Source organism: Dorea sp. BIOML-A1 (genome assembly GCF_009875615.1).
Classification (GTDB): Bacteria; Bacillota; Clostridia; order Lachnospirales; family Lachnospiraceae; genus Dorea_A; species Dorea_A amylophila.
The window spans coordinates 1-45,189 of record NZ_WWSA01000027.1 but is presented as its reverse complement, the minus strand read 5'-3'; the positions used below and the strand labels follow the sequence as shown (position 1 = coordinate 45,189).

Here is a 45,189-nt window from a genome sequence, read left to right as displayed (position 1 = left end):
AATTACCAACGCCTCTTTCACATTCACTGGAACGCCTTTTCAAGCTTTATTCCGTGTGTATCAAATGCCTTACGAATTAATGGCAATTGCGTAACGGTTGTGGCCTCCACCGGGTTACATTTCCGGGCATTTTATTTATTAACATTCGCTGCCAGTCACGACTTGAAGGAAACAATAGATAAGGATTATTGTGAATGTGGAATGCCATTAGAAATAGTTAGAGAGTCAGAATCACCGTTAAAGGAACGAAGCGAACGTGTTTGAGGCGAACGCCGAGTTTGAGCGTAGTTCCTTTGCTTTTAGGTGGTTCTGACTCTCTTAGTGTTTCTTATGGTATGGAACCTGAACAAGAAGCCTTATCTATTGTTTCCTTCAAGGACTGAGAGGCCGCTTCCCCGTTCATAAATTAAATCCCAATTAAATCCCAATAATATTTATAAGAGCTTCGCCATCACCGACGCATAAATCTCCTGGTTACGTTTCTGCCAGTTGTTTGCAATGGTTGCGGCTTCGGATTCTGTCGGGGCTGTTACGGTAAGGTCGATGAGGGGGAGTCCCTGTTCAATGACCTGACAGCGCACCGAATATTCCATGTTGGAATTTTCAAAATAATCTGCTTTCACAGACATTTCGTTTTTTAATTCATAATGCTTTTCTTTTAAAAATTCATCAATATCATGCTGGATCGCAGGTGAAATATCGTTGGTGAAATAGTGGATTGTCTCGGCACCATCCTCCGTAAGATGGTAAAATGTACGGTGATGTGTAGACTCTTCTCGGATAAATCCCGATTCCAGAAGTTCGGATAAAGCCTGCTGTAATTTGAAGTAGGTTGTATATCCTTTATCCAGAATGAATTCAGATATCTGGGAATTGGTGAGAGGAAAATCAACTTGATTCAACATATACAAAATGATTAATTTATATAGCGTAAATGATTTGGCCATGGTTAATACTCCTTTCCCTGCCAGATGTCATGTGTTTTAAAGTACGACTGTAACTGATTCAGTACCTGTCTTTTATTACAGGTCCATAAAGGAGCGGTCAGAAGCTCCTTTGGTCCGTCTCCGGTCAGCCTGTGGATAACAATATCAGGTCTGAGGTGGTTGATGCATGCTCCGAGAAGTTCGTAATATTCCTGCGGATCTGGAACCGGAAATGGATCGGACGCATAGATTTCTGCCAGATCGGTGTCTTTTAATATGTGCAAAAGCTGCAGCTTGATTCCCTGGATATCCTGTCTGTTCAGATACTGTATGGTCTGAAGCATGTCAGGCTTTGTCTCGCCGGGAAGGCAGAGGATCGTGTGGACGATGACATCTATTCCCCGTCTGCGAAGTTCAGATACAGCGGTCTCGAATACCGGAAGATCATAGCCTCTTCGGATATAACGGGCAGTTCTTTCGTGAATAGTCTGAAGTCCCAGCTCGACCCACACAGGTTTGATCTGATTCAGACGTTCCAGAAGATCTAAGATTTCTGTGCTCAGGCAATCCGGTCTGGTTGCGATGGACAGAATCCGGATATCAGGATGCAGGATGGCTTCCATATATAACTTTTCCAGATATGCAAGAGAAGCATAAGTATTGGTGTATGCCTGGAAATAAGCGATGTAGGATGATCCGGTATATTTTTTCGCAGATTGTTTTTTACCGGATTCAATCTGCTCTGTGACAGACAGGGTATGGCTTTCGGCAAAATCACCGGAACCTCCGCGACTGCAGAAAATGCAGCCGCGGGTTCCAAGTGTTCCATCCCGGTTTGGACAGGTCATACCGCCATCGAGAGAAATCTTATAGAGCTTTTCACCATAAGTAGTTTTCAGATAATAATCGAGAGAATAATATCTTTTTTCTCCCCAGCGTACAGTCATATCAGATCAGTTCCTTTACAGCACGACTTACAACGTCGGCAACACGTGGATCAAAAGCTTCCGGAAGAATATTATTTTCATTTAATTCTTCATCCGGAACCAGACCTGCGATAGCCTTTGCAGTGGCAAGTTTCATTTCTTCCGTGATTGCAGTTGCACGTCCTTCCAGAGCACCTTTGAAGATTCCAGGGAAAGCAACTACGTTATTTACCTGGTTCGGGAAATCGGAACGTCCGGTTCCCACAACCTTTGCTCCGGCTGCTTTGGCAATATCCGGCATGATTTCTGGTACAGGGTTTGCCATAGCAAAGAGGATGGCATCTTTGTTCATAGAAGCAACCATGTCCTGGGTGACAATATTCGGAGCAGATACACCGACAAAGATGTCAGCACCTTTTAAAGCATCGGCAAGGGTACCTGTTTTCTGCTCCGGATTGGTTACTTCGACCATCTTTTGCTGCATCCAGTTGAGATTTTGAGATCCTTTTCCGAGGATTCCGCTGATGTCACACATTGTCACGTCTTTGAAACCATAGGTGAGAAGAAGCTTTGTGATAGCAACTCCGGCAGAACCGGCACCGTTTACAACAACTTTGGCAGATTCTTTGTCTTTTCCAGTTACTTTCATGGCATTGATGATACCTGCAAGGACAACGATAGCTGTTCCGTGCTGGTCATCATGAAATACCGGAATGTCAAGGAGTTCTTTCAAGCGTTCTTCAATTTCAAAACATCTGGGTGCACTGATGTCTTCCAGATTAATACCACCGAAAGCAGGAGCGATATTTACAACGGATTTGATGATTTCTTCCGTATCTTGTGTATCAAGACAGATCGGTACAGCGTTGACACCGCCGAATTCTTTGAAAAGTACTGCTTTTCCTTCCATAACCGGCATTGCAGCAAGAGCACCGATGTTACCAAGTCCGAGTACGGCACTTCCGTCGGAAACAACAGCTACAGTGTTGGATTTCATTGTATAAGTATAGGCAGCCTCCGGATCCCTGGCGATCACCTTACAAGGTTCCGCAACACCAGGAGTGTAAGCAATTGCCAGATCTTCTCTTGAGTTTACGTGGGATTTTGCACAGGTTTCAATCTTTCCGTGCCATTCTTCGTGCATTTTTAAAGCTTTTTCGCTATTTGTCATTTTATGGATACCACCTTTTTATGAGTTTTTTTAATCATATCATTCATAGAAGAGCAAGTCAATATACGCAGAAAGCATGAAAAGTGAAACAATTTATTGTGAGAGGGTGCTGTTTGTGAAAAGATGTGCCGGGATGTGCAGTGGATTACTGTGCAGTGGATTACAAAAAAGTCCTTTAAAAATGTAGAGATATATAGTATAATAATGTCATGTTTCAACTAATATCGTCATTTCTGACGTAATTTTCCAGATAACCTGCAAATTAAGAAATGCTGAATCAATGAATGATGAAGTTATGAACGGGAAACCAGATAGAGAATGAAGATATATTTTGAGGTGAAAGGGCTATATGATGAAAGAAAAGTATGAATCTCTTCCGTTGGCGACATTAAAAGACCTGGCAAAGGCAAGAGGATTAAAAGGAATTTCCACCATGAAAAAAGCTGAACTGATCGAGCGCATGCTGGAGGAAGACGAGAAAGTAAAGAATAACGCAAAAGAAACAGTAAAAGAATTATCTGCCAATACCGGAGATAAAGAAGTTCATGACATAGACAAGCTGGACAGTGGTATTACAGTGCGGGGGATTCTTGAAGTTATGCAGGATGGATATGGATTTATTCGTAGTGCGAACTATCTGCCGGGAGATAATGATGTCTATGTATCCCCATCGCAGATCCGTAGATTTAATCTTAAAACAGGAGATATTCTGGAAGGAAATACCAGAATCAAGACGCAGCAGGAAAAGTTCAGTGCACTTTTATATCTGTCAAAGGTAAATAACATTGATCCGATGAAGATCATGCACAGAAAGAATTTTGAAGATATGACGCCGGTCTTTCCGAATGAAAGACTGAGCCTGGAGTGCGGGAAGACAAGTACGGCCATGCGTATTATGGATCTGATGTCTCCAATCGGAAAAGGACAGAGAGGTATGATCGTATCGCCTCCGAAGGCCGGTAAGACAACTTTGTTAAAGCAGGTGGCTTTATCCGTGCAGAAGAATAATCCGGAAGTACATCTCCTGATTCTGCTGATCGATGAACGTCCGGAAGAAGTAACAGATATCCGCGAGTCTATTGAAGGGGAAAATGTAGAAGTTATTTATTCAACATTTGACGAACTTCCGGAACATCACAAGCGTGTATCTGAGATGGTGATCGAGCGTGCAAAACGTCTGGTAGAACACAAGAAAGACGTGATGATCCTGATCGACAGTATTACAAGACTTGCAAGAGCATATAATCTGACTGTTCCACCATCAGGAAGAACCTTGTCCGGTGGTCTCGATCCGGCTGCACTTCATATGCCGAAGCGATTTTTTGGTGCGGCAAGAAATATGAGAGAAGGCGGAAGCCTTACAATTCTTGCAACAGCACTGGTAGATACCGGAAGTAAGATGGACGATGTGGTATACGAAGAGTTCAAGGGTACCGGTAATATGGAACTGGTACTGGATCGCAAGCTTTCGGAAAAAAGAATGTTCCCGGCAATCGATATTCTGAAATCAGGAACAAGAAGAGAAGACCTGCTGCTTTCAAAAGAAGAACAGGAAGCGGTAGAAAGTATGAGAAAAGGTCTGAATGGACTGCGTCAGGAAGAGGCGGTAGATAACATTCTGAATATGTTCTCAAGAACAAAGAATAATGAAGAATTAATACAAATGGTAAAAAAGACAAAATTTATCTAGACAAATATTGATTCTTGTGCTACAATGAACAAGCTGTGTAAATGAAAAGAAATTTACGGCACATTTATGTGCGTGTCAAGAAAATAAAGAAGAGGTGAAAATCATGAAAGAAGGAATACATCCAAATTATTATCAGGCAACTGTAACTTGTAACTGTGGTAATACATTCGTGACAGGATCTACAAGCGAAGAAATCCACGTAGAAATCTGTTCTAAATGTCATCCATTCTATACAGGACAGCAGAAAGCAACTCAGGCTCGTGGCCGTGTTGATAAGTTCAATAAGAAATACGGAATGGACAAATAAGATTACAGGTATTGGGTTGAGGTTTTTGAATCTCAGCCCTTTTTTCTTATAATTTTAATTATATAGAACTTGTAATGATACAGAATATATGAAGGAGAGTATATGAAATCATCGAATATTGGCGGGCAGGCGGTGCTGGAAGGTATCATGATGAAGAATCGGGACCGTTATGCCGTAGCTGTCAGGAAGCCGGACGGGGAGATCTTTGTCCAGATAGAGGAATTTCATAGTGTTACCGGCAGATATAAGAAACTGACGACAATTCCGTTTGTCAGAGGAGTGTTCAATTTTATTGATTCTATGGTACTGGGAATTAAGACACTGACATTTTCAGCATCATTCTATGAAGAAGAGGAAGAGAAAAATTTTTCCGAAGCTGAACAAAAGAAAAAAGAAAAACAGGAAAGTCTTTTGATGGCGGGGACGGTTGCATTTTCTATTGTGGCTGCAGTGGCGATCTTTATGGTCCTGCCATATTTCCTGTCATCATTGATGAAACCGGTTGTTCCGTCTTATCATTTGCGGACAGTGATCGAAGGCTTTGTAAGAATCGGAATCTTTATTATCTATATTTTACTGATCTCGAGGATGGAAGATATCCAGAGAACATTTATGTATCACGGTGCGGAGCACAAGTGTATCAATTGCATTGAACACGGACTTCCGCTCACGGTGGAAAACGTAAGGAACAGTTCCCGGCAGCACAAACGCTGTGGTACAAGCTTCCTGTTTTTCGTGCTTGCGATTAGTATTATTCTGCTGCTCCTGATCCGGGTAGAGTCACCGCTTATGAGAGTGGTTGTACGTATCGTGCTGCTTCCGGTGATCGCAGGTGTTTCCTATGAGGTGTTGAAGCTTGCGGGAAACAGTGACAATCCAGTTGTTAATCTGCTGAGTAAACCTGGAATGGCAATCCAGAAGATGACGACCAGTGAACCGGATGACGGGATGATAGAAGTTGCGATACAGGCAGTAGAAGCAGTATTTGACTGGAGGGCTTATGAACGGGACAATTTTCACACTTCGTAATCTATACAGGGACGGAACCATCTGTTTGGAAAAAGCTGGGATAGCGGATGCAAAGTTAGATGCATGGTACCTGTTGGAATACGAGACAAAGATCAGCAGAGCCATGTTTCTTGCTGATCCGGATAAAGAGGTAGAGAAGGATAAAGCAGAGCACTATCGGAAAGATATTGAGACAAGAGCACAGAGAATCCCGCTTCAGCATATTACCGGTGAACAGGAATTCATGGGGCTGGATTTCAAGGTGAATGAGCATGTGCTGATTCCGAGACAAGATACAGAGACACTGGTAGAAGAGGCGCTGAAGAAGATCCGGCCGGGGATGCAGATCCTGGATATGTGTACAGGATCAGGCTGTATTCTGGAGAGCATTCTGAAATTTGCGGAAAGGAAAGGAATCTGCGTGTCCGGAACCGGATGTGATATATCAGAGGAAGCATTGAAAGTTGCGAAGGAAAATGACAGCAGACTTCAGACCGGAGCGGTTTTTATACAGGGAGATCTGTTCGAGAACATCGCAGAAACATATGACATGATCGTATCAAATCCACCGTATATCAGAACGGAGGAAATCAGCAGTCTGGAAGATGAAGTAAAGCTTCATGATCCATGGATTGCACTGGATGGGAAAACGGACGGATTATACTTTTACCGTCTGATTGTGAAAGAAAGTGTAAAACATATAAAAAAAGGTGGATATCTTCTGTTTGAGACCGGTTTTGATCAGGGAAAGGATGTATCGGCTCTCCTGGAAGAACAGGGATATGAAGAAATCCAGGTAAAAAAGGATTTGGCGGGACTTGACCGCGTTGTTATGGGAAGGTACAATAAAGAGTAATGTTAAGGAGGAAATACCATGTTTGATAAATTAGAAGATCTGCGCATCCGTCTGGATGAGATATTAAATGAACTTCAGGAACCGGATGTGGCAAATGACCAGAACCGCTTCCGCAAACTTATGAAAGAGCAGAACGACCTGACTCCGATTGTAGAGGCGTATAATGAATACAAAGAATGCAAACAGGCAATCGAGGACAGCCTCGAGATGTTAGAGGAAGAGTCTGATGAAGAGATGCGTGAACTTGCAAAAGAAGAATTGAATGATAACAAAAAGCGTGTGGAGGAACTGGAACAGGAATTGAAAATCCTTCTTCTTCCGAAAGATCCGAACGATGAAAAGAATGTTATCGTTGAGATCCGTGCCGGTGCGGGCGGAGACGAGGCGGCACTCTTTGCAGCTGAAATCTACCGTATGTATATGCACTATGCAGAAAGTCAGAGATGGAAAGTCGAACTGGTAGAGTGTGAAGAGATTGGTATCGGCGGAATGAAAAATGTAACATTTATGATCGACGGAAAGGGTGCGTACTCAAAGATGAAATACGAATCCGGAGTTCATCGTGTACAGCGTGTACCGGAGACAGAATCCGGCGGACGTATTCACACTTCTACTATTACTGTAGCAGTTATGCCGGAGGCAGAAGACGTAGATATCCAGATTGATGAAAAAGATATCCGTATCGATGTAATGCGTGCATCCGGTAACGGTGGACAGTGTGTCAATACGACAGATTCAGCTGTACGACTGACTCACTATCCTACAGGAATCGTGATCTACAGTCAGACAGAGAAATCACAGCTGCAGAACAAGGATAAAGCATTTGCTCTCTTGCGTGCGAAGCTGTACGATCTGGAATGCCAGAAACGTCATGATGCCGAAGCAGAGGCAAGAAAGAGTCAGATCGGTACCGGAGACAGATCCGAGAAGATCCGTACTTATAACTTCCCACAGGGACGTGTGACAGATCACCGTATCGGACTTACATTATACAAACTGGATAAGATCATGAATGGAGACATCCAGGAGATCATTGATGCCTGCATCGCAGCCGATCAGGCTGCAAAGCTTGCAAATATGAATGAGGAAATGTAAGAATCTGGAATATGACTATCAGAAAATAGCTGAAACTAAAAGAAGGTAAATATAAAGGATGGAAGCAATACAGTTTAAGCGTGCAGAATTAGAAGATCAGGAGATTATTGCGCATTACTTTGAACATCATACCAGCAGAAGCTGTGAGAGAACATTTGCCAATGTTTATCTTTGGTCCAGACAATATCCGGTGAAGTGGGCAATTGTACAGAATGCACTGGTATTCAAAAGTGAAGATGAGAATCACGTATCTTTTGCGTATCCGGCAGGAGCGCCGGAAGATGTAAAAAATGCACTGGAAGAGATGATGGAGTATTCTAAAGAAAAAGGCAGACCGTTCCTGATGTACAATGTGACACCGGAATATTTCGAACAGCTGAATGAATGGTATCCGGAAAGATTTCAGATTGAGTATGACAGAGACTCTGCAGATTATGTATATGAATCAGAAAAGTTAGCGACGCTTTCAGGGAAAAAACTCCATGGGAAACGTAACCATATTAATAAGTTCAAAAGTTTGTATGACGGACGCTGGTCATATGAAAGTATGACCAGAGAAAATCTGGAAGACTGCTTTCAGATGGCATTAAAATGGCGGAAAGAGAATGAATGTGAAGACGACGATGAAAAAAGGGGTGAGATGTGTGTGGCATTGAATTCCCTTCGTCTGTTCGAAGAGCTTCATCTGACCGGAGGAGTTTTACGGATTGACGGAGAAGTTGTAGCATTTACGATTGGAGAACCTATCTGTGAGGATACGTATGTAGTGCATATTGAAAAGGCATATGCAGATGTACAGGGTGCATATACAATGATCAACCAGCAGTTTGTAGAACATGAATGTATGAACTACAAATATGTGAACAGGGAAGATGATACCGGAGCGGAAGGACTCAGAAAAGCAAAACTTTCATACCGTCCTGTCTTTATGGTGGAAAAGGGCGATGTGACAGAAAAAGATGTTTGAAAGACAAAAAAGACTTGCAGTGAGAAAGGAGCAATAAAATGATAGCGGATAAGATGAAAAATATGGTGGCCAACAGTTCGGCTATCCGTGCAATGTTTGAGGAAGGTAACCGTCTGGCAGGGATTTATGGAGCTGAGAATGTGTTTGATTTCAGTCTTGGTAATCCGAATGTGCCGGCACCGGAGGCTGTAAAGAATGCGATCATCGAGATTGTAAATGACACAGATCCGGTTGCACTTCACGGATATACCAACAGCAACTGCGGATATGCGGAAGTAAGAGCAGCAGTAGCAAAATCTCTGAATGAACGTTTTGATACGCACTTTGAGGGAAAGAATATTGTTATGACAGTTGGTGCTGCAGGAGGTCTGAATGTTATCCTGAAAGCGATCATCAATCCGGGAGATGAAGTAATTGCATTTGCACCATATTTTGGAGAATATCGTTCTTATACAAATAATTACGATGGTGTGCTGGTCGAAATTTCACCGAATACTGTAGATTTTCAGCCGAAACTGGATGAATTCGAGCAGAAGATCACGCCTAAGACAAAAGCAGTCATCGTTAACAATCCGAATAATCCTACAGGTGTGGTGTACTCCGAAGAGACGATTAAGAAGCTTGCTGCCATCATGGAGGCAAAACAGAAAGAATTCGGAACGGATATTGTCCTGATCTCAGATGAACCATATCGTGAACTTGCTTATGACGGAGTAGAAGTTCCTTATCTCACAAAATATTATGATAATACAGTTGTAGGATATTCTTACAGTAAATCGCTGTCTCTTCCGGGAGAACGTATCGGCTACCTGGTGATTCCGGATGAGATGAAAGACAGTGAAGAAGTACTTTCCGCAGCAAATGTGGCGACACGTATCCTTGGATTTGTTAATGCACCGACACTGCAGCAGAAAGTAGTAGAAAAATGTCTGAATGAAAAGACAGACCTTTCTTTCTATGACCGCAACAGAGAAGACCTTTACAACGGCCTGAAAGAATGTGGATTCGAGTGTATCAAACCACAGGGTGCATTCTATCTCTTTGTAAAATCACCGGTTCCGAATGAGAAGGAGTTCTGTGAAGCCGCTAAGAAATATAATATTCTGATCGTACCGGGAAGCTCCTTTGCGTGTCCTGGATATGTAAGACTTGCATACTGTGTATCTCACGAGACGATCATCAATTCACTTCCAAAATTCAAAGAACTGGCGAAAGAATATTTCTAGGAGAGCAGCATGAAAGCATTTGAAAAGAACATTCGAAAAGTAGAACCTTATGTGCCAGGCGAACAGCCGCAGCGCAAAGTAATCAAGTTAAATACCAATGAGAACCCATACGCGCCGGCACCGGGCGTGACAAAAGCGCTGGAGGAGATGGATACAGACCGCCTGCGTCTGTATCCGGATCCGACGGCAGCACCGCTTGTGAATGCACTGGCTGATTTTTATCATGTAAATCCGGATCAGGTATTTGTAGGAGTTGGATCGGATGATGTATTATCCATGTGTTTCCTGACATTTTTTAACTCGGAGAAACCAGTCTTTTTCCCGGATATTACCTATTCTTTCTATAAGGTATGGGCGGATCTGTACCGCATTCCGTATGAATGCCAGAAGTTAGATGAGAACTTCAAGATCGTAAAAGAAGATTACTACAAGGAAAATGGTGGTGTGATCTTCCCGAATCCGAATGCACCGACAGGGCTTTATGAAGATCTGGCTGACGTAGAAGATATTATCGCACATAATCAGGATGTGATCGTAATTGTAGATGAGGCATATGTTGATTTTGCTGGACGTTCTGCGCTGGAACTGATTGACAAATATGAGAATCTGATCATTGTACAGACATTTTCAAAAGCAAGATCAATGGCAGGAATGCGTATCGGTTATGCAATCAGTAATCCGACTCTGATCAAATACCTGAATGATGCAAAATATTCTTTCAACTCTTATACTATGAACCAGACATCACTGGTATGCGGTGTGGAAGCGGTAAAGGATCAGGCATATTTTGAAGCGTGTGTGAATAAGATTATCGAGACACGTGAATGGGCAAAAGAAGAATTAAAGAATCTTGGATTCCGCTGCCTGAATTCCAAATCGAACTTTATCTTTGCCATGCATCCGGATTATGATGCAAAAGAATTATTTGAAGCACTGAAAGAGAATGATATCTATGTGCGCTTCTGGGGCAGTGAGAGAATCGAACAGTATATGCGTATCACTGTAGGAACCAGAGAAGAGATGGAAGCAATGTTTGCGTTCCTGAAAAAATATATGAATAAATAAGAGGAGTTTCTTATGACCAATACATTAATACATGGAATTATTGATGCGTTAAGCGGAAGTGTAAGTAAAGAGGTAATTGTATTTCTGATTTCCATGATTCCGATCCTGGAACTTCGTGGTGCACTTCTGGTTGCGGGACCGATCCTCGGGGTCAAGGTGTCAACAGCGATTCCACTGTGCATTATCGGAAATATTATTCCGGTTCCATTTATTCTGCTTCTGATCACACCGGTATTTAACTGGATGAAGGGAACGAAGACATTCAAGCCGCTCGTGGATAAACTGGAGAACAGAGCCATGAGCCGGAAGGATCAGATTGAGAAATATGAGTTCTGGGGGCTGGTACTTTTTGTAGGAATTCCGCTTCCGGGAACAGGAGCATGGACAGGTTCTCTGATCGCAGCACTTCTGGGAATGAAGTTTAAGAAAGCGTTCCCGGCAGTGATCGTTGGAATCTGTATGGCAACTGTAATTATGTGGTTTATATCGTATGTGCTTCTTGGCGGGGTACATCTGTTAGGATAAAAGAAGAAAGTCACATAAAAAGTTTTGGCGGAAACTTTTTATGTGACTTTCTTACAAAACGCTATCAAGAGAGGGTTCGTGGGAGGGGAGTACCATCCAAACACGAACATTTGTGAAATCGTTGTTTCACAATATAAAATAATACGTCAGGTTGTTGTATTATTTGTTATTATTTTATCAATCATTATCAAATTCGTAAATAGGCAAAAATGACAAAAAAATAACAAAGACTTATGCGAAAATTAGTGATAATGCACTTTCAATACGGACAGGTTTTAAAATGACAAATTATATGGTAAAATAAATAATAATATAAAGATTAAGATAAGGAGTAGTGTATATGGAAAAGAAGTATGACGTGACAGCACTCGGAGAGCTATTGATCGATTTTGCGGTAAACGGGGAAAGTGAGCAGGGAAATCAGTTATTTGAAGCATGTCCGGGTGGAGCACCATGTAATGTACTTGCAATGCTGAATAAACTGGGAAGAAAAACAGCCTTTATCGGAAAAGTAGGTGATGATCAGTTTGGTAAATTATTGAAGGATACGATTACGAATACAGGAATAGAAGCAAAGGGACTTGTAATGGATCAGGATATCCACACAACACTTGCTTTTGTACATACTTTCCCGGATGGAGACAGAGAATTTTCATTCTATCGTAAGCCGGGAGCAGATATGATGCTTGGTGAAAATGAGGTTGATTATGATCTGATCCGTCAGTCTAAAGTATTCCATTTCGGAACACTTTCGATGACAGATGAGCCGGTAAAGAGTGCTACAAAGAAAGCTCTGGAAGTAGCAAAAGAAGCAGGATGTCTGATTACATTTGATCCGAACTTACGTCCACCGCTCTGGGATTCTCTGGATGATGCGAAGGCACAGATGGAATATGGATTTGAACGCTGCGACGTATTAAAGATATCTGATAATGAGATTCAGTTTGTATCCGGTATGGAAGACTATGACGATGGAATTCATTATCTTCAGGAAAAATATCAGATTCCATTGATTTTCCTTACAATGGGAAAAGAGGGAAGCCGTGCTTACTATAAAGATTTACGTGTAGAGCAACCGGGATTCAAAGTGAAAGCAATTGAGACAACGGGAGCAGGAGATACATTCTGTGGCTGCGCGATCAATGGTGTGCTGACATACGGTCTGGATGGACTGGACGAAGAAAAATTAAAAGAGATCCTGACATATGCCAATGCCGGTGCAGCACTGATCACAATGAAAAAGGGTGCGATCCGTTCTATGCCGGAACCTGAAAATATTAAGGAACTGATCGGGGAATAACAAAATTATGAGATTACGCAGAATGCTGGCCGTGTGGGCAGCAAAGATAAGTGAAAAAGCAAGTGTACACATCTTTCACCGCCAGGGAGTGACCTGGGCGGGAAAGATTGCGTTAAAAATTGATCCGTCAATCCTGCGAGAACTGGCGGGACAGGTGAGAAAAGATATTTTTATCGTATGTGGTACGAATGGGAAAACGACCACGAATAACATGCTCTGTGCAGCGATTGAAAAGGAAGGATATAAAGTCATCTGTAATCATACGGGATCGAATATGTTAAATGGTGTGGTAGCAGCTTTCGTACTTGGTGCCGGGATCGGAGGAAATCTGGATGCGGATTATGCCTGTATCGAGATCGATGAAGCATCGACAAGAAGAGTGTTCCCGCATTTTAAGCCGGATTATATGGTGCTGACGAATCTGTTCCGGGATCAGCTTGACCGCTATGGAGAGATTGATATTACCATGAATATCCTGAAAGAGGTGATGCAAAGCGCACCGGAGATGAAAGTGATCGTTAACGGAGATGATGCATTGTCTGCCTATCTGGCGCAGGAAAGCGGCAATCCATATGTTACTTATGGAATCAGTGAGCAGGTTGTGGATGATAAAGATTCGCATGAGATCAGAGAAGGACGGTTTTGCAAAAAATGCGGGGCCCCACTGAAATATAATTTTTATCACTACAGCCAGCTCGGTGATTATGCATGTACGGGCTGTGATTTTAAGAGACCGGAGATTGATTACGATGCGGCTGATGTAGCGGTCAGTGACCATCTGGCATTTACGGTGGACGGAAAACGTCTGGAAGCAAATTATAAAGGTTTCTACAATGTATATAATATTCTGGCAGCTTATGCGGCTGGAAAGACAGGCGGACTTGGCTTGGAACATTTCCAGGACATGCTTGCAGAATTTAATCCGGAGAATGGCCGCATGGAACAATTTGATGTACAGGGCACAAAGATCGTGCTGAATCTTGCAAAGAATCCGGCGGGATTTAATCAGAATATTTCTGCGGTAATGCAGGATGAATCCATGAAAGATGTAATCATTGTGATCAATGACAATGCACAGGACGGAACGGATATTTCATGGCTCTGGGATGTGGATTTTGACAGATTCAAGGGAGCGAATATCAATTCCATTACAGTAAGCGGTATCCGCTGTCAGGATATGAGATTACGTATGAAATACGTAGATATTACGTCCATGCTGGAAGCAGATGTGGAGAAGGCAATCCGTGAAAGAGTAGAAAATGGATGTGGTAACCTGTATGTACTGGTGAACTATACAGCTCTGTTCAGTACCCGGAATGTATTGAAAAAGATGGAAGGAGAAGGATAATGGAGACTAAGGATATGAAACTTACAATCGGTCATCTGTATCCGGATCTTTTGAATCTGTACGGAGACAGAGGGAATATTGCATGTCTGATGAAACGCTGTATCTGGCGGGGAATAGAAGCAGAGACAATAGAATTCAACACCGGAGATCAGATCGATTTTTCAAAGCTGGATATCGTTTTGCTGGGAGGCGGTTCCGACAGGGAACAGGCAATCGTGTGTAAAAGTCTTTTGGAGATCCAAAGTGAATTCAAAGATTATGTAGAAGACGGCGGTGTGGTCATTGCAGTGTGCGGCGGTTATCAGCTTCTTGGGAAGTACTATAAAACAGATGCCGGAATGATAGAGGGTCTGAATCTGGTGGATATCTATACGGAGCAGGAAGAAGGACGTCTGATCGATAATATCGTTCTGGACAGTGAACTTGTAGACATGCCGGTAGTAGGATTTGAAAACCATGGCGGAAGAACTTATCTGAATGGAAATAAACCGTTCGGAAAGGTTCTGTACGGAGCCGGAAATGATGGTAAAAGCGGTTATGAAGGTGTTGTGTATAAGAATGTGATCGGAACCTATCTGCATGGTCCGCTGCTTCCGAAGAATCCACAGGTCAGTGATTATCTGATCAGAAAAGCGCTGGAAAGAAAGTATGGTGGAGAAGTGATTCTTACTCCACTGGATGACAGTCAGGAAAAAGAAGCAAATGATTATATTTATCACCGCTTTGTAAAGGAATAAGAACTGTCCGGCAAAAATCGTCAGTTTTTCAAAGGGAAGCTGACGATTTTTGCTTTTTGCGGTATTGTGTGGATAAAAAGAAAAGGAGACAGTAAAAATGCGTGTGGAACGTTTTAAAATGGAAAGAGAAGGTCTGGTGACAGAAGGACAGGAAGTAGAGATCAGTGAACGAAGTGCCGTTACCGGCCAATATACATATCTGGTCGAACCATCCATCGCTATGTCAGGAATCTACCGTACCAGACAGCGGATCAGAGCAAGAAAAGGAAAGATCAAGAAGATTGAACAGACGGACAGAGGATTTTATCTGCTTGTGGAGATTGACGAGTAAAGGGAAGAAGAAACAAAAGACCTGTCGTTGACACAGAAGAAAAAAGCACATATAATCTATAATAGCGGGAATAATAAAAGACACAATAAAAAGAAGGGAAACGGATAGATGATAGAAAACAATGATGAGGCAAAAAGAAGTAAGATATGGACAGTCGTTACGTCTGTTACATCTGTCCTGATTATAATCGTAGCAATATTTCTTCTGATGAAGATGTTTACGGGGAATCCGTTAGAAGGTTCCTGGACGGATGAGGACGGTAATATGAATCTGAAGATCAGTCGTGATGGTCAGATGACGGTAACTATTCCGGCATCGGGAGAAGGAAAAGATACAGAAGTTCCGATGACATATACGATGAACAAAGAATCCAAGACGATTTCTATACAGCAGGACGATGCACAGATTCAGAAAATTGCAGAAAAGTCGGATGGACAGTATACGACAGAGACTTTGAAAAATGCAGTACAATCCATAGGAACGACATTTGAATATAGTATTGATGACGGAACGCTGACATTGACAGAGCGTGAATATGGAGAACAGATGATGTTCAATAAGAATTAAAAATGACAGCCCCTCTATATGTATGGTATAGAGGGGCATTTGTTGCTATAGGGACAAATGCGCATATGCAAGAAGAAAGACAAAAAAGAAGTTTATATATCATAAAAACGGAGGGAAAAGGATGGAAGACTACAGAAATAAAACGAAAAAAGTACAGATCGGTAATGTGTGTATCGGCGGCGGGGAGCGGATTGCGATCCAGTCTATGACGAACACGAAAACAGAAGACGTGGAAGCCTGTGTGGCGCAGATCTTAAAGCTTGAAAAAGCGGGATGCGATATTATCCGGGTTGCGGTTCCGACGATGGAAGCAGCAGAGAGTATCCGCAAGATCAAAGAACAGATACATATTCCGCTGGTGGCAGATATTCACTTTGATTATCGTCTTGCAATTGCTGCAATTGAGAACGGGGCAGATAAGATCCGTATCAATCCTGGGAATATCGGGGATGAAAAAAGAGTCCGTGCAGTGGTAGAAAAAGCAAAAGAATATAATATACCGATCCGTGTCGGAGTGAACAGTGGTTCACTGGAGAAACATCTGGTAGAAAAATATCATGGAGTAACGGCAGAAGGCCTGGTAGAAAGTGCACTGGACAAAGTACATATGATCGAAGAAATGGGATATGACAATCTGGTGGTCAGTATCAAGTCATCGGACGTTATGATGTGCGTGAAAGCGCATGAGCTCCTGGCACCGGTATGCCCGTATCCGTTACATGTCGGCATTACAGAATCAGGAACGCTGCTGGCAGGGAATATCAAATCTTCCATCGGACTGGGACTGATCTTAAGCCAGGGGATCGGTGATACGATCCGTGTATCGCTGACCGGAGATCCGGTAGAAGAGATTAAATCCGCAAAACTGATCTTAAAGACGCTGGGACTTCGGAAAGGCGGAATCGAAGTGGTATCCTGCCCAACCTGCGGAAGAACCAAGATCGATCTGATCGGACTTGCAAATAAAGTCGAAGAAATGGTGGCAGATATCCCGCTGGATATCAAGGTGGCCGTTATGGGCTGCGTGGTCAACGGACCGGGAGAAGCAAAGGAAGCAGATATCGGAATTGCCGGCGGAATCGGAGAAGGTCTTCTGATCAAGAAAGGTGAGGTCGTGAAGAAAGTAAAAGAAGACGAATTATTGGAGACATTGAGACAGGAGTTGTTACACTGGAATGAGTAAGCCGTTTTTTGAGGTATTTCCGACATTAAAAGTAAAAGATGATATTCAGATGATGTTTCAGGGTGTAGAGGTGACGAAAGTTTCCACAAATTCTACGAGAGACTTTATCCGTGTCAGCATTTACAGCAGACATCTGATCCAGAAAAAGGATATATATGAAGTGGAGCGTATGCTGAAGCAGCAGTTATTTGCCAGAAGCCATATCCAGGTGACAGTGCGGGAGCAGTATGACTTATCGGAACAGTATACACCGGAGAATCTGATGAATGAATACTACGACAGTTTTCTGATGGAACTGGATCAGAAGAGCGTTGTAGAGCGGAACATGCTCCAGAACGCCAGTTATGAATTTGAAAATGGTAATATTCTCTGTCTGACGCTGACGGATACGATTGTTGCACAAGGAAAAAAGGACTCCCTGTCGGAGTATCTGACGGGTGTATTTGCAGAGCGTTTTCAACGGCCGGTGGAGATACGGGTTCTGTATGAAAAGGCAAAAGACAGTAAGTTGAAATATAACGAAGCCAAATTAGAACAGGAAGTAGAGGCAATTCGTGAACAGTCTGAGGCTGTCAAGGCAAAGAAAGCACAGGAACAGAAAGAAGAGAAAAAAGAGGAAAAAAGTGCGTTAAAAAGCACTTCCGGTGGAGAAAACAGTAATAAAATCAGCGCTAAGAGTTCCAAATCATTTGGAAAAGGCAACTATTCGTTTGTACGTAAGGCTACGGATGATCCGAATCTGATTTACGGACGAGACTTTGACGATGAGACGATCGAACTGCAGAATGTGTTAGGCGAGATGGGTGAGATCACAATCCGTGGAAAAGTCATCAGTATGGAGACCAGAGAGATCCGTAACGAGAAGACGATCATTATGTTTGCAGTTACAGATTTTACGGATTCTATTATGGTGAAAATGTTTGTGCGGAACGATCAGCTTGCGGATATTTTGGGAGATATTAAGACAGGTGCATTTTTGAAGTTAAAAGGAGTAACAACGGTAGACCGTTTTGATTCGGAACTGAATATCCAGTCGGTAGTCGGAATCAAGAAGATCAGTGATTTTACAGAGTCAAGAGTGGATACTGCACCAGAGAAACGAGTGGAACTTCACTGCCATACCAAGATGAGCGATATGGATGCGGTAACAGACGTCACAACGCTTCTAAAGCAGGCGCATGACTGGGGACATCCGGCGATGGCGGTCACGGATCATGGTGTAGTTCAGGCATTCACGGATGCAAATCATTATATTGAGTCACTGGATAAGGACGATCCGTTCAAAGTTATCTATGGTGTGGAAGGATATCTGGTAGATGATCTGACTGATGTAGCGGTAAATGAAAAAGGGCAGTCGCTGGATGACATGTATGTAGTCTTCGATCTGGAGACAACCGGATTCAGTCCAATCAAGGATAGGATCATCGAGATCGGTGCGGTAAAGGTAGAACATGGCGTGATTACAGACAAATTCAGTACATTTGTCAATCCGAAAGTACCGATCCCGTTCCAGATCACACAGCTTACCAGCATTACCGACCAGATGGTTATGGGGGCGCCGGATATTGAGACGGTTCTTCCACAATTTCTGGAGTTCATAGGAGATGCGGCACTGGTCGCACACAATGCCTCTTTTGATGTAAGTTTTATTGAACAAAACTGCAGATATCAGGATATCCAGCCGGATTTCACATCGGTGGATACGGTGTCGATGGCGCGTATCCTTCTGCCGACGTTGTCAAAGTATAAGCTGAATGTGGTGGCAAATGCACTCCATATTTCACTGGAGAACCACCACCGGGCGGTCGATGACGCCGGGGCAACTGCGGAGATATTTGTAAAATTTGTGGAAATGTTAAAGGACAGAGGCATTTATGATCTGGCGAAGCTAAACCAGTTTGGAGAGAACAATGCTGATGCTGTCCGGAAACTTCCGTCATACCATGTGATCATTCTGGCACTGAATGAAGTGGGACGTGTGAATCTGTATACCCTGATCTCAATGTCCCATCTGAAATACTATGCAAGAAGACCAAGAATTCCAAAGAGCGAACTGTCGAAATACAGAGAAGGACTTCTGGTGGGAAGTGCCTGTGAGGCGGGAGAACTTTATCAGGCGATTCTGAATGAAAAGTCGGAAGAACGAATCGCAAAGATCGTAAACTTCTATGATTATCTGGAGATCCAGCCGCTTGGCAATAACCAGTTCATGATCGAGAGCCCGAAGATTACGAAGGTACAGAACGAGGAAGACTTAAAAGAGATCAACCGGAAGATCGTGGCACTTGGCGAACAGTTCAATAAGCCGGTTGTCGGAACATGTGATGTACATTTCATGAATCCGGAGGATGAGGTATACAGAAGGATCATCATGGCAGGGAAGGGATTCGGTGATGCGGACAGTCAGCCGCCACTGTATCTTAGGACGACTGATGAGATGCTGGAGGAATTCGAATATCTGGGATCCGCAAAGGCAAGAGAGATTGTCATTGAGAATCCGGTGAAGATCGCCGGAATGGTGGAGAAGATCACACCGGTGCGACCGGACAAGTGTCCGCCGGTCATCCCGGATTCGGATAAGATGCTGCGTGACATCTGTTATAACAAGGCGCATTCAATGTACGGGGAAGATTTGCCGGAGATTGTTACCGAGCGTCTGGAACGAGAATTGAATTCTATCATATCAAATGGATTTGCCGTTATGTATATTATTGCACAGAAACTGGTATGGAAGTCGGTGGAGGACGGATATCTGGTAGGGTCCCGTGGTTCCGTAGGATCTTCCTTCGTGGCGACCATGGCTGGGATTACAGAGGTTAACCCGTTAAGTCCTCATTATTATTGTAAAAAATGTCACTACAGCGACTTTGAGTCAGAAGAAGTCAGAAAGTTTGCCGGAGGCTGCGGATGGGATATGCCAGACCGGATCTGTCCGGTGTGTGGAGAAAAGCTTACAAAAGACGGTTTCGACATCCCGTTTGAGACATTCCTTGGATTTAAGGGAAATAAAGAACCGGATATCGACTTGAACTTCTCGGGAGATTATCAGAGTAATGCACACAAATATACGGAAGTCATCTTTGGCGCAGGTCAGACGTTTCGTGCCGGAACGGTTGGTACACTGGCGGATAAGACAGCGTTTGGGTATGTAAAGAATTATTACGAAGAACACGGACAGGGCAAGAGGAAATGTGAGATTGACCGTATCGTACAGGGATGTACGGGAATCCGGCGAAGCACCGGACAGCATCCGGGCGGTATCATTGTACTTCCGCTTGGTGAAGAGATCAACTCCTTTACGCCGGTACAGCATCCGGCGAATGATATGACGACCGATATCGTTACCACACATTTCGATTACCATTCGATCGACCACAACCTGTTAAAGCTTGATATTCTCGGACATGATGATCCGACCATGATCAAGACGCTGGAGGAATACATCAGCTCTCCGGCGATGGACAATGAATACAATGAGACGGATAATCGTTTTGATGCAACCAAGATTCCGTTGGATGATCAGGGGGTGATTTCGCTATTCCATGATACATCGGCACTTGGGATCAAACCAGATGATATCGGCGGATGTCCGGTCGGATGTCTGGGAATCCCGGAATTTGGAACAGACTTTGTTATCCAGATGGTCGTGGATACGAAGCCGAATACAATCTCGGATCTGATCCGTATCTCCGGGCTGTCACATGGAACAGACGTATGGCTGAATAATGCCCAGGAACTGATCCGGAGCGGTAAGGCAACGATTTCTACTGCAATCTGTACCCGAGATGATATCATGACGTATCTGATCAACAAGGGAATGGACAGCGAGGAATCCTTTACTATTATGGAACGTGTCCGTAAAGGAACGGTTGCCAAAGGAAAATGTAAGGAATGGCCGGAATTCAAAAAAGACATGGCTGAGCATAATGTACCGGACTGGTATGTCTGGTCGTGTGAGCAGATCAAGTACATGTTCCCGAAGGCGCATGCGGCGGCGTATGTCATGATGGCATACCGTATCGCATACTGTAAGATCAACTATCCGCTTGCATATTACGGGGCATATTTCGGAATCCGTGCAGATGCATTCTCTTATGAGATCATGTGTCAGGGGAAGGAAAAGCTTCAGTACTATATCGATGATTACAACCGTCGTTCTGCGACACTCAGCAAAAAAGAACAGGATACGATGAAAGATATGAAGATCGTTCAGGAGATGTATGCAAGAGGATTCGAATTTGAGCCGCTTGACATCTACAAAGCACAGGCAACGAAGTTCCTGATCGTAAATGGCAAACTGATGCCGCCGCTTTCCAGCATTGACGGTATGGGAGAGAAGGCTGCCGAGGCAGTTGCAGAAGCCTCAAAAGATGGGACCTATCTGTCGCTGGATGATTTCAGACAGAGAACAAAAGCAAGTAAGACCGTTATTGACACGATGGTTGATCTTGGAATCCTTGCGGATCTTCCGGCATCGAACCAGCTGTCATTGTTTGATTTTTAGGAGAGAGATAACAGATGGGAAGAATAAAACAGTCACAGATCACATACTGGTGTCACGAGATCATCCGTTCACAGGCAGAAGCAGGCGGATGTTATATCGATGCGACCATAGGAAAGGGGAATGATACCTTGTTCCTGTGTGAGCTTGCCGGAGAAAATGGAAAGGTACTTGCATTTGATATTCAACAGGAAGCACTGGATGCGACGCGAGAATTACTAAGGACACACGGAAAAGAGCAACAGGCGAAACTGATCCTGGACGGGCATGAGCATATGGACCGGTATGCAATGGAAGAGAGTACAGATGTGATCTGTTTTAATTTCGGATATCTTCCAGGCGGGGATCATAAGCTTGCAACTACATACCAGACCAGCATAGAGGCAATCGGAAAAGGTCTCGGCATACTGAAACACGGTGGTATGATGAGCCTGTGTATTTATAGTGGCGGAGATACCGGATTCGAAGAAAAAGAGAAGATTCTCGAATACATAAAAGGACTTCCGGGAAGAGAGTATACCGTGATCGTCAATGAATACTATAACCGGAAGAACTGTCCGCCGATGCCGGTATTTATATTTAAAGAGTAATCCGGAAGCAAAAGAAACGAAGACAGAAAAATTTGGAATTTGACAAATCAATGCTTTAACTCATGAAAGTATTATGTTATACTATTACAAGGTGGCGTAAACGGAATGCCGCTTACACGAAAGGATGGAAAAGAAGTATGTCAGAAAAAGTAATTATGCTTGGGAACGAGGCAATCGCCAGAGGTGCATATGAGGCCGGAGTAAAGGTATCGGCAGCATATCCTGGTACGCCTAGTACAGAGATCAGTGAGAACCTGGTCAAATATAAAGATAGTTTATACTGCGAATGGTCACCGAATGAAAAAGTTGCAACAGAAGTAGCGATCGGTGCATCCGTATCAGGAGTACGTGCTATGTCCTGTATGAAGCATGTGGGATTTAACGTGGCAGCGGATCCTACATATACCGTATCTTACATGGGAGTCAACGGAGGACTTGTCATTGTTGTTGCAGATGATCCGGGACTTTACAGCTCTCAGAACGAGCAGGATACAAGAATGGTCGCGCGCGCGGCACAGCTCCCGGTGATCGAACCATCAGACAGTGCAGAAGCAAAAGAATTTATTAAGATCGCATTTGATTTAAGTGAACAGTTTGACCGTCCGTTTGTATACCGTACGACAACAAGACTTGCACATTCACAGGGACTTGTAGAATTAAACGAACGCAAAGAGATCGAAGATAAACCATATGAGAAGAATATCCGCAAGAATGTTATGATGCCGGGAAATGCGAAACTCCGTCATGTAGAGATCGAAAAACGGAATCAGGAACTGGCAGAGGCAGCAAATACACTTCCGATCAACAGAGTTGAGATGAACGATACAAAGATCGGTGTGATCACAAGTGGAATTCCTTATCAGTATGTAAAAGAAGCACTTCCGGAAGCATCTGTGTTAAAACTTGGACTGGTGAATCCGCTTCCGAGAAAGCTGATCGAGGACTTTGCTTCGAAAGTAGATACATTATACGTTGTAGAAGAACTGGATCCTGTCATTGAGACACAGGTGAAATCTTGGGGAATCAAGGTAATTGGTAAAGAAATCTTTACGGTACAGGGAGAGTACAGTGCGAATATGATCCGTCAGGCAATCCTGAAAGAGGAACTGGACATCAGCAAACCTGCAGAGGCACCGGGAAGACCACCGATCTTATGTCCGGGATGTCCACACAGAGGTGTGTACTATGTGCTGAATAAGTTAAAGATACATGCAGCAGGTGATATTGGATGTTATACACTGGGAGCAGTTGCACCACTTAGTGTCGTGGATACAACAATCTGTATGGGAGCCAGTATCTCAAGTCTTCATGGTATGGAAAAAGCCAAAGGAAAAGAATATATCAAGAACTGGGTCGCTGTGATCGGGGATTCTACATTCTTACATACCGGTGTCAATTCGCTTATGAATATGATGTATAACAAAGCAACGGGAACAGTTATTATTTTAGATAACTCTACAACGGGTATGACCGGTCATCAGGATCATGCGGCAACCGGAAAGACACTTCAGGGAGATCCGACATACGCAATCGATATTCCTGCTTTGTGCCGCGCGATCGGAGTGAAGAATGTTGTGGAAGTCAATGCAAGAGATATCCAGGCAGTAGAGAAAGCGGTGAAAGAAGAAATCGCAAAAGATGAAGTATCTGTGATTATCACAAAGACACCTTGCGTTCTTTTGGATAAGTCGAAGAAACCGTTATATCAGACACACACAGACAAATGTAAAAAATGTGGTATGTGTATGAAACCGGGATGTCCGGCTATGACAAAGAATGCAGACGGTACCATTTCTATCGATGATACAATGTGTACAGGTTGCGGACTTTGTGCAAGCTTGTGTAAATTTGACGCAATTGAGTTAGTAAAGGAAGGTGACAGATAATGGCAGCAAAGAATATTATGATCGTCGGAGTCGGCGGACAGGGAACACTGCTTACAAGCAGAATCTTAGGAGGCCTTGCCATTGCCGGCGGCTATGATGTAAAGCTTTCCGAAGTACATGGAATGGCTCAGCGTGGCGGAAGTGTTGTAACATTTGTAAGATATGGGGATAAAGTGGCAGAACCGATCGTAGAAGAGGGGCAGGCGGATGTGATCATCGCATTCGAACGTCTGGAAGCACTCAGATATGCACATTTTCTGAAAAAGGATGGTGCACTGATCATCAATGACTGGAGAATCGATCCGATGCCGGTTGTGATCGGGGCAGCACAGTATCCGGAAAATATTATTGAGACACTCGGAGAAGAACACAGAGTCTATACAGTAAATGCAACAGAAGAAGCAAAGAAGATCGGTAATCCAAGAGTGTTCAACCTGATCGTACTTGGTGTAGCGGCTCAGCATATGGATTTTACAAAAGAACAGTGGTACGAAGTGATTGAAAAGACAGTTCCTCCGAAAACCATTGAGATTAATAAAAAAGCATTTGACGTTGGCTATCATTTATAAGGAGGTACGGAACAGGTTATGGCAAGAGTAGCACTGAAAGATTGGAAAGAACAGATCAGAGATCCGAAGATTGAGTGTATGAGCAGAGATGAGATGACTGCACTGCAGAGCGATCGTCTGGTAAAACAGGTGAAAAATGTATACGAAAATGTAGAATTTTATCGTAAGAAAATGGATGAAATAGGAGTAGAACCAGGGGATATCAAAGGGATTGAGGATATTGGTAAGCTTCCGTTTACGACGAAAGAGGACTTAAGAGCAAATTATCCGTTTGGCCTTCTGGCTGTTCCAAAAGATAAGATTGTCAGGGTTCAGGGAACATCGGGAACAACTGGAAAACTTACCCTTGCTTCTTATACACAGAAAGACATAGATGTATGGAGCGAGTGTGTGGCCAGAGGTCTTACGATGGCAGGACTTACAGCAGAAGACCGCATTCATATCTGTTATGGATATGGATTGTTCACAGGAGGCATGGGGCTGGATTTCGGAGCAAGAAAGCTTGGAGCAATGGCTATCCCGATGTCAGCAGGTAATACGAAGAGACAGCTGATGTGTATGGAAGACTTTGGCGCAACTGCATTTGCATGTACACCATCTTATGCGCTGTATCTTGCAGAGGCCGCCAATGAGGCCGGAATCGTAGACAAACTCCAGTTGAAGGTTGGAATCAACGGGGCAGAGCCATGGACAGAAGAGATGCGTCTGAAGATCGAAGAACTCCTGGATGTAAACTGCTTTGATATCTATGGCCTGTGCGAGGTTACAGGACCAGGTGTAGCTTTAGAGTGTATCCATCATAATGGTATGCATGTATATGAAGACTATTTCTATCCGGAAGTATTGAACCCGGCTGATAACAGCCATTGCGCAGACGGAGAGATCGGAGAATTGGTATTTACAACACTTGCCAAAGAAGGTATGCCGTTACTTCGTTACAGAACCAAAGACCTTACAAGTATTGATCATTCTACCTGTGAATGCGGACGAACACTTCCGAGAATCTCAAAATTCAAAGGACGTACCGATGATATGAAGGTTATCCGCGGAGTCAATGTATTCCCGACACAGGTTGAGACTGCACTGCTTTCTGTCGGTGGAGGAGTTGCACCGCATTATCTGATGATCGTTGACCGTGAGAATAATCTGGATGTGCTGACCGTTATGGTAGAAGTGGATGAAAAATATTTCTCAGATGAGATTCGTAAACTGGATGAGTTAAAGAATAAAGTTGCGGCAGTCTTAAAACAGGCACTCGGTGTTGCAGTAAGAGTGAAACTCGTAGAGCCAAAGACCATCGAAAGAAGTGAGGGTAAGGCAAAACGTGTCATTGATAACAGAGATTTATAAACAGGAGGAAATAATATGGGCGTAAGTAATACCGTACAACAGTTATCGGTTTTTTTGGAAAACAGAGAAGGACGTCTGGAAGAAGTATTAGATGTACTCGCAAAAAGCAATGTGAATATCGTAGCACTGAGTCTTGCGGATACATCTGATTATGGAATGCTGCGTATGATCGTATCAGATCCGCATAAGGGACGCATGGCATTAAAGGAAGTAGGGATTACTTCGATGCTGACAGATGTAGTAGCACTTCGTGTACCACATGCAACCGGTTCATTGAGCAAAGCAATGCATCAGATCGTGGACGGTGAAGTAAACATTGAATATATGTACGCTTTTGCAAATGGAGATGATGCGGCAGCAGTATTAAAGAGTGATGATGCGGCAAGAGTAATCGATATTCTGAAAGGAAGCGGCTTTGATGTGTACAGTGCAGATGAAGCGTATCGTGCAAACCAATAGACGTGAAAGAGGAACAGTATGGGTGTAGATAAGAGTGATGTTTTAAAGAAAATGAGGGAAGCAGAAGCCATCTATGTATTGATGTCTGATTGTACCAGAATGCCTTTCGTAGTGTGCGATCCGGAGACTTATGATGATCAGGTGCTGATTTTCTTCTCTGAAGAAGAAGCCATGAAGGGCGGACAGGAATTCCTGAAAGAGGGAAATCCTCTGAAGATATTTAATATTGAAAATAAATACATGCTTCCATTTTACAGCAGTTTATTCCCGGCCGGAGTGAATGGGATGTGGGTAGGAAAAGATACAGAAGAAGAGATCAAGCTTCAACTCACAGAACTGGTCAGAAGACCGGAGCAGAAACCGGGAGAGGAACCGATCGAGAATCCGAGTTTCCAGATTACAGCTATGTACTTCATGCAGAAAGCACGTAAGCAGAAAGAAATGAAGATTACAGAAGATATGAAGGATCTTCAGGAAGAATTGATGGCGCATTATCAGGATGCAACTTTCATTACTGCGGTCACGGAAGAGAAGAAAATGCCGGTGTTGAATAAGAATGACGGACAGGTATTATTGCCATTATTTACCGATGTTCAGGAGTTTCTGAAGTTCCAGAACAACCATTCGGATACAAGATATTCTATGGGAGTGCTGGAAGCGGTAAAAGTTCCGGAAGCAATGGGTGATGAAATGACAGGTGTAGTGGTGAATCCATTTGGTGTGGATCTGCAACTGAATATTGTAAGACCACAGAATCAGAATTAGTACTTACAGGTACGAAAAAGCCGGATAACATTTGTTATCCGGCTTTTTTTCGTAATCTCTCGCATTAAGTCATGTATTTCTTTTAAATATTCAAATCTGAAATAGCTATATTTTAATATATAAAAAGTACATCAAAAACTTAGATTCGTTATGATTAGAGCGGTGTTACATTAACAGCCTGTGGTCCTTTGGCGCCGTCTGTAACTTCGTATTCCACTTCCTGACCTTCTTCAAGCGTCTTGAATCCATCCATGTTCAGTCCTGAATAATGAACGAATACATCATGACCTTCAGCGTCAGAAATGAAACCGTAACCTTTTTGGTTGTTAAACCATTTTACAGTACCTTTCATGATCATACCTCCATAAAATATTATTAAATCGCATATTTATATAGGAAAACTATAAAATACACTATTGTCAGATTAGCATATATTGATAAATACGTCAATGGATATATGAAATGTTTTTGTGTTTTTGTACAAAAAATCAATCTACTTGACGAATGAACGTCAAACGTGTAAAGTAATATTGTTCAAACTAACAAAGGATTAAAAGGTTGGAAAAACTATGATTACATTGACAGGAAAAAAGATATCGGAAGGAATTGCGATCGGAAGACTTTCCTTTTATAAGCGTGATACAAAAGAAATCCGCAGGATCTATGTCAAAGATGTAGAAAAAGAAGTGATGCGTTTTCAAAAAGCCAGACAGAAGGCATTGCAGGAATTACGCGATCTGTATGATCTGGCAGCGAAGGATGTCGGAGAAGCGAATGCGGCAATCTTTGAGATGCAGCAGATGATCCTGGAAGACCAGGAGATCATCCGTCAGATTACAAGTATTATTGTTGAGCATAAGCTGAATGCAGAATATGCGGTAAAAAATGCGGTTGAAAATATTTTGGCAAGCGCTTCAAAGAGTAATAAGAATTATGTGCAGGGGCATGAGGCAGATGTAAAGGATGTATCGACAAGAGTACTCCGGATTCTTGCAAGGACATGGAAAGATAAGATGCTGACGGATGAGCCGTTTATTCTTGCTGCGGGAGAACTTTATCCAAGTGAGACTGTAAAGTTTGATAAGAGCAAAATTCTTGGATTTGTGACCAGATATGGAACTATCAATTCCCATACGGCTGTGCTTGCAAGAACCAAAGGAATACCATCGGTGATCGGACTGGGAGAATCCCTGAAAAAAGAATACGAAGGCAAGACGATCATCATCGACGGTTTTGAGGGAAAAGTATATATTGAGCCGGATTATACGACGATTTCCAAGATGAAGCAGAAGCAGGATGAGAATCATACCCAGGTACAGAATCTGGAACGTCTGAAGGGAAAAGAGAATATTACACAGAGTGGACAGAAGATTGACGTCTGTGCAAATATCGGAACCAGGGAAGATATAGAAAATGTACTGAGAAGTGATGCCGGAGGAATCGGATTATTCCGCAGCGAATTCCTGTATATCGAAAATGGGACAAAGCTGCCGACAGAAGAACAGCAGTTCCAGGTATACCGTCTGGCAGCAGAGGCAATGGGCACCAAAAAGGTCGTAATCCGTACCGCAGATCTGGGAGGCGAAAAGCAGGCAGAATGTCTAGAGCTCGGAGAAGATAGAAATCCGGAGATCGGCTATAGGGGAATCCGTGTATCGCTGGATAAAGATGAGATATTTAAGACACAGCTCCGTGCAATTTTACGTGCATCCGCATATGGAAATATGTCGGTCATGTTTCCGATGATCACGGATGTGGAAGAAGTAAAACAGGCGAAACTGATTCTGGAAAAGATAAAGAATGAACTGAAAGACGAGAAGATTCCGTTCAATGAAGAGATTAAGATCGGTGTTATGATCGAGACGCCTGCAGCGGTTATGATCAGTGGAGAGCTGGCAAGAGAAGCAGATTTCTTCAGTATCGGAACGAATGACCTGACACAGCTGACACTCGGAATGGACAGAACAAACAGCAGACTGGAGCGCTTTTATAATACACATCATCCGGCGCTTCTTAAGATGATCCGTATTATTGCCAATAATATCCACCTGGAAGGAAAGAAAATCGCATTATGCGGTGATCTGGCGGCTGATCTTAGTCTGACGGAGAAGTTTATCCAGATGGGGATCGATGAGTTGTCTGTAGCACCGAGCCAGGTACTTGCTTTGAGAAAAAAAATAAGGGAAATACAGTAAGTTATAGTTAATATCTTGTTGTTGAGAGTATAAGGAGGAAAAGAGTAACATGTTGGAAAAATTATTTAAGCTCCGTGAGAACGGGACGGATGTCAGGACCGAGGTTATGGCAGGTATCACCACGTTCATGACCATGGCGTACATCCTTGCGGTCAATCCGAGTATCCTGTCTGCGACAGGGATGGATTCCGGTGCGATCTTTACATCCACAGCACTGGCGGCAATGATCGGTACGTTTCTGATGGCATTCTTTGCCAATTATCCGTTTGCACTGGCGCCGGGAATGGGATTGAATGCGTACTTTGCATATACCGTTGTTCTCGGAATGGGGTATAAGTGGGAAGTTGCACTGACAGCCGTCTTTGTAGAAGGTATCGTATTTATCGTACTTTCGCTTACAGATATCCGTGAGGCAATCTTCAATGCAATCCCGAAAAATCTGAAGTCTGCAGTCAGTGTCGGCATCGGATTGTTCATCGCATTTATCGGACTTCAGAATGCAAATATCGTAGTGGGAGGTTCTACGCTTTTGGAGTTATTCTCAATTGATGGGTACAACAGTGCAAAAGGTGTGGAAGCATCCATGAATAACGTGGGAATCACGGTTCTTCTTGCATTGATCGGTGTGGGAATTACAGGAATTCTGGTAATTAAGAATGTAAAGGGAAATATTTTATGGGGAATCCTGCTCACATGGATTTTAGGAATTATCTGCCAGATGGCAGGTATCTATGTGCCGGATCCGAAGATTGGATTCTACAGTCTGCTTCCGGACTTTAGCAGTGGATTTTCAATCCCTAGTATCATGCCGGTATTTGGTAAACTTGATTTTAGCGGAGTATTTTCCCTGAATTTCATCGTCGTTATCTTTGCATTTTTATTTGTTGATATGTTTGATACGATCGGAACATTGATTGGTGTATCTACCAAGGCAGGTATGTTAGATGAAGAAGGACATCTTCCGAATATCAAAGGGGCACTGATGGCTGATGCGGTTGCAACAACCGTCGGAGCAGTTCTTGGAACAACAACGACTACCACGTTCGTGGAAAGTGCATCAGGCGTATCTGAAGGAGGAAGAACCGGGCTGACTTCCGCAACAACAGCCATTTTATTCGGGTTGTCGTTGTTCCTGTCACCAATCTTCCTTGCAATTCCATCGTTTGCAACAGCACCGGCATTGATCGTAGTGGGATTCTATATGTTGACAAATGTGGCGCACGTTGATTTTGATGATTTTTCAGAAGCACTGCCATGCTACATCTGTATCCTGGCTATGCCATTTTTCTACAGCATCTCAGAAGGTATCTCTATGGGAGTGATTTCTTACGTGATCCTGAATCTGATGACTGGAAAGGCAAAAGAAAAGAAGATCAGCGCATTAATGTATGTACTTGCGGTATTATTCATATTGAAATATATCTTTCTGTAAAATATAATAGAAAGTGGAGAACGAAAAGAGATCGGTGTTTCCGGTCTCTTTTATGACTTATAAAAGTATCCGAAAGATACATGAAGGAGAACAAACGTATGAATTTACTTACGATGGAACATATTACAAAGGCTTATACAGACCGTGTTCTTCTGAATGATGTTGCATTCAGTATCAATGAAAATGAGAAGATCGGTGTGATCGGAATCAATGGGATGGGAAAGTCTACGCTGTTAAAAGTGACTGCAGGAATCGAACCATATGATGACGGGAAGATCAGTATGGGAAAGCAGGTGAAGATCTGCTATCTTCCGCAGACACCGGAATTTGAAGAAGGAACGACAGTTCTTCGCGCAGCAATTGCAGATAATGTAAATGAACTGAACCAGTGGACGATCGAGGCAGATGCCAGATCTATGCTGAATCAGCTGGGATTCTATGATTATGATGAAAAAGTAGAGCATATGTCCGGCGGACAGAAGAAGAGGATTGCCCTGGTCAATGCACTGTTGACACCGGCTGACATACTGATCTTAGATGAGCCGACGAACCACCTGGACAATGCAATGTCAGAGTGGCTGGAGGAATATCTGATCGGCTTTAGAGGGGCAATACTGATGGTTACGCATGACCGTTACTTCCTGGATCGTGTGGCAACAAGAATCGTGGAAGTGGATCAGGGGAAGATATACAGTTATCCGGGAAATTATTCCGAATTTGTTAAATTGAAAGCAGAGCGTCAGGATATGGCACTGGCTACAGAACGGAAGAGGAAGAGCCTTCTCCGCACCGAACTTGAATGGCTGGGAAGAGGTGCAAGAGCCAGAAGCACGAAGCAGAAAGCACATATTGACCGGATCAAAGCGATGCAGGAGATCAAGGATATTCAGGAAGAAAAGAGAGTGGTACTGGATTCCGTAGCATCCCGTATGGGAAATAAGACGATCGAGCTGGAGAATATCAGCAAATCTTATGGTAACAGAAAGCTGATCAGTGATTACAGCTATATATTCCTGAAAAATGACCGCATTGGAATTATCGGTCCGAACGGCTGTGGCAAGACAACACTTCTTAAGATCATCAATGGGATCGTGAGGCCAGACAGTGGAACAATAGAAATCGGGCAGACCATCCGGATTGGATATTTCTCGCAGGAGAACGAATATATGGATGCGTCCATGAAAGTGATCGACTATGTGAAAGAAGTGGGGGAATATGTCACTACATCTGACGGAAAGATCACGGCATCACAGATGCTGGAGCGTTTTTTATTTGACGGGGCCATGCAGTGGTCGAAGATTGAGAAGCTTTCCGGAGGAGAAAAGCGGAGATTGTATCTGATGCGTGTGCTGATGAGTGCGCCGAATGTGCTGATCCTGGATGAGCCGACGAATGATCTGGATATCCAGACACTGACCATTTTGGAGGATTATCTGGATCACTTTGACGGAATTATCATAACAGTATCCCATGACAGGTATTTCCTTGATCGTATCGTGAACCGTATTTTTTCTTTTGAAGGAGACGGGAAGGTACGCCAGTTTGAGGGAGGATATTCTGATTATCTGATTCGAAAAGAACTGGAAGGTCTGGATACGGAGATGTCATTGAAAGGACATGCCGCCGCAACAGAAGAACAATCAACGAAGGGGGAAAGTTCTTCCAAAGATACATGGAAGCAGAGAAAACCGAAACTTAAGTTCACGTATAAAGAGCAGCGGGAGTTTGAGACCATCGACGATGATATTGCAAAGCTTGAAGAAAAGCTCGAGACGCTGGATGCACAGATTGCAGCTAATGCGACTAATTCAGTGAAATTACGGGAACTCATGGAGAAAAAAGAAGAGACAGGGAATGCGCTGGATGAAAAGATGGAACGTTGGGTATATCTGAATGATCTGAATGAAAAGATTCAGAATGCAGACATAACAAAAGAATAGACAAGGAGGATATGATATGAGTTGGACAAGAGACAGACTGAAAACAAATGGCAGGATTGCATTTAAAAAGAATTACTGGGCATGTGTAGCTGTAGCCGTGATCATGGGAATTATCACAGGATTAAGTGGTATGAATGGAGGAAGAGCCGGAGGCAGTGCTTCGCAGAACAGTTTGTATGGAACAGATGGATTTGGATATCCGTTTGCCGGATTGGCGATTACAATGACAGCAATTATAGTGACTCTCATAATTCTGGCACTGGAGATATTTGTGGGAAGTCTTCTGGAAGTAGGAGGAAAAAGATTCTTTGTTCTCAATAAGACAGAGAATCCAACAGTCGGAACCATATTTGATGCATTCCGTTCCGGAAATTATGTGAATGTTGTACTGGCGATGTTCCTGAAAAATCTGTTTACATCTTTGTGGACGCTGCTTTTCGTTATTCCGGGAATTGTAAAACATTATGAATATCTGATGATCCCTTACATTCTTGCAGAGAATCCGGGAATGGACAGAAAAGAAGCATTTCAGATCAGTAAGCGTATGATGGACGGGCAGAAGATGGAGACATTTATTCTGGATCTGTCATTTATCGGATGGATATTACTGTCTGCAATTACCTGTGGAATCGTTGGGATATTCTATGTAAATCCGTACAGGGAGGCGACATTTGCAGAATTATATGCATTTAATAAGGCAAAAGCGTATGAAGAAGGATATATCAGATAAGGAAAATCAGAAAGAAAAGTTACAGGTAAAGGAAGTAGTATGACGATTAATAAATCCATGAGAAGAGTATTGAAAGCTCTGTCTTTTGACGGCATTGAAGTAGAAGCCTCGAGGCATCTGGCAAATTTAAAGGCGATCGATCCAATGAAAATCTTTTATAAGACGATTGATTATAAGATTTATAATGGTGATCATCAGATCCCGGTGAGGATATTCCTTCCGGGAGAGAAGATGGAAGATAATCTCCCGGCATTGTTGTTCTTTCACGGAGGCGGATGGGTAACGGAAAGTATTGACAATTATGAGAGAATCTGTGCCCGTCTGGCATCGGCAACAAATCATATTGTTGTATCGGTAGAGTACAGGCTGGCACCGGAATATCCATTTCCGACAGGTTTCTATGACTGTTATATGGCGGCAAAGGCTATGTTTACGAACCGGTTCATTTTGAATACAGATCCGGACAAGATCACTTTGATCGGGGACAGCGCAGGCGGGAATCTGGCAGCAGCTGTTTCACTGATGGCAAGAGATCAGGGAGAATTTCTGCCAAAGAGACAGATTCTGATCTATCCTGCAGTGAATAATGATTACAGTGAGAATTCCCCGTATCTGTCAGTCAGACGCTATGGAACAGAGTATCTTCTGACAGCTGGAAAGATGAGGGATTATATTAATTTTTATGCTTCGGCAGAAGAAGATAAGAGAAGTAAATATCTTGCACCTCTGATGGAAACGGATTACAGTAACCAGCCGGATACATTGATCTTAACAGCAGAATGTGATCCGCTCAGAGATGAAGGGGAAGAGTATGGAAGGCGTCTGAAAGAAGCTGGAAATCAGGTGGAGATTCACCGGATTCAGGATGCACTTCACGGATTTTTTGCACTTGGGGTAAAATATTACCATGTGCAGGAGAGTTTCGCGATTATTAACCGCTTTCTTGACAGCTATGGACAGAAAGAAAGCGAAAAGAATGTCAATCCGGCGGATGGTGAATAGCAGCGGGAGAGAGAAGGGGGAAAAGCAGTGTTTGAACAAAAACGCGCTTACTGGAGAAGTCTGGATAATGCAGCAAAGTTATTTTCTGCTGCCAGCAGTCCGAAAGATACCAGAGTATTCCGATTCTATTGTGAACTGAAGGAAGAAGTGGAAGAAAATGCCCTGCAGGAGGCACTGGATCAGACAATTGAGAAATATCCGGTATTCCTGTCGGTCATGAGAAAAGGCTTGTTCTGGCACTATTTGGAGAAAAGTGAATTAAGACCGATAGTAAGAAAAGAATATAAAGAACCATGCAGCAGTCTGTATGTACGGGATAAAAAGACGCTTCTATTCGAAGTGACCTATTATAAAAAACGGATTAATTTTGAAGTGTTTCATGCACTGACTGATGGAACCGGCGCGACGGAATTCTTGCGGGAACTGGTGAAGAATTATCTACATCTAGTTCATAAGGATGAACTTGAACCGGTTGAATTATCAGATCAGTATCTGACGGTAAAGGATCAGGAGGATGACAGCTTCAGCCGTTATTACGATCCGGATTTTCCAAGAAAGAAAAAGAAGAAGATCAAGGCATTTCAGATTAAAAAGAACGGAAAGGGATACGAAGAACTGCAAGTCAATGAGGCGACTGTGCCGGTAAAAGAACTTTTGGGCATCAGCAGGGAAAAGGGAGTATCCATGTCGGTGCTTTTAACGACGGCATTCATATGTGCAATTCATGAGGAAATGAGCCGGATACAGGAAAAAAAGCCGGTCATACTGATGGTTCCGGTGAATTTAAGAAAGATATTTCCATCCGATTCGATGCTGAATTTCTTTGGTTATATAGAACCGGGATATCAGTTTGGAGAAGAAAAAGATTCGTTTGAAGATGTACTGGAAGCAGTTAAGATATATTTTCGGGAGAATCTGTCTAAGGAACATATGGCAGGTCGGATGAATGAATTGATTGCAATAGAAAAGCATAAAATTTTAAAGTGGGCACCTCTGGAACTTAAGAACCGGTGTATCCGTGCAGGAGCTAAGATGGCAGAGCAGGAAGTGACGGCTGTGCTTTCTAATATGAGTGTAGTAAAGATGCCGGAAGATTATGCGGACTATATTGAAAAATTCGGAGTGTATACCAGTACGAACCGGACAGAATTATGTATCTGTTCTTTTAAGGATACACTTTCACTCAGTTTTACATCAAGATATGACAGTACGAATATCCAGCGGAATTTTTACCGGATACTGACAGAACTCGGCGTACAGGTTACGATTACAGAAGCGGATTTTCCGGAGGATGCAAAAGCAAATTACGAAGGGAAGAAAGTGCTGCAGATATTTACATTCTGCTGTATTGCAGCAATTGTGCTCAGTATGATGACCGATATCATCATATCCCCTGGGGTACACTGGTCGGTATATGTAGCGTCCGGCTGTGCAACGATGTGGTTTACGATGGCAGTTGGGTATGTGAAGCGCTTTAACCTGTTGAAGAATGCGGCATGGCAGCTTCTGATCATGTCCGGCATCTGCGTGTTATGGGATCTGGGAACCGGATGGAGGGGATGGTCGGTAAATATCGGAATCCCGAATATCTGCCTATTGATCCAGATTGTAATGCTGATCATATCCCGAATACGGTCATTATCACCAAGAGAGTATATGATATATTATGTAATGGCGTCGGTATATTCGATGATACTGCCGTTCGTACTGCTCATGACAGGGGTGATCCGCTACAGAACTCCGTCTGTCATCTGTATCGGCTGTAGTTTTCTGCTGATGATTGGACTTATCATGTTCAAAAGAAAAGAATTTAAAGAAGAAATGCATAAAAAATTTCACGTTGGTTGACACTGATATCAAGAGTTATGTTATAATAGCTATATCAAGAGTTTATGTCAGCGCGTTTACAAATTTCATAATACGATACCAGAAAAGTTGACGTGCAGTTCGATATAACTTCGGATTGTGCGCCCTTTTAGCGTTGTCATACGTCTGCAGAAGTTACCATGAGAGAAGTGTTAAGAACAGGAGGCAGAAATGTTCAGAATAGGAGATTATGTGGCGCATTATAAGGAGGGCGTCTGTGAAGTGGTAAATATTGGAAAGATTGATATGGGCAGTTCGGATAAAGAGTATTATACGTTAAAACCGGTATATGATGCAGCCGGAACGGTCTATACACCGGTTGACAACAAGAGGGAGCAGATCAGACAGTTAATTACAAAAGAAGAAGCAGAGAATCTGATCAAAGAGATGTCGGAGATTGATACAATCGGTGTGACGAATGAAAAGCAGCGGGAAGCAATGTACAAAAATGCGTTATTACACAATCAGTGCAGAGAATGGGTTTCATTGATCAAGACATCTTATGGGAGAAATAAAGAAAGAATCCAGGCAGGGAAAAAGACGATTAATATCGATGAGAGATATATGTCCAGTGCTGAAAAGTTCCTGTATGGGGAACTGGCGGTGGTGATGGAGATGCCGAGAGATAAAGTCAGTGGTTATGTGAAAGAGTATTTGGATACAGAGAGAGAATAGGAGAAGACAGAGTCAAAAATAATGTTGCAAACCAAAGAAATGGTTGCAACATTATTTTTGTGATTAATATGAAATCGTTGTATCTTTGACTGCTTTTGCGGATTTTTCGGCATAAATTGTCGTTACAAGATTCTTATACGGAGCACGTTTTTTTAGTTCTCCGGCATCTTCTAAAATATCCTGAAGAAGATCAAAACTTTCCTGACGGAAGATTAGATCCTTCTTCCATGTGTCCTGTTCATAGTAACGGGATACGATGGTTGTAATGGTATCCGGTGTCGTCTCTTTGAACTGAGGCGCAATTACCTGAGCAATTTCTTCCGGAGTGTGAGATGCCACATAATTCATACCTTTTTGCAAAGCATTGGTAAATCCCTGAATGATTTCCGGATGTTGCGAGATGTAACTTTTCTTTGCAGAGAATGCGGTGTATGGGACATATCCGCTGTCAGTTCCGAGAGAAGCTACAACATATCCTTTTTCTTGTTTTTCAAGGTTGGTTGCGCCTGGTTCAAATTCTACCGTGAAGTCATAGTCTGCTTTTTCTTCAGCAAAGGCTGCAGCTGTAGAACCGAAATCAATGTTCTGGTCAATTGTAAGATCAGAGGCTGGGTCAATGTGATTCTGCTTTAAGATATATTCGAATACCATTTCAGGCATGCCGCCTTTCCGCCCGCCAATAACTTTTCTGCCTTTCAGATCTTCCCATTTAAAATTTTTAATATCCTCTCTGGCAACTAGGAAGTTTCCGGCTCGCTGAGTGAGCTGTGCAAAATTCACGACATAATCATGAGCCCCTTCATTATAAGTATAAATGGAAGCTTCTGATCCCATAAATCCGATGTCGGCTGTTCCGGAAAGGACAGCAGTCATGGTCTTGTCGGCGCCAAAACCGGTCACGAGAGAAAGGGCGATCCCTTCCTTCTCAAAATAATTCTTTTCCATTGCAACATACATCGGTGCATAGAAGATAGAATGAGCGACTTCATTCAGTGTGACAGGAGTCAGATCCGTCTTTTTATCATTGATAGATTTTGAAGTTTTTGAAGTTTTGCCTGTCGCAGATTCCGGTTTATCAGCGGATGTGCATGCCAAAAGTGAAGTGACGGATAGTGTAAAAAGTAGAAGAAGAGCGGTGATACACTTTTTCATAAGATCCTCCCAGGGAAATATATTCTATGCTTTATAGTATATTCAGATGTGAAAGATCAGTGACAGGGGGTGGATGGATTACAAAATTTCTTGTTTTATTTTAAATGAATTAATGGTAAAATATTGAAGTATTAACGAAAATGAGAGGAAAAAAGAGTATGAAACAAAAAAATAGCTTTAGCGGACAGATTGGATTTGTATTTGCAGCTGCCGGAAGCGCAGTCGGTGTGGGAAATCTCTGGCGCTTTCCATATCTGGCGGCAAAAGATGGAGGCGGATTGTTCCTGCTTATCTATCTGGTACTGGTGCTGACAGTTGGATTTGTGTTATTGACTACGGATATTGCAATTGGCCGCAAGACAGGCAAAAGTGCAATCTATGCTTATGAATCAATGAAGAAAAAATGGAAATTTCTTGGAGTGATTACATTCTTGGTTCCGGTGTTGATCATGACCTATTACGCGGTTATCGGCGGATGGATTTTAAGATACATTGTTATTTATCTTACAAGCTCAGGGAAGCAGGCAGTAGCAGATGACTGCTTTACCGCATTCATTTCTTCACCATCGTCGGTGTGGTATGGATTGATCTTTATGCTGCTGACAGCATTGATCGTATATAACGGTGTAGAAGAGGGAATCGAACGGGTTTCGAAATTTATTATGCCGGTTCTGCTGATTATGGTAATCGGAATTGCAATTTTCTCACTTACATTGAAGACTACGCTGGATGATGGAACGGTACGTACCGGATTGCAGGGGCTTAAGGTGTATATGAAACCGGATCTGACAGGAATTACGGTTGGCCGCTTCCTGCAGATTACACTGGACGCAATGAGCCAGCTGTTCTTCTCTCTGAGTGTATCAATGGGAATTATGATTACATATGGCTCATATGTTAAGAAAGATGTAGATCTGAATAAGGCAGTATCGCAGATTGAGATCATGGATACCGGAGTTGCATTCCTTGCCGGTGTTATGATCATCCCAGCAGTATTCGTATTTTCCGGTTTGGACGGAATGTCAGCGGGACCGGGACTGATGTTTGTATCATTGCCAAAGGTATTCTACAGTATGGGAACGGTCGGACGTGTGATCGGAATTCTGTTCTTTGTACTGGCAGGATTTGCCGCATTGACATCCTGCATTTCGGTACTGGAATCAATCACTGCAAACTGTATGGAATTATTTCACACAGAGCGTAAGAAGACGACCAGAGTGTTATCGGTGATCTACCTTATCGCAACAGCAGTGATCGCACTTGGATACAGCATCTTCTATGTAGAAGTTGCACTTCCAAACGGAAGTACAGGACAGCTTCTGGATATCATGGACTATATCAGTAACAGCTTTATGATGCCGTTTATTTCGCTGTTATCAGCAATCTTGATCGGCTGGATCATGAAGCCGTCATGGATTGCAGAGGAAATGGAACTGAATGGCGAGAAATTCAAACGTAAAAAGTTATATAATGTGATGATGCGTTATATTATGCCGGTTATCATGGTGATTCTGTTCCTGCAGTCAACAGGTGTGTTGAATATGATTATGAAATAATAATATTGGAAGTAAATGAAGCAAAAAGGAGATCAGAGAAATATGAGTACAAAAGCAGAACATGCAGCAGAATTACACCAGAGAGGATGCAACTGCGCCCAGGCAGTAGCCTGTACATTTTGCAAAGAATTCGGAATCAGTGAAGACGATATGTTTCGTATCGCAGAAGGTTTTGGTCTGGGTATGGGCGTGATGGAGATGTGTGGTGCATTGTCTGGAATGGCAATGATCATCGGCCTTGATAACAGTCAGGGAGGCACAGAAGAAGGATCCAGAACCAAAGGGGATACATATAAGAAGATCCGAAGCAAAGTAGAAAAATTCAAAGAGAAAAATGGTTCCTGCATCTGCCGGGAGTTAAAAGGTGTGGAGACAGGAAAAGTTCTCTGCAGTTGTCCACAGTGTATCGCAGATGCCGTAGCTTTGACAGAAGAATATCTGGCAGAGCAGGGAAAATAAAGTCTGGATAAAATAAAGCTCAGGGAAAATGAAATCCGGGAAAAGTCAATGCATAATGGAGAAAAGAAATGCGATTAAAAAATATATTAATTGTTGTAAAAAATATCGAACATTCCAAACAATTCTATCATGACCTGTTCGGACTGAATACAATTCTTGACAATGACGGCAATGTGATATTAACGGAAGGCCTGGTGCTTCAGGACGAAAAGATATGGAAAGAAGTTCTGAATAAGGATATTATTCCGGAAAATCATGCCAGTGAGTTATATTTCGAAGAACCGGATATCGAAGCATTTGCCAGAAAGCTTGAAAAGTTGTATCCTAATGTTAGGTATGTCAACCGGCTGATGACACACAGCTGGGGGCAGAAGGTGGTCCGTTTCTATGATCCAGATGGCAATCTGATCGAAGTAGGAACACCGATGTAAAGAATTTTGGAATGATAACGGAGGATAAGAAAGATGGGAGTTCAATCAATTGATGCAGAAGATGATCAGTTCGCATATCGTTACGATACACAGTTACTGATCGAGAGAAGAGACTTCCAATGAATGGTGCGAGGCAGTATCCGATGAAGAATACGGAAAATTGAAATAATCCTACCGAAGTATAAAAAATGTGATAAAATGGTTGCAGTCAGGGAACTGATTGCAGCCATTTTTTGGGTATCGCCATGTGTTCGTAAGGAGCTGCCAGTGGCAGGTCATGTAGATACAAAAGTATGCAAGAGAAGTTGCTGGCGGTCGATTCTGAGGATTAACAGAGACAGAACATGAAAGGACAAGAATCATGAAGATAACATCAGTTGCAGTATTAGGTGCAGGTGCGGTAGGTTCTTATGTGATCTGGGGACTTGCGGACCGTGAAGATATAAAGCTTGGCGTGATCGCCGAAGGAGAGAGAAAGGAAAGACTGAGCCGTCAGGGCTGTGCGATCAACGGAAAGGTCTATCATCCGGAGGTGTGGACACCAGAGGAAGCAGAAAATGTGGATTTCCTGATCGTTTCGTTAAAATACGGTGCATTACCGGGAGCATTGGAAAGCATCCGAAAAATAGTTGGAAAAGATACCAGTGTAATGAGCCTGATGAATGGCGTGGACAGCGAAGAGATCATCGCAGAACAGATTGGAAAGTCACACATTCTTCCGGCTGTGATTAAAGTAGCGTCGCACAGAGAAGCGGACGGATATCATTTCGATCCGGAGACAACACTTGGGATCATCTTTGGTGAATATGAAGCCCCATACGAAAGTGAAAGGGTAAAGGCGGTGAAAGAACTGTTTGACGGTACGGGAATTCATTACCGCTCAACGGAATATGCAATAGAAGAAGTGTGGTGTAAATTTCGTCTGAATGTCTGCAATAATCTGCCACAGGCAATCCTAGGAGCAGGTGTTGGCTGTTACCGGGACAGTGAACATATGAAAGTAATTCAGAATGGTTTGAAAAAAGAACTGGAAGCAATTGCAGAAGCGAAAGGAATTGACATCAGTAAAGCGGACAGAATGTCCGGACGGGGAAGTGCGGTTCCGCCAAAGGCCCGTTATTCCACATTACAGGATCTGGATGCAGGACGTCATACGGAGATCGATATGTTTTCCGGAGCGCTGATGCGTATGGGAAAAGAACTGGGGATTCCAACACCATATAATGAATATACCTATCATATGATCAAAGCACTGGAAGAAAAGAATGACGGCAGATTTGCCTATACAGGAGAGGAAGAACCAACCTGGTCGAAATAAAAAGTTTGGGGAAGAGATATGTTAAAAAAAGAAGAAATGATTACACTTTTAAAGAATGACGTAGTTCCGGCACTTGGCTGCACGGAACCGGTATGTGTAGCACTGTGCGCAGCAAATGCAGGGAAAATGACGGAAAATAAGATCCGCTCGATAGAAGTGGAAGTAAATGCAGGAATCTATAAAAATGGAATGTCGGCAGGAATCCCAGGCTGTGATTATGTAGGACTTCCATATGCAGCAGCACTGGGAGCATATCTTAAGAATCCGGAAAAAGGGCTGGAACTTCTGGAAGATATCACACCGGAAATTTTGGAACAGATGAAAGAACTGTGCGGTATGGCTGCTGTATCCGTGAAGATTAAAGAGCAGGAGCAGGGATTGTATGTGAAATGTAAGATCAAGACAGAAGCAGATATGATCACATCGGTCATCAGAGGAACACATACGAATCTTGTATATCTGGAGAAAAATGGAAAGATTATATATGAAAAAAATCAGGAAAACGGACAGGCATCAGATAATGCTCTGATTGAGGCGTTGAAACAGATGACAATTGCACAGATCCGCCAGGTTGCAGATGCAGCTTCAGAGGAAGAATTACATTTCCTGATGGATGGAGTGGAAATGAATGAAAGACTGGCAGCTTATTCCGAAGATAAGAAAGTCGGAGTAGGAATTGCAGATACGCTTCGGAGTGAAAAAGGTTCAGAGGTGTTGAAGAATGATCTGCTGACCAGAATTATGCTGAAAGTAAGTTCGGCAGCGGAGAGCCGTCTGGACGGCTGTCCGCTGCCGACGATGAGCAGTTCCGGTGCGGGAACAAAAGGTCTGGTAGTGATCCTGCCGGTCAGTGAAGCAGCAGACGCATTGGAAGTGTCAATGGAGAAAAAGGTGCGTGCGCTTGCAATTGCTCACCTGGTGAACCGTTATATCAATGCTTATATAGGAAAGCTGTCACCGATGTGCTCCTGTGTCATGGCATCATCAACGGCTGCATCCGTAGGAATTGCTTACCTGCTGGGAGGCAGTGACGAACAGCTTGGGTATGCGGTGCGAAATATGTCCGGGACGGTAACGGGAATGATCTGTGACGGCGGAAAGGTCGGTTGTGCAATGAAGGTTGCAACAGGATCATCAGCAGCCCTGCTTTGTGCGCTGACGGCCGTTCATGATGCGCCGCTTCGTGTGAGTGACGGTATCTGTGCAGAGACACCGGAAGACTGTATCCGTCATATGGCACAGATCGGTAATCAGGGGATGGCGCAGACGGATAAAGAAATCATTCATATTATGGAGCAGAAAAAGTGATGACAGAAAAAGTGAAACAACAGCATATGTTTTCAAATAAAATGATCGCCGGTATTCTGATACCGGTCGTTCTGGAACAGTTATTGAATTCAATTATGGGAACGGCAGATACGATGATGGTAAGTAATATTGGATCTGCAGCTATCTCGGCAGTATCGCTGGTGGACTCTATCAATATTCTTGTGATACAGGCATTTTCGGCACTGGCAGCAGGAGGAGCAATTGTCTGTTCACAGTATATCGGACAACAGAATAAAAAGATGGCGAATGAATCTGCAAGACAGGTGTTATTCATCATCACGGCCATCTCGATCGCAGTCAGTGTGTTATGTCTGGGATTTAAGAAACCGCTTTTGCGCCTGATTTTTGGTTCAGTAGAAGCTGACGTTATGAGAGCCTCAGAGACATATTTCTTTTATACAGCTATTTCATTTCCGTTCATAGCGGCATATGATTCGGCGGCATCCATTTTTCGCGCGCAGGAGAATACGAAGGGTCCAATGCTCATTTCCATGATATCGAATGCGATGAATATTGTTGGAAATGCAATTATGATCTGGATTTTCCATATGGGAGTTGCGGGTGCGGCAATCTCTACACTGGTTTCCCGTATATTCTGTGCAGTGGTAGTATTGATTCAATTAAGAAAAGACCGGCAGCCAATCGTGGTAAGAGATTACCTGAAAATCCGTCCGGACTGGGCAATGATCCGGAGAATACTCGGAATCGGAATTCCGTCCGGTGTGGAAAACAGTATGTTCCAGCTTGGGAAACTGGCGATACAGTCTACCGTATCAACATTAGGTACAACAGCAATCGCAGCACAGGCAATGACAAATATTCTGGAGAATCTGAATGGAATGGCGGCAATCGGAATTGGTGTAGGGTTGATGACAATTGTAGGTCAGTGTATGGGAGCGGACAGAAAAGATGAGGCGGTCTATTACATAAAAAAATTAAGCGTGATCGCAGAAGCGGCAATCATTGTAAGCTGCTTGCTGGTATTTGCATTGACCGGACCTGTAACAGTTCTTGGCGGCATGGAGCCTGCAAGTGCAAAGATGTGTTTCCATATGGTAATCTGGATTACGATTGTGAAGCCGATTGTATGGACGCTGGCATTTATTCCGGCATATGGACTTCGTGCGGCAGGAGATGTGAAATTTTCAATGGCTGCATCCTGTATTACAATGTGGCTGTGCAGGTTCTGTCTGTGCGTGATACTGATCCGGTTTCTGGAATTTGGAACGATGGGTGTCTGGATCGGAATGTTTGCCGACTGGACGGTACGTGCAGTAATATTTACATGGAGATTCCATAGCAGAAGATGGTTAAGATATAAAGTGATTTAACCATTATTATGAATCAATAGAGTATGAGATCAAAACAAATAATAATCAGGAAGATTAAAGGAGAAAGAAAATGAATGAATTATATGAATTGATTGAAAAAAAAATAAAGGCATCCGGATATCCGAGACCAATCTCGGGGGCAGATGTATATGATGATATCTGTGATCAGATCGATGGAAAAGAAAACGGGACGTATTTATTATTGTCAAAATTTGAAGAAGATGTGGTATTTGAGTATCATATTACGATTCGGGATGAGGATTTTAATCTGGGAGTTCTGACGATGAAGACACCGGAAGGTACATTTGAAGTAGACTTCGATGCATAGATTTACTTGGAATTTAATTCAGGAAGGCTGTGGATACCCGAACCGGAATAAAGCTTGGAAAGGCGTTCCTGCTCAGGTTCCATCGGCGGGTCAATTC

The 45,189-nt window shown here is 43.0% G+C and carries 41 protein-coding genes; 36 read left to right on the top strand and 5 right to left on the bottom strand.

Going from position 1 to position 45,189, the window contains the following annotated elements; genetic code table 11:
* Positions 1-434 precede the first annotated feature (434 nt).
* From GT508_RS10885 to GT508_RS10875, 3 genes are read right to left on the bottom strand one after another with little or no spacing between them, the layout of a single operon-like run.
* Entirely contained in the window at positions 435-947 is a 513-nt protein-coding gene (locus tag GT508_RS10885) for a DUF4364 family protein (protein WP_028088307.1), read from the bottom strand.
* Positions 948-949: 2 nt separating this feature from the next.
* Entirely contained in the window at positions 950-1,873 is a 924-nt protein-coding gene (locus tag GT508_RS10880; protein ID WP_161144226.1) for a TIGR01212 family radical SAM protein, read from the bottom strand.
* Position 1,874: 1 nt separating this feature from the next.
* Entirely contained in the window at positions 1,875-3,023 is a 1,149-nt protein-coding gene (locus tag GT508_RS10875; RefSeq protein WP_161144225.1) for an NAD(P)-dependent malic enzyme, read from the bottom strand.
* A gap of 349 nt (positions 3,024-3,372) precedes the next feature.
* Here GT508_RS10875 and rho point away from each other — a divergent pair, with 349 nt between their 5' ends.
* From rho to GT508_RS10765, 22 genes are all read left to right on the top strand, one after another.
* Complete coding sequence (rho, locus tag GT508_RS10870; RefSeq protein ID WP_055284042.1) at positions 3,373-4,713, top strand: transcription termination factor Rho; 1,341 nt, start codon at positions 3,373-3,375, stop codon at positions 4,711-4,713.
* Positions 4,714-4,816: 103 nt separating this feature from the next.
* On the top strand, positions 4,817-5,020 hold the full coding sequence (gene rpmE / locus GT508_RS10865; RefSeq protein WP_022415351.1) for a 50S ribosomal protein L31: 204 nt from the start codon (positions 4,817-4,819) through the stop codon (positions 5,018-5,020).
* Positions 5,021-5,122: 102 nt separating this feature from the next.
* Positions 5,123-6,049 carry a DUF1385 domain-containing protein gene (locus tag GT508_RS10860; protein WP_161144224.1) on the top strand — a complete coding sequence of 309 codons (927 nt, stop codon included), beginning with the start codon at positions 5,123-5,125 and terminating at the stop codon, positions 6,047-6,049.
* Positions 6,021-6,884: a peptide chain release factor N(5)-glutamine methyltransferase gene (prmC, locus tag GT508_RS10855; RefSeq protein ID WP_161144223.1), complete on the top strand. Its 864-nt coding sequence runs from the start codon at positions 6,021-6,023 to the stop codon at positions 6,882-6,884. The genes GT508_RS10860 and prmC overlap by 29 nt, the downstream gene beginning before the upstream one ends.
* A gap of 18 nt (positions 6,885-6,902) precedes the next feature.
* The gene (prfA, locus tag GT508_RS10850) at positions 6,903-7,979 is read left to right on the top strand and encodes a peptide chain release factor 1 (RefSeq protein ID WP_006428954.1); all 1,077 of its coding nucleotides are present in this window, start codon (positions 6,903-6,905) and stop codon (positions 7,977-7,979) included.
* 58 nt (positions 7,980-8,037) lie between these two features.
* Complete coding sequence (locus GT508_RS10845) at positions 8,038-8,946, top strand: DUF2156 domain-containing protein (protein ID WP_055284050.1); 909 nt, start codon at positions 8,038-8,040, stop codon at positions 8,944-8,946.
* Positions 8,947-8,984: 38 nt separating this feature from the next.
* Positions 8,985-10,172, top strand: coding sequence for a pyridoxal phosphate-dependent aminotransferase (locus tag GT508_RS10840; protein ID WP_055284052.1), 1,188 nt, complete (start codon positions 8,985-8,987; stop codon positions 10,170-10,172).
* A 9-nt stretch (positions 10,173-10,181) separates the two neighbouring features.
* Positions 10,182-11,237, top strand: coding sequence for a histidinol-phosphate transaminase (hisC, locus tag GT508_RS10835; protein WP_161144222.1), 1,056 nt, complete (start codon positions 10,182-10,184; stop codon positions 11,235-11,237).
* A gap of 12 nt (positions 11,238-11,249) precedes the next feature.
* Positions 11,250-11,762, top strand: coding sequence for a COG2426 family protein (locus tag GT508_RS10830; protein ID WP_117598326.1), 513 nt, complete (start codon positions 11,250-11,252; stop codon positions 11,760-11,762).
* A 340-nt stretch (positions 11,763-12,102) separates the two neighbouring features.
* Positions 12,103-13,062 carry a carbohydrate kinase family protein gene (locus GT508_RS10825; RefSeq protein ID WP_161144221.1) on the top strand — a complete coding sequence of 320 codons (960 nt, stop codon included), beginning with the start codon at positions 12,103-12,105 and terminating at the stop codon, positions 13,060-13,062.
* Between the two features lie 7 nt (positions 13,063-13,069).
* Positions 13,070-14,410 (top strand): MurT ligase domain-containing protein, encoded by a 1,341-nt coding sequence (locus GT508_RS10820; RefSeq protein WP_161144220.1) that lies wholly within the window; start codon positions 13,070-13,072, stop codon positions 14,408-14,410.
* A gap of 14 nt (positions 14,411-14,424) precedes the next feature.
* Entirely contained in the window at positions 14,425-15,147 is a 723-nt protein-coding gene (locus tag GT508_RS10815) for a type 1 glutamine amidotransferase (RefSeq protein WP_055284089.1), read from the top strand.
* Positions 15,148-15,244: 97 nt separating this feature from the next.
* A complete protein-coding gene (locus tag GT508_RS10810; protein WP_028088294.1) occupies positions 15,245-15,478 on the top strand; it encodes a hypothetical protein in 234 nt (77 codons plus the stop codon).
* Between the two features lie 108 nt (positions 15,479-15,586).
* Positions 15,587-16,045 (top strand): hypothetical protein, encoded by a 459-nt coding sequence (locus GT508_RS10805; protein WP_028088293.1) that lies wholly within the window; start codon positions 15,587-15,589, stop codon positions 16,043-16,045.
* 121 nt (positions 16,046-16,166) lie between these two features.
* Complete coding sequence (ispG, locus tag GT508_RS10800) at positions 16,167-17,228, top strand: flavodoxin-dependent (E)-4-hydroxy-3-methylbut-2-enyl-diphosphate synthase (RefSeq protein ID WP_028088292.1); 1,062 nt, start codon at positions 16,167-16,169, stop codon at positions 17,226-17,228.
* On the top strand, positions 17,221-21,732 hold the full coding sequence (locus GT508_RS10795) for a PolC-type DNA polymerase III (protein ID WP_161144219.1): 4,512 nt from the start codon (positions 17,221-17,223) through the stop codon (positions 21,730-21,732). The genes ispG and GT508_RS10795 overlap by 8 nt, the downstream gene beginning before the upstream one ends.
* Positions 21,733-21,755: 23 nt before the next feature.
* Positions 21,756-22,319, top strand: coding sequence for a class I SAM-dependent methyltransferase (locus GT508_RS10790; protein WP_161144227.1), 564 nt, complete (start codon positions 21,756-21,758; stop codon positions 22,317-22,319).
* Between the two features lie 137 nt (positions 22,320-22,456).
* Positions 22,457-24,205, top strand: coding sequence for an indolepyruvate ferredoxin oxidoreductase subunit alpha (iorA, locus tag GT508_RS10785; protein ID WP_161144218.1), 1,749 nt, complete (start codon positions 22,457-22,459; stop codon positions 24,203-24,205).
* A complete protein-coding gene (locus GT508_RS10780) occupies positions 24,205-24,774 on the top strand; it encodes an indolepyruvate oxidoreductase subunit beta (protein ID WP_055284068.1) in 570 nt (189 codons plus the stop codon). Before iorA ends, GT508_RS10780 begins: the two co-directional genes overlap by 1 nt.
* Before the next feature lie 18 nt (positions 24,775-24,792).
* Positions 24,793-26,124: a phenylacetate--CoA ligase family protein gene (locus GT508_RS10775; RefSeq protein ID WP_161144217.1), complete on the top strand. Its 1,332-nt coding sequence runs from the start codon at positions 24,793-24,795 to the stop codon at positions 26,122-26,124.
* 15 nt (positions 26,125-26,139) lie between these two features.
* The gene (locus GT508_RS10770) at positions 26,140-26,583 is read left to right on the top strand and encodes an amino acid-binding protein (RefSeq protein ID WP_161144216.1); all 444 of its coding nucleotides are present in this window, start codon (positions 26,140-26,142) and stop codon (positions 26,581-26,583) included.
* An 18-nt stretch (positions 26,584-26,601) separates the two neighbouring features.
* Positions 26,602-27,348 carry an SseB family protein gene (locus GT508_RS10765; RefSeq protein WP_161144215.1) on the top strand — a complete coding sequence of 249 codons (747 nt, stop codon included), beginning with the start codon at positions 26,602-26,604 and terminating at the stop codon, positions 27,346-27,348.
* A 154-nt stretch (positions 27,349-27,502) separates the two neighbouring features.
* Here the strand turns inward: GT508_RS10765 and GT508_RS10760 are convergent, their stop codons facing one another.
* Positions 27,503-27,700: a cold-shock protein gene (locus GT508_RS10760; RefSeq protein ID WP_028088285.1), complete on the bottom strand. Its 198-nt coding sequence runs from the start codon at positions 27,698-27,700 to the stop codon at positions 27,503-27,505.
* Positions 27,701-27,917: 217 nt separating this feature from the next.
* On the opposite strand from GT508_RS10760, the gene ptsP reads away from it, so the two are divergent.
* From ptsP to GT508_RS10725, 7 genes are all read left to right on the top strand, one after another.
* The gene (gene ptsP, locus GT508_RS10755; RefSeq protein WP_055284076.1) at positions 27,918-29,543 is read left to right on the top strand and encodes a phosphoenolpyruvate--protein phosphotransferase; all 1,626 of its coding nucleotides are present in this window, start codon (positions 27,918-27,920) and stop codon (positions 29,541-29,543) included.
* Positions 29,544-29,592: 49 nt separating this feature from the next.
* Complete coding sequence (locus tag GT508_RS10750) at positions 29,593-30,975, top strand: NCS2 family permease (RefSeq protein ID WP_161144214.1); 1,383 nt, start codon at positions 29,593-29,595, stop codon at positions 30,973-30,975.
* Between the two features lie 98 nt (positions 30,976-31,073).
* Complete coding sequence (locus GT508_RS10745; protein ID WP_161144213.1) at positions 31,074-32,915, top strand: ABC-F family ATP-binding cassette domain-containing protein; 1,842 nt, start codon at positions 31,074-31,076, stop codon at positions 32,913-32,915.
* A 16-nt stretch (positions 32,916-32,931) separates the two neighbouring features.
* Complete coding sequence (locus tag GT508_RS10740; RefSeq protein WP_161144212.1) at positions 32,932-33,645, top strand: DUF975 family protein; 714 nt, start codon at positions 32,932-32,934, stop codon at positions 33,643-33,645.
* A gap of 39 nt (positions 33,646-33,684) precedes the next feature.
* The gene (locus GT508_RS10735; protein ID WP_161144211.1) at positions 33,685-34,647 is read left to right on the top strand and encodes an alpha/beta hydrolase; all 963 of its coding nucleotides are present in this window, start codon (positions 33,685-33,687) and stop codon (positions 34,645-34,647) included.
* Positions 34,648-34,674: 27 nt separating this feature from the next.
* Positions 34,675-36,495, top strand: coding sequence for a DUF6320 domain-containing protein (locus tag GT508_RS10730; protein ID WP_161144210.1), 1,821 nt, complete (start codon positions 34,675-34,677; stop codon positions 36,493-36,495).
* A 189-nt stretch (positions 36,496-36,684) separates the two neighbouring features.
* A complete protein-coding gene (locus GT508_RS10725; protein ID WP_161144209.1) occupies positions 36,685-37,188 on the top strand; it encodes a CarD family transcriptional regulator in 504 nt (167 codons plus the stop codon).
* Between the two features lie 63 nt (positions 37,189-37,251).
* Here the strand turns inward: GT508_RS10725 and GT508_RS10720 are convergent, their stop codons facing one another.
* Positions 37,252-38,340, bottom strand: a complete 1,089-nt coding sequence (locus GT508_RS10720; protein ID WP_161144208.1) for an ABC transporter substrate-binding protein — start codon at positions 38,338-38,340, stop codon at positions 37,252-37,254.
* Positions 38,341-38,498: 158 nt separating this feature from the next.
* Between GT508_RS10720 and GT508_RS10715 the strand changes: the two genes are divergently transcribed.
* The 7 genes from GT508_RS10715 (at position 38,499) to GT508_RS10685 (ending at position 45,092) form a co-directional block, all read left to right on the top strand.
* The gene (locus tag GT508_RS10715) at positions 38,499-39,896 is read left to right on the top strand and encodes a sodium-dependent transporter (protein ID WP_161144207.1); all 1,398 of its coding nucleotides are present in this window, start codon (positions 38,499-38,501) and stop codon (positions 39,894-39,896) included.
* Between the two features lie 42 nt (positions 39,897-39,938).
* Complete coding sequence (locus GT508_RS10710) at positions 39,939-40,355, top strand: C-GCAxxG-C-C family protein (RefSeq protein ID WP_117598340.1); 417 nt, start codon at positions 39,939-39,941, stop codon at positions 40,353-40,355.
* 68 nt (positions 40,356-40,423) lie between these two features.
* The gene (locus GT508_RS10705; RefSeq protein WP_161144206.1) at positions 40,424-40,786 is read left to right on the top strand and encodes a VOC family protein; all 363 of its coding nucleotides are present in this window, start codon (positions 40,424-40,426) and stop codon (positions 40,784-40,786) included.
* Positions 40,787-41,147: 361 nt separating this feature from the next.
* Positions 41,148-42,104, top strand: coding sequence for a ketopantoate reductase family protein (locus GT508_RS10700; RefSeq protein WP_161144205.1), 957 nt, complete (start codon positions 41,148-41,150; stop codon positions 42,102-42,104).
* Between the two features lie 18 nt (positions 42,105-42,122).
* A complete protein-coding gene (locus GT508_RS10695) occupies positions 42,123-43,412 on the top strand; it encodes an L-cysteine desulfidase family protein (RefSeq protein WP_161144204.1) in 1,290 nt (429 codons plus the stop codon).
* Positions 43,412-44,764, top strand: a complete 1,353-nt coding sequence (locus tag GT508_RS10690) for an MATE family efflux transporter (RefSeq protein ID WP_161144203.1) — start codon at positions 43,412-43,414, stop codon at positions 44,762-44,764. Before GT508_RS10695 ends, GT508_RS10690 begins: the two co-directional genes overlap by 1 nt.
* Before the next feature lie 70 nt (positions 44,765-44,834).
* The gene (locus GT508_RS10685; RefSeq protein WP_028087213.1) at positions 44,835-45,092 is read left to right on the top strand and encodes a hypothetical protein; all 258 of its coding nucleotides are present in this window, start codon (positions 44,835-44,837) and stop codon (positions 45,090-45,092) included.
* Positions 45,093-45,189 lie beyond the last annotated feature (97 nt).

Bases quoted from the DNA above. Each gene is read 5' to 3' on its own strand.
- GT508_RS10720 (WP_161144208.1), bottom strand. From the start codon at position 38,340: ATGAAAAAGTGTATCACCGCTCTTCTTCTACTTTTTACACTATCCGTC.
- GT508_RS10805 (WP_028088293.1), top strand. From the start codon at position 15,587: ATGATAGAAAACAATGATGAGGCAAAAAGAAGTAAGATATGGACAGTC.
- GT508_RS10815 (WP_055284089.1), top strand. From the start codon at position 14,425: ATGAAACTTACAATCGGTCATCTGTATCCGGATCTTTTGAATCTGTAC.
- GT508_RS10710 (WP_117598340.1), top strand. From the start codon at position 39,939: ATGAGTACAAAAGCAGAACATGCAGCAGAATTACACCAGAGAGGATGC.
- GT508_RS10735 (WP_161144211.1), top strand. From the start codon at position 33,685: ATGACGATTAATAAATCCATGAGAAGAGTATTGAAAGCTCTGTCTTTT.
- GT508_RS10880 (WP_161144226.1), bottom strand. From the start codon at position 1,873: ATGACTGTACGCTGGGGAGAAAAAAGATATTATTCTCTCGATTATTAT.
- rho (WP_055284042.1), top strand. From the start codon at position 3,373: ATGATGAAAGAAAAGTATGAATCTCTTCCGTTGGCGACATTAAAAGAC.
- GT508_RS10715 (WP_161144207.1), top strand. From the start codon at position 38,499: ATGAAACAAAAAAATAGCTTTAGCGGACAGATTGGATTTGTATTTGCA.
- GT508_RS10700 (WP_161144205.1), top strand. From the start codon at position 41,148: ATGAAGATAACATCAGTTGCAGTATTAGGTGCAGGTGCGGTAGGTTCT.
- GT508_RS10745 (WP_161144213.1), top strand. From the start codon at position 31,074: ATGAATTTACTTACGATGGAACATATTACAAAGGCTTATACAGACCGT.
- GT508_RS10860 (WP_161144224.1), top strand. From the start codon at position 5,123: ATGAAATCATCGAATATTGGCGGGCAGGCGGTGCTGGAAGGTATCATG.
- GT508_RS10885 (WP_028088307.1), bottom strand. From the start codon at position 947: ATGGCCAAATCATTTACGCTATATAAATTAATCATTTTGTATATGTTG.
- GT508_RS10780 (WP_055284068.1), top strand. From the start codon at position 24,205: ATGGCAGCAAAGAATATTATGATCGTCGGAGTCGGCGGACAGGGAACA.
- GT508_RS10695 (WP_161144204.1), top strand. From the start codon at position 42,123: ATGTTAAAAAAAGAAGAAATGATTACACTTTTAAAGAATGACGTAGTT.
- prmC (WP_161144223.1), top strand. From the start codon at position 6,021: ATGAACGGGACAATTTTCACACTTCGTAATCTATACAGGGACGGAACC.
- GT508_RS10760 (WP_028088285.1), bottom strand. From the start codon at position 27,700: ATGAAAGGTACTGTAAAATGGTTTAACAACCAAAAAGGTTACGGTTTC.
- GT508_RS10765 (WP_161144215.1), top strand. From the start codon at position 26,602: ATGGGTGTAGATAAGAGTGATGTTTTAAAGAAAATGAGGGAAGCAGAA.
- hisC (WP_161144222.1), top strand. From the start codon at position 10,182: ATGAAAGCATTTGAAAAGAACATTCGAAAAGTAGAACCTTATGTGCCA.
- GT508_RS10795 (WP_161144219.1), top strand. From the start codon at position 17,221: ATGAGTAAGCCGTTTTTTGAGGTATTTCCGACATTAAAAGTAAAAGAT.
- GT508_RS10825 (WP_161144221.1), top strand. From the start codon at position 12,103: ATGGAAAAGAAGTATGACGTGACAGCACTCGGAGAGCTATTGATCGAT.
- GT508_RS10705 (WP_161144206.1), top strand. From the start codon at position 40,424: ATGCGATTAAAAAATATATTAATTGTTGTAAAAAATATCGAACATTCC.
- GT508_RS10830 (WP_117598326.1), top strand. From the start codon at position 11,250: ATGACCAATACATTAATACATGGAATTATTGATGCGTTAAGCGGAAGT.
- GT508_RS10750 (WP_161144214.1), top strand. From the start codon at position 29,593: ATGTTGGAAAAATTATTTAAGCTCCGTGAGAACGGGACGGATGTCAGG.
- GT508_RS10875 (WP_161144225.1), bottom strand. From the start codon at position 3,023: ATGACAAATAGCGAAAAAGCTTTAAAAATGCACGAAGAATGGCACGGA.
- GT508_RS10690 (WP_161144203.1), top strand. From the start codon at position 43,412: ATGACAGAAAAAGTGAAACAACAGCATATGTTTTCAAATAAAATGATC.
- iorA (WP_161144218.1), top strand. From the start codon at position 22,457: ATGTCAGAAAAAGTAATTATGCTTGGGAACGAGGCAATCGCCAGAGGT.
- GT508_RS10770 (WP_161144216.1), top strand. From the start codon at position 26,140: ATGGGCGTAAGTAATACCGTACAACAGTTATCGGTTTTTTTGGAAAAC.
- GT508_RS10840 (WP_055284052.1), top strand. From the start codon at position 8,985: ATGATAGCGGATAAGATGAAAAATATGGTGGCCAACAGTTCGGCTATC.
- prfA (WP_006428954.1), top strand. From the start codon at position 6,903: ATGTTTGATAAATTAGAAGATCTGCGCATCCGTCTGGATGAGATATTA.
- ptsP (WP_055284076.1), top strand. From the start codon at position 27,918: ATGATTACATTGACAGGAAAAAAGATATCGGAAGGAATTGCGATCGGA.
- GT508_RS10740 (WP_161144212.1), top strand. From the start codon at position 32,932: ATGAGTTGGACAAGAGACAGACTGAAAACAAATGGCAGGATTGCATTT.
- GT508_RS10725 (WP_161144209.1), top strand. From the start codon at position 36,685: ATGTTCAGAATAGGAGATTATGTGGCGCATTATAAGGAGGGCGTCTGT.
- GT508_RS10775 (WP_161144217.1), top strand. From the start codon at position 24,793: ATGGCAAGAGTAGCACTGAAAGATTGGAAAGAACAGATCAGAGATCCG.
- GT508_RS10685 (WP_028087213.1), top strand. From the start codon at position 44,835: ATGAATGAATTATATGAATTGATTGAAAAAAAAATAAAGGCATCCGGA.
- ispG (WP_028088292.1), top strand. From the start codon at position 16,167: ATGGAAGACTACAGAAATAAAACGAAAAAAGTACAGATCGGTAATGTG.
- rpmE (WP_022415351.1), top strand. From the start codon at position 4,817: ATGAAAGAAGGAATACATCCAAATTATTATCAGGCAACTGTAACTTGT.
- GT508_RS10820 (WP_161144220.1), top strand. From the start codon at position 13,070: ATGAGATTACGCAGAATGCTGGCCGTGTGGGCAGCAAAGATAAGTGAA.
- GT508_RS10845 (WP_055284050.1), top strand. From the start codon at position 8,038: ATGGAAGCAATACAGTTTAAGCGTGCAGAATTAGAAGATCAGGAGATT.
- GT508_RS10810 (WP_028088294.1), top strand. From the start codon at position 15,245: ATGCGTGTGGAACGTTTTAAAATGGAAAGAGAAGGTCTGGTGACAGAA.